This is a genomic window from Algibacter lectus, from assembly GCF_900112395.1.
GTDB classification, from domain to species: Bacteria; Bacteroidota; Bacteroidia; order Flavobacteriales; family Flavobacteriaceae; genus Algibacter; species Algibacter lectus.
Map to the genome: position 1 here is coordinate 1 of NZ_FOLN01000009.1, position 57,671 is coordinate 57,671.

49 protein-coding genes (1 of these 49 running past the window's edge) are annotated in these 57,671 nt (G+C 33.4%); 31 read left to right on the plus strand and 18 right to left on the minus strand.

Translation table 11 applies throughout. From position 1 onward, the window contains the following. The 4 genes from BM246_RS14685 to BM246_RS14700 all read left to right on the plus strand — a co-directional run. On the plus strand, positions 1-3,444 hold a 3,444-nt coding region (locus BM246_RS14685), incomplete at its 5' end, for a DUF7507 domain-containing protein (RefSeq protein ID WP_139221902.1). Positions 3,445-3,480: 36 nt separating this feature from the next. After that, positions 3,481-4,410 carry a PorP/SprF family type IX secretion system membrane protein gene (locus BM246_RS14690; RefSeq protein ID WP_074938929.1) on the plus strand — a complete coding sequence of 310 codons (930 nt, stop codon included), beginning with the start codon at positions 3,481-3,483 and terminating at the stop codon, positions 4,408-4,410. A gap of 10 nt (positions 4,411-4,420) precedes the next feature. Beyond that, positions 4,421-6,400 (plus strand): OmpA family protein, encoded by a 1,980-nt coding sequence (locus BM246_RS14695; protein WP_074938931.1) that lies wholly within the window; start codon positions 4,421-4,423, stop codon positions 6,398-6,400. A 215-nt stretch (positions 6,401-6,615) separates the two neighbouring features. Further along, positions 6,616-7,716 carry a sensor histidine kinase gene (locus tag BM246_RS14700; RefSeq protein WP_074938933.1) on the plus strand — a complete coding sequence of 367 codons (1,101 nt, stop codon included), beginning with the start codon at positions 6,616-6,618 and terminating at the stop codon, positions 7,714-7,716. An 81-nt stretch (positions 7,717-7,797) separates the two neighbouring features. Here the strand turns inward: BM246_RS14700 and accD are convergent, their stop codons facing one another. The 3 genes from accD to tamL form a co-directional block, all read right to left on the minus strand. Beyond that, entirely contained in the window at positions 7,798-8,655 is an 858-nt protein-coding gene (accD, locus tag BM246_RS14705; RefSeq protein WP_042505265.1) for an acetyl-CoA carboxylase, carboxyltransferase subunit beta, read from the minus strand. 289 nt (positions 8,656-8,944) lie between these two features. Beyond that, on the minus strand, positions 8,945-10,012 hold the full coding sequence (gene fbaA / locus BM246_RS14710; RefSeq protein ID WP_074938935.1) for a class II fructose-bisphosphate aldolase: 1,068 nt from the start codon (positions 10,010-10,012) through the stop codon (positions 8,945-8,947). A 132-nt stretch (positions 10,013-10,144) separates the two neighbouring features. Next, a complete protein-coding gene (gene tamL, locus BM246_RS14715) occupies positions 10,145-12,694 on the minus strand; it encodes a translocation and assembly module lipoprotein TamL (RefSeq protein WP_074938937.1) in 2,550 nt (849 codons plus the stop codon). Between the two features lie 172 nt (positions 12,695-12,866). On the opposite strand from tamL, the gene BM246_RS14720 reads away from it, so the two are divergent. Next, a complete protein-coding gene (locus BM246_RS14720; protein ID WP_074938939.1) occupies positions 12,867-13,586 on the plus strand; it encodes a TrmH family RNA methyltransferase in 720 nt (239 codons plus the stop codon). A 14-nt stretch (positions 13,587-13,600) separates the two neighbouring features. Here BM246_RS14720 and BM246_RS14725 read toward each other — a convergent pair whose 3' ends face one another. Genes BM246_RS14725 through ubiE form a run of 3 tightly spaced genes read right to left on the minus strand, consistent with a single transcriptional unit; the run spans position 13,601 to position 15,644 of the window. Next, the gene (locus BM246_RS14725) at positions 13,601-14,149 is read right to left on the minus strand and encodes a hypothetical protein (RefSeq protein WP_139221903.1); all 549 of its coding nucleotides are present in this window, start codon (positions 14,147-14,149) and stop codon (positions 13,601-13,603) included. Positions 14,150-14,185: 36 nt separating this feature from the next. Beyond that, a complete protein-coding gene (porT, locus tag BM246_RS14730) occupies positions 14,186-14,914 on the minus strand; it encodes a type IX secretion/gliding motility protein PorT/SprT (RefSeq protein ID WP_074938942.1) in 729 nt (242 codons plus the stop codon). A 4-nt stretch (positions 14,915-14,918) separates the two neighbouring features. Then, positions 14,919-15,644: a bifunctional demethylmenaquinone methyltransferase/2-methoxy-6-polyprenyl-1,4-benzoquinol methylase UbiE gene (gene ubiE / locus BM246_RS14735; protein ID WP_074938944.1), complete on the minus strand. Its 726-nt coding sequence runs from the start codon at positions 15,642-15,644 to the stop codon at positions 14,919-14,921. Positions 15,645-15,887: 243 nt separating this feature from the next. On the opposite strand from ubiE, the gene trkA reads away from it, so the two are divergent. From trkA to BM246_RS14800, 13 genes are all read left to right on the plus strand, one after another. Further along, a complete protein-coding gene (gene trkA, locus BM246_RS14740) occupies positions 15,888-17,237 on the plus strand; it encodes a Trk system potassium transporter TrkA (RefSeq protein WP_042505257.1) in 1,350 nt (449 codons plus the stop codon). Positions 17,238-17,290: 53 nt separating this feature from the next. Then, a complete protein-coding gene (locus BM246_RS14745; RefSeq protein ID WP_042499056.1) occupies positions 17,291-18,784 on the plus strand; it encodes a TrkH family potassium uptake protein in 1,494 nt (497 codons plus the stop codon). A 247-nt stretch (positions 18,785-19,031) separates the two neighbouring features. Further along, the gene (locus BM246_RS14750; protein WP_074938946.1) at positions 19,032-20,387 is read left to right on the plus strand and encodes a UDP-N-acetylmuramate--L-alanine ligase; all 1,356 of its coding nucleotides are present in this window, start codon (positions 19,032-19,034) and stop codon (positions 20,385-20,387) included. A gap of 327 nt (positions 20,388-20,714) precedes the next feature. Then, positions 20,715-21,839: an FIST signal transduction protein gene (locus BM246_RS14755; protein WP_074939089.1), complete on the plus strand. Its 1,125-nt coding sequence runs from the start codon at positions 20,715-20,717 to the stop codon at positions 21,837-21,839. Further along, entirely contained in the window at positions 21,833-23,554 is a 1,722-nt protein-coding gene (locus BM246_RS14760; RefSeq protein WP_074938948.1) for an ATP-binding protein, read from the plus strand. The genes BM246_RS14755 and BM246_RS14760 overlap by 7 nt, the downstream gene beginning before the upstream one ends. Positions 23,555-23,635: 81 nt before the next feature. Continuing rightward, positions 23,636-24,334 (plus strand): RadC family protein, encoded by a 699-nt coding sequence (gene radC / locus BM246_RS14765; RefSeq protein ID WP_042505255.1) that lies wholly within the window; start codon positions 23,636-23,638, stop codon positions 24,332-24,334. Positions 24,335-24,409: 75 nt separating this feature from the next. Then, on the plus strand, positions 24,410-25,714 hold the full coding sequence (locus tag BM246_RS14770; protein ID WP_042505253.1) for a polysaccharide deacetylase family protein: 1,305 nt from the start codon (positions 24,410-24,412) through the stop codon (positions 25,712-25,714). Continuing rightward, entirely contained in the window at positions 25,704-26,393 is a 690-nt protein-coding gene (locus BM246_RS14775; protein ID WP_042505252.1) for a YjjG family noncanonical pyrimidine nucleotidase, read from the plus strand. Before BM246_RS14770 ends, BM246_RS14775 begins: the two co-directional genes overlap by 11 nt. Before the next feature lie 46 nt (positions 26,394-26,439). Continuing rightward, a complete protein-coding gene (locus BM246_RS14780; RefSeq protein WP_042505251.1) occupies positions 26,440-26,997 on the plus strand; it encodes a hypothetical protein in 558 nt (185 codons plus the stop codon). Between the two features lie 4 nt (positions 26,998-27,001). Beyond that, positions 27,002-28,414: a DUF5723 family protein gene (locus tag BM246_RS14785; RefSeq protein ID WP_042499062.1), complete on the plus strand. Its 1,413-nt coding sequence runs from the start codon at positions 27,002-27,004 to the stop codon at positions 28,412-28,414. Next, on the plus strand, positions 28,411-29,235 hold the full coding sequence (locus BM246_RS14790; protein WP_042505250.1) for a hypothetical protein: 825 nt from the start codon (positions 28,411-28,413) through the stop codon (positions 29,233-29,235). Before BM246_RS14785 ends, BM246_RS14790 begins: the two co-directional genes overlap by 4 nt. Before the next feature lie 44 nt (positions 29,236-29,279). Continuing rightward, complete coding sequence (locus BM246_RS14795) at positions 29,280-29,747, plus strand: hypothetical protein (protein ID WP_139221905.1); 468 nt, start codon at positions 29,280-29,282, stop codon at positions 29,745-29,747. 88 nt (positions 29,748-29,835) lie between these two features. Next, positions 29,836-31,260: a glycosyltransferase family 2 protein gene (locus BM246_RS14800; protein WP_042505246.1), complete on the plus strand. Its 1,425-nt coding sequence runs from the start codon at positions 29,836-29,838 to the stop codon at positions 31,258-31,260. 76 nt (positions 31,261-31,336) lie between these two features. On the opposite strand, the gene BM246_RS14805 is transcribed toward BM246_RS14800, so the two are convergent. Continuing rightward, positions 31,337-32,614: a replication-associated recombination protein A gene (locus BM246_RS14805; protein WP_074938954.1), complete on the minus strand. Its 1,278-nt coding sequence runs from the start codon at positions 32,612-32,614 to the stop codon at positions 31,337-31,339. 213 nt (positions 32,615-32,827) lie between these two features. Between BM246_RS14805 and BM246_RS14810 the strand changes: the two genes are divergently transcribed. Then, positions 32,828-33,562: a rhomboid family intramembrane serine protease gene (locus BM246_RS14810; RefSeq protein WP_074938956.1), complete on the plus strand. Its 735-nt coding sequence runs from the start codon at positions 32,828-32,830 to the stop codon at positions 33,560-33,562. Positions 33,563-33,583: 21 nt separating this feature from the next. Here BM246_RS14810 and rlmB read toward each other — a convergent pair whose 3' ends face one another. Beyond that, positions 33,584-34,324, minus strand: a complete 741-nt coding sequence (rlmB, locus tag BM246_RS14815; protein ID WP_042505242.1) for a 23S rRNA (guanosine(2251)-2'-O)-methyltransferase RlmB — start codon at positions 34,322-34,324, stop codon at positions 33,584-33,586. 137 nt (positions 34,325-34,461) lie between these two features. On the opposite strand from rlmB, the gene BM246_RS14820 reads away from it, so the two are divergent. The 5 genes from BM246_RS14820 (at position 34,462) to BM246_RS14840 (ending at position 38,794) form a co-directional block, all read left to right on the plus strand. After that, positions 34,462-34,863 carry an HYC_CC_PP family protein gene (locus BM246_RS14820; protein WP_231961869.1) on the plus strand — a complete coding sequence of 134 codons (402 nt, stop codon included), beginning with the start codon at positions 34,462-34,464 and terminating at the stop codon, positions 34,861-34,863. A 76-nt stretch (positions 34,864-34,939) separates the two neighbouring features. Then, on the plus strand, positions 34,940-35,653 hold the full coding sequence (locus BM246_RS14825; protein ID WP_074938958.1) for a heavy metal translocating P-type ATPase: 714 nt from the start codon (positions 34,940-34,942) through the stop codon (positions 35,651-35,653). Between the two features lie 36 nt (positions 35,654-35,689). Continuing rightward, positions 35,690-37,930: a TonB-dependent receptor gene (locus BM246_RS14830; protein WP_074938960.1), complete on the plus strand. Its 2,241-nt coding sequence runs from the start codon at positions 35,690-35,692 to the stop codon at positions 37,928-37,930. A 25-nt stretch (positions 37,931-37,955) separates the two neighbouring features. Then, positions 37,956-38,336, plus strand: coding sequence for a heavy-metal-associated domain-containing protein (locus BM246_RS14835; protein ID WP_074939092.1), 381 nt, complete (start codon positions 37,956-37,958; stop codon positions 38,334-38,336). A gap of 116 nt (positions 38,337-38,452) precedes the next feature. Next, positions 38,453-38,794 carry a GIY-YIG nuclease family protein gene (locus BM246_RS14840; RefSeq protein WP_074938962.1) on the plus strand — a complete coding sequence of 114 codons (342 nt, stop codon included), beginning with the start codon at positions 38,453-38,455 and terminating at the stop codon, positions 38,792-38,794. A 91-nt stretch (positions 38,795-38,885) separates the two neighbouring features. Here the strand turns inward: BM246_RS14840 and BM246_RS14845 are convergent, their stop codons facing one another. From BM246_RS14845 to BM246_RS14880, 8 genes are all read right to left on the minus strand, one after another. Next, entirely contained in the window at positions 38,886-39,392 is a 507-nt protein-coding gene (locus BM246_RS14845) for an OmpH/Skp family outer membrane protein (RefSeq protein WP_042499074.1), read from the minus strand. Positions 39,393-39,423: 31 nt separating this feature from the next. After that, positions 39,424-40,383, minus strand: a complete 960-nt coding sequence (locus BM246_RS14850; protein ID WP_074938964.1) for an OmpH/Skp family outer membrane protein — start codon at positions 40,381-40,383, stop codon at positions 39,424-39,426. Positions 40,384-40,659: 276 nt separating this feature from the next. Beyond that, a complete protein-coding gene (bamA, locus tag BM246_RS14855; protein ID WP_074938966.1) occupies positions 40,660-43,281 on the minus strand; it encodes an outer membrane protein assembly factor BamA in 2,622 nt (873 codons plus the stop codon). After that, positions 43,214-43,954, minus strand: coding sequence for an isoprenyl transferase (locus BM246_RS14860; protein WP_074938968.1), 741 nt, complete (start codon positions 43,952-43,954; stop codon positions 43,214-43,216). Before BM246_RS14860 ends, bamA begins: the two co-directional genes overlap by 68 nt. Before the next feature lies 1 nt (position 43,955). Then, the gene (gene porG, locus BM246_RS14865; RefSeq protein ID WP_042499080.1) at positions 43,956-44,642 is read right to left on the minus strand and encodes a type IX secretion system protein PorG; all 687 of its coding nucleotides are present in this window, start codon (positions 44,640-44,642) and stop codon (positions 43,956-43,958) included. A 293-nt stretch (positions 44,643-44,935) separates the two neighbouring features. Continuing rightward, positions 44,936-46,003, minus strand: a complete 1,068-nt coding sequence (locus BM246_RS14870) for a Rossmann-like fold-containing protein (protein WP_074938970.1) — start codon at positions 46,001-46,003, stop codon at positions 44,936-44,938. A gap of 310 nt (positions 46,004-46,313) precedes the next feature. Further along, positions 46,314-47,201, minus strand: coding sequence for an NAD kinase (locus BM246_RS14875; protein ID WP_074938972.1), 888 nt, complete (start codon positions 47,199-47,201; stop codon positions 46,314-46,316). Between the two features lie 4 nt (positions 47,202-47,205). After that, positions 47,206-47,865 carry a CBS domain-containing protein gene (locus tag BM246_RS14880; protein WP_042499084.1) on the minus strand — a complete coding sequence of 220 codons (660 nt, stop codon included), beginning with the start codon at positions 47,863-47,865 and terminating at the stop codon, positions 47,206-47,208. A gap of 88 nt (positions 47,866-47,953) precedes the next feature. Here BM246_RS14880 and BM246_RS14885 point away from each other — a divergent pair, with 88 nt between their 5' ends. The 6 genes from BM246_RS14885 (at position 47,954) to clpX (ending at position 53,645) form a co-directional block, all read left to right on the plus strand. Next, the gene (locus BM246_RS14885; protein ID WP_042505236.1) at positions 47,954-48,667 is read left to right on the plus strand and encodes a pyridoxine 5'-phosphate synthase; all 714 of its coding nucleotides are present in this window, start codon (positions 47,954-47,956) and stop codon (positions 48,665-48,667) included. Positions 48,668-48,751: 84 nt separating this feature from the next. Continuing rightward, positions 48,752-49,525: an alpha/beta fold hydrolase gene (locus BM246_RS14890; RefSeq protein ID WP_042499087.1), complete on the plus strand. Its 774-nt coding sequence runs from the start codon at positions 48,752-48,754 to the stop codon at positions 49,523-49,525. 18 nt (positions 49,526-49,543) lie between these two features. Beyond that, entirely contained in the window at positions 49,544-49,897 is a 354-nt protein-coding gene (locus BM246_RS14895) for a phage holin family protein (protein ID WP_042499089.1), read from the plus strand. Between the two features lie 292 nt (positions 49,898-50,189). Further along, positions 50,190-51,518, plus strand: coding sequence for a trigger factor (tig, locus tag BM246_RS14900; protein ID WP_042499091.1), 1,329 nt, complete (start codon positions 50,190-50,192; stop codon positions 51,516-51,518). A 146-nt stretch (positions 51,519-51,664) separates the two neighbouring features. Beyond that, entirely contained in the window at positions 51,665-52,339 is a 675-nt protein-coding gene (clpP, locus tag BM246_RS14905; RefSeq protein ID WP_042499093.1) for an ATP-dependent Clp endopeptidase proteolytic subunit ClpP, read from the plus strand. A 73-nt stretch (positions 52,340-52,412) separates the two neighbouring features. Then, positions 52,413-53,645 carry an ATP-dependent Clp protease ATP-binding subunit ClpX gene (gene clpX / locus BM246_RS14910; protein WP_074938974.1) on the plus strand — a complete coding sequence of 411 codons (1,233 nt, stop codon included), beginning with the start codon at positions 52,413-52,415 and terminating at the stop codon, positions 53,643-53,645. A gap of 146 nt (positions 53,646-53,791) precedes the next feature. Here the strand turns inward: clpX and BM246_RS14915 are convergent, their stop codons facing one another. Then, complete coding sequence (locus BM246_RS14915; RefSeq protein WP_074938976.1) at positions 53,792-55,207, minus strand: fasciclin domain-containing protein; 1,416 nt, start codon at positions 55,205-55,207, stop codon at positions 53,792-53,794. Positions 55,208-55,358: 151 nt separating this feature from the next. Here BM246_RS14915 and BM246_RS14920 point away from each other — a divergent pair, with 151 nt between their 5' ends. Next, on the plus strand, positions 55,359-56,237 hold the full coding sequence (locus BM246_RS14920; RefSeq protein WP_042505231.1) for a MerR family transcriptional regulator: 879 nt from the start codon (positions 55,359-55,361) through the stop codon (positions 56,235-56,237). 45 nt (positions 56,238-56,282) lie between these two features. On the opposite strand, the gene BM246_RS14925 is transcribed toward BM246_RS14920, so the two are convergent. Next, positions 56,283-57,671: the 3' portion of a GH3 auxin-responsive promoter family protein gene (locus BM246_RS14925; RefSeq protein WP_074938978.1), read on the minus strand. It continues 135 nt past the right edge of the window; 1,389 of the gene's 1,524 nt are visible here — the last part of the coding sequence; the start codon falls outside the window, past its right edge; it ends in the stop codon at positions 56,283-56,285.

Here is a 57,671-nt window from a genome sequence, read left to right on the forward strand (position 1 = left end):
AGCTTAGCCAATGTAGGCGGCGCAGTAACCATCGACCCATTAGTAGCAAATGGTGGTTTAGCAGATTCAGATCCTGATGGAGAATTAGATGCAACAACGGTAAGTTTAGTAGCACCAGTAGGCGCAACAAGTATCGTAACGGATGCTAATGGCGACATTACAAGTTTCGCAGTACCAAACGAAGGAACATGGAGTGTAGATGAAACTACAGGAGAAATCACTTTCACACCATTAACAACATTTACAGAAGACCCAACGGTTATCAGTTATAATGTAGAAGATAATGATGGCAATCAATCTAATGATGCGACGGTTACAATTACTTATATTGTGGTAACAACAGATGCTATGAATGATTTAAATAATACATTTAAAGATGTTGCAGTAAATGGAAATGTGATTACAAATGATATCGATGCTGAAGGTGATCTACAAACAGTGTCTGATTATAGTCCATTAAGTACAGAAGGCGGAACTATAGTTATGAGTCCAAATGGTGATTATGTTTACACACCAGCTGAAGGTTTCACCGGAACAGATACTTTCATATACACAATATGTGATGATGGTTTCCCGCAAGCTTGTGATACAGCTACGGTAACTATCAAAGTTTTAGCCGATCCAAATACAGGAGTGAATGAGGTTATAGCGAATAGTGATACAGCAACAACGGAAGCAGGAAGTTCAGTAGATGTTGTTGTTTTAGCAAATGACATCGATCCGGAAGGTGATGCGCTAAGTATTACTCCAGGATCAGTTACAGATCCGGTAAACGGAACGATAGTAGAAAATGCAGATGGAACTATTACTTATACACCAGATGCTGGTTTTGTAGGTGAAGATACATTCACATATGAGGTTTGCGATACAGGTAGTCCACAAGCTTGTGATACAGCTACGGTAACTGTAACTGTAGATCCATCAAACGGAATAGATAATGATACCTATGCTAATGATGATGCTTATAACGGTAACCCAAATATGGATATCGCAGGTAGCGTATTAGATAATGATACCGATCCAGAAGGAGATACACCAACTGTAAATACAATACCAGTTACTGGTGTTGAGAACGGAACATTAGTATTAAATCCTGATGGTACATTTGTTTACACACCAAACCCAGACTTTAGTGGAACAGATAGTTTTGTATATGAAGTTTGTGATAATGGAGTGCCACAAGCCTGTGATCAAGCAACGGTTTATATCACAGTAAATCCAAATGTTTATCCAATGATTGAGTTGTTAAAAACGTCAGTTGTAGATAAAGGAACAGACGGTCGTGTGAATGAAGGTGATATTATTACATATACATTAACTGTTGAAAACACAGGAGATGTTACAGTAAGTAATATTACAGTTTCAGATGTTATGCTAGGTGTATCTAATTTAGCTATAATATCAGGAACATTAGACCCTACGGAAACAGGAACAATTGAGTTCGATTATGTTATTACTGCTGCAGATATTTTAGCAGGAAGAATTGAAAATACAGCAACTGCAAATGGAACAGATCCTTATGGAGATTCAGTAAGCGATATATCAGATGATCCTAATGATACGAACACAACAGATATAGAAGGCGATGGTGAAGCAGATGGTCCAACAGTAACATTGTTAAGAAGTCCTTATTTAGAATTAACTAAAGATGGAGTTTATGCTGATGCCGATGGAGATAATGTTGTAGAAGTAGGAGAAATTATTACTTATACATTTACTGTTAGAAACACAGGGAATATTGATGTAACAGGATTAACTGTTGATGATGCAAAACTAGGGGTTACAGGTTTACCGGTTTCGCCAGCAGATTTAACACCTGGATCTACAGGAACGGTAACTTATGAATATGCACTTACTCAAGCAGATTTAGATGCAGGAGTTGTGTACAACGTAGCAACAGCAAATGGAACAACAAGTGAAGGTCCAGTTAGCGATGAGTCAGAAGATCCAACGCCAGTTGGTCCGTCGCATCCAGCATACGATCCAACGTGTCCAGATTGTACAGTAACACCATTAACAAGTCCACAAATAGAATTGAGAAAAACCGCAACCATTGATATAGGGCGTGACGGTGTTGTTGAAGAAGGTGATACAATTACTTATACATTTACTGTAGTGAATACAGGAAATGCAGTTATCGAAGGCATTACAGTTACCGATACTATGTTAGGGGTTATAGATGCACCAATAGTGTCGCCATTATTATTCCCTGGTCAAGTAGGTGTATATACATTCGATTACAAAATTACAGATGCAGATATTGCTGCAGGTCGTATTGAAAATACAGCAACAGCAAACGGAATCGATCCTTATGGAAACCCAGTAACTGATATATCAGATGATCCTAATGATACGGATGCAACAGATGTTGAAGGTGATGGAGAACCAGATGGTCCAACAGTAACAGTATTACCAATTCCAATGGCAGATATTGTAACTGTAAAAGATGATGGAGAAGCAACTTATATAGCAGGTACAGATGTAGTTTATACAATTACTGTAACCAACAATGGTCCAAGTGATGCGGCTAATGTAATAGTTAGCGATCCATTACCAGTAGGTATTATTGATGCCACATGGGTTGGAGATAACGGAACAAGTGGAACGGGAGCATTGACTGATACAATCGATTTATTCTTAGATGGGGATTCAATAACTTACACAGTTACGTTAAGTGTGCCATTTGAGTTTACAGGAGATTTAATCAATGCAGTAACTGTAACAAGTGATACTATGGATCCAGATCCAACTTGTGTAGATTGTATAGATGTAAATACTCTAGAGCCAGCATCGAATATTGGAGTAACAAAAGAAGCTAGCGTAGAGTCTGCTCTTGTTAATGATGAAGTGACTTTTACAATCACTGCTCAAAACTTTGGACCTCAAAATGGAACTAACATTGTAATAGAAGATGTATTGCCAAGTGGATACGAATATATTTCTCACTTAACAACATCTGGAGTTTATGATGAAGCTTCTGGCTTATGGTCAATAGATGCCTTAGAGTACAACGGTGTAGAGTTATTAGAAATTACAGTTAAAGTATTAAACGCTACAGATTATACAAACGTAGCTACTGTATTAAGTGTAGATCAAGTAGATTTATATGATGCTAACGATTCTGATGAAGTTACTTTAGGAGTTGTACTTTCAACAACATGTATAGAGGTGTATAGTACATTTACCCCTCATAATGTAGATGGGATTAACGATTACTTCACTATTGATTGTATAGAGAATTATCCAAAAAACATCTTGAAAATTTATAACAGATGGGGGTATGAAGTTTATACTGCTAGCGGATATAATAATACTTGGGATGGTGTGTCAAACGGACCTAGAACTGTAAATGAAGAAGATAAAGTGCCAGTAGGAACTTACTACTATGTTTTAGATTTAGGACAAGGAGATGAACCAAGAATAGGATGGTTATACATAAACTAATAAGAGTTGAATACGTAAATTATTAAAAAATTAAAAATGGAAATACAACATAATATATTAAAACTCTTAGTACTGTTTTGCTTCTTCTCTTTTGTTGTAGAAGAAGTAAAAGCACAACAAGATCCGCAGTACACGCAGTACATGTACAATACTATGAGTGTAAATGCAGCTTATGCTGGCACGGGGGGGGATTTTACAGCCACGGGCTTGTATCGTACCCAATGGGTAGGTGTCGATGGAGCTCCAAAAACCATAACATTTGGTTTGGAAACTCAGGCCGGAGAACGTGTTGGTTTAGGTCTAAATATTATTCAAGATGAATTGGGCCCATCTAACGAAGTTTATTTGGACGGGAATTTTTCATACACCATTCCTGTTGGCTTAGAGACTAATTTATCATTTGGTATTAAAGCCGGTGTTAGATTTTTAGATGTTGATTTTTCTAAAGGAACGGCCGAACAAATGAACGATCCTAATTTAGAGAATATAGATTCTAAGTTTTTACCTTCTATAGGTGGTGGAATTTTTTATCATCATGATACCAAATGGTATTTAGGGCTTTCGGTTCCCAATATTATTAGCTCACAGCATTATGATGAGTTTATTCAAAGTGTCGCAGAAGAGCGCTTGCATGTCTTTTTAATAGGTGGATATGTGTTCGACTTAAGTGAGAATTTAAAGTTTAAACCAGCTTTTTTAGGAAAAGGTGTTTCCGGTGCCCCAATATCGGTAGATCTTTCTGCTAACTTTTTGTTTAATGAAAAGCTAACTTTAGGTTTAGCCTATAGATGGAATGGTTCTGTTAGTGGTTTGGCTGGTTTTCAAATATCTCCCGAATTATTTGTTGGGTATGCTTATGATTATGCAACAACTCCAATAAATGAGTACACAAGCGGATCGCACGAAATTATGTTAAGATTCAATATCTTAAGACAAGGAAAAATTAAATCTCCAAGATTCTTCTAAAAATTATATTATGAACAAAATTAAGATACTATTAATTATAGGTTTTTGCTTTGCTTTTTCTGGTATGTCTGGTCAAAGTAAAATTGTAGCAGAGCGCTATTTTAATGAATTCGCCTATGTTAAATCTGCCGAATTATATGGAGACATAGTTAAAAAAGGTGACTCTTCACAAGTTACCCTGCAACGCTTAGCAGATTCTTATTATAACAACGCAGATGTAACGGAAGCACAATTTTGGTATGCGTTACTTTTCGATAAATATAAAGTACAGTTAGATAGCGAATATTATTATAAATACGGATTAACGCTAAATGCTTTAGGCGAAAAGGAGTTAGCTAAAGAGATGTTTTCTCAGTATGCACTTTTAGAGAAAGATGATGTTAGAGCAAAACAGGTGTTATTAGGTTTGGTAGAAGATGAAAACAATATAACCTATAATAATATAACGAACTTAGATATAAATACAAGCTATTCAGATTTTAATGGCTTTGTAAAAGATAGTTCACTTTTTGTTTTTTCAACACAACCATTTTCTGGAAAAAGTAAAAAAATATATAAGTGGAACCGTCAGCCTTTTTTAAATGTTTACAAAGGTAATATTGGAGAAGATACACAGCTAAGTGAGTTGGATTATCTAAAAGGAGATGTAAATACAAAGTATCACGAGGCGACTTTAGTAATTAGTAAAGATGGAAAAACTATGTTTTTTACTAGAGATAATTATCACGGTAAAAAATTAAGAAAAGCAAAGGATAAGACTACAAATTTAAAATTATACAGGGCCGATTTAGAAGATGGAGAATGGGTTAACGAAAGAGAATTACCTTTTAATAGTGATGAGTATTCAGTTGGGCATCCTACTTTAAGTTTAGATGAAAAAGAACTTTACTTTGTGTCTGATATGCCAGGAGCAATAGGAGGGACCGATCTTTTTAAAGTAATCTTAGATATCGATAAAAATCAATATGGAATTCCAAAAAACTTAGGCTCAGAAATTAATACAGAGGGTATGGAAATGTTCCCTTTTATAAGTGAAGATAATACCTTGTATTTTTCTTCTAACGGGCGTTTTGGTTTTGGTCTTTTGGATATTTATAAAACAGATTTAAATAATAAAGAAGAAAACAAAGTTTATAATTTAGGGGAGTCTATTAATAGTAATATGGACGATTTTGCCTTTACATTGAAAGATGAGAATTCTGGTTATTTCTCATCGAATAGAACAACCGGTAAGGGAGATGATGATGTTTATAGCTTTGGTTCTACATCGCCATGTTTACAAAGTGTTGTTGGTGTTGTAACCGACAGTTTAAGTAATTCAATTTTGCCAGAAGCAACAGTTAAATTAATTGATGCAAGTGGTAAAGTTTTGAAAGAAGTACTTAGTGATGTTGGCGGAAATTATACGTTTGCCAAAGTTGCTTGCGATAGTGAGTATACTATTATAGGATCTAAATTAGATTATGTTTCAGATCAAGAAACTGTTGTAACCAATTCTGAAAGAGGGAAGGTAAATCAGGCAGATTTAGTATTGAAAGCATTAATTGTTGGAAATGAAATTGTGATTAACCCAATTTTCTTCGACTTTGATAAATACATCGTTAGAGACGATGCAGAGTATGAATTGGAGAAGATTGTTACCGTAATGAATAATCATTCTGATATGATTATTAAAATTGAATCGCACACCGATAGTCGCGGTTCTAAATCTTACAACAGGTCGTTGTCTGATAAAAGAGCTAAGTTTACACAATACTATTTATACACTAGAGGTATTGCAAAAGCACGTATAAAGAGTGCTATTGGTTACGGTGAAGATCAATTATTAAATAACTGTGATGATGCTAATACAAATAACTGTACTGAAGAAGAGCATCAGCGTAACCGTAGATCTAAGTTTATTATTGTAAGTGGAGGAACCAATGTTAAGGCGGTAGACCCAAGTGTGGCACCATTGCATAAAGTAGATAAAAAACCTGGTAAGAATTAATTCTAACACCAAATTTGACTATAAAAAAACGAGCTGTTTTCCTTTTGAAGATAGCTCGTTTTTTATGTTGTTTATATATTAAATTAAAAAATTGGTAAGTGAAATCTTGGGTAAAACACATTATGTAAGTAAATTACGATATTAGTTGGTTTTTTCTTTCGGTAATTAAAAAAAAACATTTAACTTTTATCCTTGTATAAATTAACGTGCATTTTATGGCTATTAGTTTTTCAAGACATAAACTATTTGAGAACATTTTTAATTATGCCATGGGCGGTTTAGCCATAGTTGGTATGCGCGGTGAGTGGATTAAAGTTAATGATAGTATCGTGAAATATTTGGGGTATTCAAAGGAAGAACTCTACACAAAAACCTTTCAAGATATTACCCATAAAGAGGATCTTAATAAAGATTTAGGTGCTATGCGCGCTTTACTTCGTGGCGATATTTCTAATTATACTATTGAGAAGCGCTATTTTCATAAAAACGGATCTATTGTTTGGGTAAGGCTTTCGGTGTCATTAGTAAGAGATGATAAGGATGAACCCGAGTATTTTATTTCTGAAATACATGATATCTCTCAACAAAAATCGGATCAAGAGGAGCTGAAAATTTTACTAGACTTAAGTAAAGAACAAAATAATAGGTTATCAAATTTTGCAGATATTGTTACACATAATTTAAGAACACATACTTCTAATTTAGATACATTAGTTGGTTTTATATTAGCCGAAGAAGGGACTGTTAATGCTTGTAAAAGCGAGAATTTTGAGTATTTAAAGAAATCTATAAAAAACTTAAATGATACGGTATCTCACTTAAGTGAAGTGGCTAAAATAAAATCAATGAATAAAGAGGAGATTAAATCTTTAAACCTTTATGAATATTGTAATAAGGCCATATACAATGTTAGTGGTTTAGCTAAAAATATAAAATGTAAAATTGAGAATAATGTAGATCCTCAACATTCAGTTTTAGCTATACCAGCTTTTTTAGATAGTATTATTTTAAATTTTTTAACCAATGCTCTAAAATATAGTGCTAAAGATAGAGTTGCAGAGGTGTTTTTATGCAGTGAAATAAATGAGGATTTTATTGTAATCACTTTTAAAGATAATGGTTTAGGCATTGACATGAAGACGCATGGAGATCAACTTTTTAAAATGTATAAAACATTTCATAAACATAAAGATGCGCGGGGTGTTGGATTATTTATTACCAAAAACCATATTGAATCGCTTGGAGGTAAAATTGATGTGAAAAGTGAATTAGGGAAAGGTACAGAGTTCTCTGTATCCCTTAAGAAAGCCGTTTAAAGGGTTTCTCTCAGCTTAAAAGATGATATTAAGATTGGTGTAGTATAAAAAAAAGCGAGCCATTTGGCTCGCTTTTTTAGTTTATGATCTTAATGGTTGATTTGTAATTAAATCTACATACAGATTTACTTTATCTTTTAAATCTTTTCTTAGAGTAATAAAATCTAAGAAACCATGTTCTAGTAAAAATTCCGAAGTTTGAAAACCTTCTGGTAATTCTTTTCCAGTAGTATCTCTCACAATTCTAGGTCCTGCAAAACCAATTAACGCACCAGGCTCGGCTATGTTGATATCACCTAGCATAGCAAAAGATGCTGTTGTGCCTCCCGTAGTTGGGTCTGTACATAAAGATATGTATGGTAAACCGGCATCGGCTAATTGTGCAAGCTTAACAGATGTTTTAGCTAATTGCATTAATGATAATGCAGCTTCCATCATTCTAGCTCCTCCAGATTTAGAAATAACCATTAATGGTAATTTGTTTTTTAATGCGTAATCTGCAGCACGTGCAATTTTCTCTCCTACAACACTACCCATAGAACCTCCAATAAAAGCAAAATCCATACAAGCTATTACTAAATCTTTTCCTTTAGATTTACCAACAGCACAACGTACGGCATCTTTAAGTTTTGTTTTTTCTTGAGCGGCTTTTAAGCGGTCTGGATATTTTTTAGTGTCCTCGAATTTTAATGGATCTTTAGAGTCTAGGTTTTTATCTAGTTCTTTAAATTTATTATCATCAAAAAGGATTTCAAAATATTCTTTACTTCCTATTCTAACGTGATATCCATCTTCTGGACTTACGTAAAAGTTTTTTTCTAATTCTTCGGCATCTACAATTTTACCTGTTGGAGATTTGTACCACAGTCCTTTTGGAGTGTCTTTTTTCTCTTCCGTAGTTGTAGTAATACCTTTTGTTTTTCTTTTAAACCAAGACATAGTAATGTGTGTTTTAAAGTTTAAAGCTTTAATATTAAGCCGTTAACTGCGTTAAGGATTGATGCGGCATCCTTTTTGTTTTTATTTGAAATGCAAAGCAATTTTAAGTAAAAATAAAAAGATACAGCGGAAAGCCTGGCGGCAAAATTAAACCTTTTTTTAATTTTGTGGTAACGCCCAAGTGATTTTATTGACTTTTATCCTTTAATTTTTTGATTTAGAGTATAATATACAAAAAAAGGCTCCGCTATATGCAGAGCCTTAATATATGTTGTAAAACAATCTATAATTATAGAGTGTTTACGTTGTTTAAATCTTCAAAAGCTTTCTTTAAACGAGCTACAAAGGTTTTTTCACCTTCACGTAACCAAACTCTTGGATCGTAAAATTTCTTGTTTGGAGAATCGGCCCCGTCAGGATTACCGATTTGAGCTTTTAAATATTCAGATTTTCCACCCATATAATCACGGATACCTTCCATGAATGCATATTGTAAATCTGTATCAATATTCATTTTAATTACACCGTAGCTAATACCTTCTCTAATTTCTTCTACTGTAGATCCAGATCCACCATGGAATACAAAATCGATATGGTTTTCTTCAACACCATATTTTTTTGTAATAAACTCTTGAGAATTTTTTAAGATTTTCGGAGTTAATTTAACGTTACCTGGCTTGTAAACACCGTGTACATTTCCAAATGCTGCTGCAATTGTAAATTGAGGACTTACTTTACTTAATTCTTCGTAAGCGTAAGCTACTTCTTCTGGTTGTGTGTATAATTTAGAGTCGTCTACATCAGAGTTGTCTACGCCATCTTCTTCACCACCTGTAATACCTAATTCAATTTCTAAAGTCATGCCCATTTTAGACATTCTTTCTAAGTATGTTTTACAGATTTCGATGTTTTCTTCGATTGGCTCTTCAGAAAGGTCAATCATGTGAGAACTGAATAAAGATTTTCCAGTTTCTTTGAAGTGCACTTCACTAGCGTCTAATAAACCGTCGATCCAAGGTAATAATTTCTTAGCACAGTGATCGGTATGTAAAATTACTGGAACACCATAAGCTTCTGCTAAAGTATGTACATGTTTTGCACCTGCAACAGCACCTGCAATAGCAGCTTTTTGACCGTCGTTGCTTAAACCTTTACCTGCGTTAAATTGCGCACCACCATTAGAAAATTGAATAATTACTGGAGCATTTAATTCTGCTGCAGTTTCTAAAACACCATTAATAGTGTCCGATCCAATAACGTTTACTGCTGGTAAAGCATAACCGTTTGCTTTTGCATGGTTAAAAATTGCTTGTACTTCTAGGCCTGTAGCTACACCTGGTTTTATATTGTGTCCCATTTTAATTTATTTATTATTAATTACTAAGTTACCAAAAGTAATCAATTTTTAAATAAAAAACTGAGATTTACACCGCTGAAAGTGCTAAAATAATACTAAAACGTTATAGTGAAAACGTGAAGAAAAAGATGTTTAGAACGGGTAGTTTATACCTATATTATATACGGCATTGGTGAAATTATATTCGTTAAACCAACGGTTTTGTGTTTCGTTGGCAGGGTTGTAGGTTTTGAAACCAACATCGAACCTGAAAACAAAAAAGCTAAAGTCGTAACGTAAACCTAGACCAGAACCGATGGCAATATCTTTTAGGGAACTAAAATTATCAAAAGTGGCTCCTTCTGTTTCTACATCGTCAAATACGTTCCAAATATTACCAGCATCAACAAAAAATGCACCGTTTAGATTTCCGAATAAATTAAAACGATGTTCAAGATTTAAACCAAGTTTAAGGTTGGCTTCGTTAAATTCGTTTGTGGTTTGCGAGCTTCCTGGTCCTAAGCTATATGCTGTCCAAGCTCGGTTATCATTTGGTCCTCCGGCAAAGAAACTTTTAGAAAAAGGTATACTTGTCGAGTTTCCGTAAGGTACAGCAATACCTAAAAAACTATGCATAGCCAATACGTTTTTATTTCCTAAACTCCAGTGTCTAGTATAATCGAATTCTGTTTTTATATATTGAGAAAAGGCCACGTCTAAAAGCTCGTACCTGTCTTGCGAATCTTTTTGAAGCCCTATTAAATCAGCCGTACTTGCTAATATATTTCCTGCTAATTCTACTTTAAATTTAAAGATTGAAAAATTTTCGTCAAAAATATTAGTTCTACCATCTTTTGTAAAACTGAAACTAGATGATAGTATTAAGTTGTTTTCTGTTAAACGCGTTTTACGCTCGTCTATAGCTTGTATGGTAGATACTTGGTCTGTAGATAATTCTGTAGGTGTTGTGTCTGCTAGAGCATAGGCTATAAACTCATCGGCTTGGTTGTTTGGGTTATCAGAATTAGGAATGTTTAATTCTTCATCTGGGCCAACATAACCCACCTCCTGTGCAATATTGTTTAGGGTTGTAAACGATGTGGTATAAACTCTAAAGTAATTTTTTATGTTTAGGTTATTAATATATTGAATATTAAAAATATCTAATCGGTTAGTAACTTTTTTATTTGGTTGCCAATTAAAATTGAAAGCACCACTAAAAGTTTCTTTGTCTAAACCAATATTGGTTTGGCTTGTAGACGATAAACTAATATTTGTACTAGGCGACATATATTTTGGAATAATACGCTCGGTATAAAATGGAGAAAATAACCTAGGTATGGTTAGTTTTAAATCGAGACCATATTCGTTAATATCAAAAAATGGATCGTCTATATTGTTTTTGTCTTTGGAAGAACCAATAGAGGCAATACCAGATATTTGGAAGGTTTCTGCACCTCTAAATATATTTCTTATCTGTAAACTTGGGTTTAATGAAAATCCGAAATTCTGAATATTACTTTGAGACACATCTGCACTAAAGCCAAAATTAAATTTCTTTAAAGGAGTTAAGCGTATAGTATCTGTTAAGGTATTATCTTCATGCTCGTAATACTCAATGTTAGGGTATTTAAAGGTACGTAGCTCGTTAAGGTGTCTGTAGGTTCTGGTTCTATCTAAATCTTTGAAAATAGTACCTGCATTCGTGAACATGGCATCGGTAAGTGCACGTGGTCTATATTTTATTTTATCGTAAGCATAAATATTATAACCATTGTATTTTATAGAATCTAGAAATGGTTTACCTCTGTTTTCAAAAGAATAATCGGTGATAATATTTACATCTCTAATGGTGTATATTTTAAAAGGAACACGCGTTATAGAATCTTGGTTTCGAATAGCACGATTTAAAATATTAATACCAACATTCATTTTTTTATTAGTACCAATGGTGTCAATATCCATGGTAATGTAGTCTTGAGAGAAATGGTAAACTCCCGAGTTTCTAATTATGGTAGCCAAGCGTTCGCGCTCTTGCTCAAAATTAACGGTTTTATATTGTTCGTTACTCTTTATTAACGCATCCTTTTTTATCTTTTGATAGATGGTGTCGATAATTGGCGATTTTATATTCTCGGTAATGGTATCTATTAAAAAAGGTTTTCCTGTTTCAACTTTATATGCAACCTTAGCGCGTTTATCGTCGGTTTTGGTAATCTCGTAATCGGTTTTTACATCTAGCCAACCGTTATTAATATAATAGCTGTTTAATCGAGTTACAGATTTTTGTGTTTTTAATTCATTAACAAGTACAGGTGCCTCTCCGGTTTTTTTAAGCCATGCATTAAAATCTCTTTTAGATTCAAGAAATTTATCCAATTGTTTTTTAGAAAGAAAATTTTCTAAACGCTCTTTCTTCTTTGGGCGTCTATTTAAATTTGCATTTATAATAGAATCTATATTCGGGCGAGCTAAATTATAAATATGTAAACGCAGCGGTACACCTAAAAACGGAATTTTAGTATTTGGTTTTTGATAAAGTAAATTGTTTAAGGTTTCGTTACTTTCTTTCTCGCCATTAACAAGAATAGTGTTTTCTGAAAGTACGTGCTCATCATCAGAAACACGCTTTAAGCTATTACATGCAGTAATACATATAAAGCCGCCTAGTAAAATTAATATGGTTTTGAATTGAATTTTCAAATGTACTAGTCCTTAAATTTTGGTTAAATCTGTTTACAGTATGTTTCAACTGAAAAATTAATTAAAATATGCGTTACGCGTTCAAAAATACATTTTTTTCAACTGAAAAATTAATGTCTAGGCTATTGTTACTAATATTTTCTTTTTCTTTATCAAAAAATTAGAAAAAGGCATGCTTAGTAAAAGCCAGATAAAATTAATAACGAGTTTAAAGCAAAAAAAATATAGACAAGACCTTGGTTTTTTTGTTGTTGAAGGTGTTAAAACAATAAAAGAATTATTGGCGTCTAATTTAGAGCTTCATGCATTATATACGACGGAATCGTTCAATATTGATGCCAAAGATGAATTTTTAATTTCTGAAACCGATTTAAAGCGTATTAGTTTCTTGAAAACGCCTAATACAGCGTTAGCAGTCTTTAAAATTCCTGAACAAACACCTGTTGAAACCAAAGGACTTATAGTGGCTTTAGATGATGTTCGCGACCCGGGAAACTTAGGAACTATTATTAGACTTTGCGACTGGTTTGGTATAAAACAATTGGTGTGTAGTAAAGCTACCGTAGATTGTTTTAACCCAAAAGTGATACAAGCTACTATGGGCTCAATTACGAGGGTGAATATTAGTTATGTAGATTTAGAAACCTTTTTAAAAGATACTGATCTGCCTGTTTTTGGTGCTTTTATGGATGGTGAAAATGTTTATAAAAAACAATTACCACAACATGGTGTTTTAGTGATGGGGAATGAGGCTAATGGTGTATCGAAAGCCGTAGAAGCTTTAATTACTGAAAAAATCAGTATCCCAAGATTTGGCGATTTACAAGCTACAGAGAGTTTGAATGTGGCTACAGCAACTTCAATTTTGATAAGTGAGTTTAGACGTGGTTAGTTTTTAGCAAATCGTTAAAACATTTTGTTTGCTTTTTTTTTAACTCGTAACTTTCTAAATTCAGTCAGAATTTTTTCTTTTTCTATTTTGGTTAAACCAAAATCCGGTAATCTTTCAGGTATTGGAATTTCGTCGTCAATCAATAAAACGTTTTGCGCAATATATTCGCGAATGTTTACATTCATTACACAACGTGATTGATTGTCTATAATGTAGGTTGTGTCATTAATTGCTCTTAATATTAATTCAGTTTTTTGTGCAAACTCTTTTTTTCTTAAAAGACCTTCGTAAGCGATTGCTTTTACTATTCCGTTTGGATATTCCGTCAGTTTAAGAAGTTCGGATTCCGTTGCGTTTTTCCTTACCCACCTACTTGTAGTACCATTTAATTCGGAAACTTTTATAGAATCTTTTATTTTATTTCTTATGCCATCTAAACTATAATTATTATTCGTTTCAGAGGTTGTAAATATAGAGGCAGTAATTCCAATTCCGAATATTGTCAGAATTGGGAATATAATCAAAAACCGATTTCGTTTCCTGTTATCTTTGGGTTTTGTCATATTGTTGCCAGCAATAGAAATACTCAATCCGTATTCCTACTGAAACGTGAAGTTGATAAAAACACCACGACTTTTCATGCTATTAATATTACTAGTCCATGGGCTGTTTGGATCTTCATCTCTAACCAATTCGTCGTTTAAGCCAAATACACCTCGAATGGATGGTGTGAATTTAAAGTTGTACAAATAGAAATCGATACCAAAACCTAATTCGTAGAATAAAGAGTTTTTAATAGTGCGGAATTGTCCGTTTTTATTATCGTTTGGGTTGTCTTGGTTACTCGAAAGGTTTAATGCAGTAGAGAATCCGCCAACAACAAAAGGTTTAAAGTTGTTAATACGTTTGGTAGAAACTTTAAGTAATAACGGAATGTGAATATAAGTCGATTTTACTTCACGAGTTAAATCGCTAGTTCGAGGCTCTGCATCTACAAAATAAGTTGGGCTGTAATTTAATTCTCTAGTAGTAATTAGTAAACCTGGCTCTATACGGATGTCTAAAAACTTGTTAATTCTTAAGTTTCCTATTAAACCAACATTAAAACCGGTAGTGCTTTTTACATAAACATCTTGTAAATCTTGATTGTAATCAAAGTTGAAATCGTAATTGTTAAAACCTAGAAAATAACCCCAACGCAATAGTTTGTATTCCGTAGAACCACGTCCTTGGTTGGCATCGTAGGTTATCTTTTCTTTTTTGAAAAGCTGTGCACTCGATGTTTGGATTACAAATAAAAATGCTAATAATGCAAAAACCTGCTTCATATTATTACTTACTCGATTTATAAATTGTGGCCACACCTAAAGTTTGTGGCAAATCTTCAACATCTATAAACCCGATTTTACGTAAAATATTGTTCAAAGCTTCTCCATAAGGAAAAACAGATGCCGATTCGCATAAATATTTATACGCACTTCTATCTTTAGAAAACATTTTTCCGATAAGTGGTAAAATGTTTTTAGTGTAAAAATTATAACCTTGTTTGTAAGGCGTTTTGTCTGGCATAGAGGTTTCTAAAATAACAAAAGTACCGTTAGGTTTTAGCACTCTATAGATTTCTTTTAAACCATTTTCAAGCGATTCAAAATTACGAACACCAAAGGCTACCGTTATGGCATCAAAGCTATTGTCTTCAAAAGGCATGCTTTCACTATCACCCAAAATCATTTCGATTTTAGAGTCTAAAGCCTTTTTGGTTACTTTTGTTTTTCCAATTTCTAGCATGCCGCTACTAATATCAAAACCAACAATTCTGCTAGCATTTGTTTCTGCTAAGTTAATAGCTAAATCTCCAGTACCTGTAGCAACATCTAAAATACTATCAGGATTAGCATCCTTTACTATTTTAACAACTTTTTTGCGCCATTTAATATCAATTCCAAAAGAAATTACACGGTTTAAGCCGTCGTAATCTCCAGAAATGTTATCAAACATTTGGGTAACTTGTTCTTTTTTACCTAAATCGCTGTCTTTGTATGGTTTAATTTTCGACAAATCTTTATTTTTTTGGCAAACCTACATAATTTATTTCTACTTTATAATGTGTGCTTAAAAGTGAAAAGCAGGTTATACTGTTTTACAGTGTCAAATTTATTAAATTTATAGGTATTAATAAGCTACATTTAGTTTTATAATGCAGATTTTAAATAGGTTCGTATTCTGTTATAAAGTTTCATTTTAAATAACTAATATTAATTTTGCACTATCTTTGCAGCACTTTATCATGAAGAATTACAAATGAAAATAATTATAGCAGGAGCTGGCGAAGTTGGATTTCATCTAGCAAAACTCCTATCATACGAGTCTCAAGAAATCACTTTAATAGATACCCAAAAAGACAGTTTAGCTTACGCAGATACGCATTTGGATATTAGAGTTATTAAGGGAGATGCCACTTCTATTGCTATTTTAAAAGAAGCTAGGGTAGAGGCGAGCGATTTACTAATTGCGGTTACAGCAAGCGAAACCACCAATATTACGGTTTGTGTATTGGCGAAACAATTAGGCTCGAAACGTACCATCGCTAGAATTTCAAATACAGAATTTATACATCATAAAGATGAGGTTGGCTTTACCAAATTTGGTATTGATGAATTAATTTCTCCCGAAGCTTTAGCTGCTTCCGAAATTGAATTATCACTTAAACAATCGTCATTTAATGATACTTACGAGTTTGAAAATGGGGCATTAACCATGATTGGTTTAACCCTAAGAAGCTCGGCATCTTTTGTTGGTAAAACAGTAAAAGAAGCTGCTAGAATATTTCCTGAGCTTCACTTTGTGCCTATTGCTATACAGCGTTTTGGAACGCAATTTACTATTATTCCGCGTGGAGATACCAAATTTAAACGTGGCGATCATGTAGTTTTTATAACTTCTAAAGGAGGAAACGAAGAGTTATGTAGACTCACCGGAAAACCGAATAGAGTTATTAAAAATGTAATGATTTTAGGCGGAAGTCAAATCGGTTTTAAAACGGCCAGATCGCTTTCTGATAAAGGGTTTAATGTAAAACTTTTAGAAGAAGATAAGGAACGAGCTTTCGATATTGCTGACGAGTTACCAAAGGTTTTAGTACTGCATAGTGATGGTCGAAAAGTAGATTTGCTCGAAGAAGAAAATATTGGAGACATGGATGCGTTTATTGCGGTTGGGAAAAATTCCGAAACCAATATCATGACTTGTTTAGTGGCTAAATCTAAAGGTGTTAAAAAAACGGTAGCGCTAGTCGAGAATATGGATTATTTTGAATTATCGCACTCCATAGGTATAGAAACTTTAATTAATAAAAAATTACTAGCGGCAAATAATATTTTTAGATACATCAGAAAAGGTGAAGTGGTTGCCATGACGAAGCTTAGTAACATGAATGCAGAGCTTCTAGAGTTTGAGGTAAAACCTACATCAGCCATTTGTAATAAAGTGATTAAAAATGTGGACTTTCCACGTTCTGCAATTATTGGCGGCGTTATTCGTGACGGATTGGGAGTTATTGCTTTGGGAGATTTTAAAATACAAGCAGGAGACCGCGTAGTAGTTTGTAGTTTATTACAATCTATAAAAGGTGTCGAAAAATTATTTCGCTAAAATGTATAAAACCTATTAAGTTGGGTTTTATATAATCAACAATATATTTCCAAATGAAATTAAATTACAAAATCATTTTTCATTTCTTAGGTCTGTTGCTTTTGTTTAACGGTGGCTTTATGTTACTGTCGGCATTAGTGAGTTTACTATATAAAGATGGTGTTACTTTCGAGCTCTTTTTAGCCGGTATTGCTACAGTAATTATTGGTGTGGTTTCTATGGTTTTAACCAGAAATCATAATAAGGAAATGAACAAACGCGAAGGTTATATTGTGGTAACTTTTGGCTGGGTTATGATGTCGCTTTGTGGTGCTTTACCTTATGTGTTTACTGGAGCGATACCTAGTTTTACTGATGCGTTTTTCGAAACCATGTCTGGCTATACAACAACCGGAGCATCTATTTTAAATGATATTGAAGCTGTACCAAAAGGCGTGTTGTTTTGGCGAAGTTTAACGCACTGGATTGGTGGTATGGGTATTATTGTACTCGCCATTGCTATTTTGCCATTGCTTGGTATTGGTGGTATGCAACTTTTTGCAGCCGAAGCTCCTGGGCCAAGTGCCGATAAATTACATCCAAGAATTACAGATACAGCAAAGCGTTTGTGGCTTATTTACTTTGGGTATACGGCCGCTGAAACTTTACTGCTAAACTTAGCAGGAATGTCGTTTTTTGATGCTATTAACCATGCCATGTGTACGCTTTCTACAGGTGGGTTTTCAACTAAAAATGCTAGTGTAGCTTATTGGAATGATCAGCCTATAATACAATACATCATAATTCTGTTTATGTTTTTAGCAGGTGTGAATTTTGTACTGAGTTACTTTGCTTTTAAAGGAAAAGTTCAAAAAATTATAGCCGATGAAGAGTTTAAACTTTATAGTAAATTCATAATCATATTCACAGCCATAGCAGCTCTAATTATTTATTTTCAAGCCGATGCTTCCATATCTACAATAGACCACCCAATGGTTTGGGGAAAGGCCGAAAGTTCTTTTAGACATGCACTTTTTCAAGTGCTTTCAGTAATAACAACAACAGGGTTTGTGTCAGCAGATTATACGCTGTGGTCACCATTTTTAGTGGTTTTCTTTTTCGGACTTATGTTTCTTGGTGGGTCAGCCGGAAGTACATCCGGTGGAGTTAAAGTTGTGCGCCATTTAATATTAATAAAAAATGGGTTTTTAGAGTTTAAGCGCACCTTGCATCCTAATGCTATCTTACCGGTTCGTTACAATAAACGTGCGGTTTCTGGAGATATCGTATTTAATGTTTTAGGCTTCTTTATTCTCTATATGCTGTCTTTCATTATTGGAGCTCTAGTGTTTTCTATGTTCGGAATTCAGTTTGATGCAGCAATTGGTTTGGCGGCATCTAGTCTCGGGAATGTAGGGCCTGCATTAGGCGATTTTGGACCTGTAAATAACTATTCAGCTTTACCGCCATTAGCAAAATGGTGGTCGGCATTTTTAATGCTTATTGGGCGTTTAGAACTGTTTACAGTGCTAATTTTATTTACACCATTTTTCTGGAGAAATAGATAGGTTTAATTTTCTGAGTTGTGTTTGTTATGCTGCAAATGAATATTAATAATGGTTCTATTATCTTCGGAAGAATGATTTTATAGCCTTCAGATGAAGGCTGAAAGCAAGTTTTATTCTCAATAAACTGATTGAATTTAAAGCTCATTTTTACATGAAACGTTTCATATAAAAAATCAAACAATTTTCTGAAGCAACGTTTCAGCAATTCATCTCAAAAAAGTATCTTTGAAACATTCAAAATCAGCACATGAACGTACATTTTATAGCCATTGGCGGCTCGGCCATGCACAATTTAGCCTTAGCGCTTCATAATAAAGGATATCAAGTAACAGGCAGCGACGATACTATTTTTGAACCTTCAAAATCTAGATTAGACGCTAAAGGTTTATTGCCGAAAACATTTGGTTGGTTTCCTGAGAAAATATCCGAACAGTTAGATGCTATTGTATTAGGGATGCACGCTAAAGCCGATAACCCAGAGTTGCTAAAAGCACAAATGCTAGGCTTAAAAATTTATAGTTATCCAGAGTTTTTGTATGAACAGTCTAAGCATAAAACTCGCGTAGTTATTGGTGGAAGCCATGGCAAAACCACAATTACATCTATGATTTTACACGTAATGCATTATCATGATCGTGATGTAGATTATATGGTTGGCGCACAATTGGAAGGTTTTGATGTGATGGTGAAACTTACGGAAGACAATGATTTTATAGTTTTAGAGGGCGATGAGTATTTAAGTTCGCCAATAGATAGACGACCAAAATTTCATTTATATAAACCAAATATCGCATTGTTAAGCGGTATTGCTTGGGACCATATTAATGTGTTTCCTACCTATGAGAACTATGTGGAGCAATTCAGCATATTTGTAGATTCTATTGTTAATGGAGGAAGTATTAATTATAATGAAGAAGATCTTGAAGTAAAACGTGTGGTAGAAGCAAGCAATAATACCATTAGAAAAATAGCTTACCAAACACCAGAATATACAGTAGAAAATGGAGAGACTTTTTTAGAAACACCAGAAGGTCCATTGCCAATTGAAGTTTTTGGTAAACACAACCTTAATAATTTGGCCGGAGCAAAATGGATATGCCAACACATGGGGATTGATGAAGATGATTTTTACGAGGCCATTGCTACTTTTAAAGGAGCGAGTAAACGTCTAGAAAAAATAGCAGAAAGCAAAAACAGTGTGGCTTTTAAAGATTTTGCACATTCGCCAAGTAAAGTAGAGGCTACTACAAATGCTGTAAAAGAGCAATATGCTAACCGTACAGTGGTTGCTTGTTTAGAGTTACATACTTATAGTAGTTTAAATGCTGAGTTTTTAAAGGAATATAAAGGCGCTCTTGATGCCGCCGATGTTGCTGTAGTGTTTTACTCACCGCATGCCGTAGAAATTAAAAAACTAGCAGCAGTAACGCACGAACAAATAGCTACCGCTTTTGAACGCGACGATTTAATTATTTATACAAACCCAGACGATTTTAAAAACTTTTTATTCAAACAAAGTTTAGAGAATAAAGCTTTGTTGTTAATGAGTTCTGGTAATTATGGAGGCTTAGATTTTGAAGAGGTAAAAGCCTTAATAAAGTAAGTTGTAATTACAATATAGATTTTAATACAAAGAAAAACACTGCCTATTTTATTAATAAATAGGCAGTGTTTTTTATATATAGTAATTCTACATTATTGATTTTAGTAAAGCATCATTGAAGGGTGTAAATCTCCTAAGGATAGGTATGGTTTTTGGTTTTTAAGAAAATCTCGATTAAATAATCATTTTTGTAATTTTTAAGTATTTCGACAAATAATTGTGTTGAAAAAGTTTCGTATTAAAAAAAATCGCTTTAATTTAATGCCTATCTTTTCTCAAAACAAGAAAGGCTTTTGTTTTTTTTATACACGAGCTATAATATTTTATATGAAGGTTAATCAAATTTCTTTAAACCAAAAAAACTGGAATCAAGGCATGGCTTCAATAGCTATTGAGCCTAATTTAATTATGCTTTTTGTTTCGCCAGATTTCGAAATTATAGATGAGGTTTTATCGGCAATATATTTAAAATATCCTGATGCTTTAGTATTTGGTTGCTCTACAGCTGGAGAAATTTCAAATGTTACTGTTACAGATAAATCTATTTCATTAACAGCTATTCAGTTCGATAAAACAAGCCTTAAATTAGTATCTGTAAAATTAGATTCAGAAGTTGATAGCAGCAAAGCAGGAGAATGTATAGGTAACATGTTGTATAAAGATGATTTAAAACATGTAATGGTTTTAAGCGATGGCTTAAATATTAATGGCGCCGATTTAGTTTCGGGTTTAAAATCGGCTTTACCAAATATTAGTGTTACTGGCGGTTTGGCCGCAGATGGCGAAGATTTTGAAAAAACCTTTGTAATTAAAAATAACCAAGTTCTAGAAAAAACAGTTTTAGGCTTAGGTTTTTATGGCGATAATTTAAATGTTAATTATAGCTCTAAAGGTGGTTGGGATGGATTTGGTATTGAGCGTTTAGTTACAAAATCTAAAAAAAACATATTATACGAACTCGATGGGAAACCAGTATTAAAACTATATAAAGATTTATTAGGAAAAGATGCTGAAAAGTTACCAAGCTCAGGGCTTTTGTTTCCTGTAAGTATTAGAACAAGTAAAAAGGCCAAAGCTGTGGTGCGTGGGCTTTCGGGCATAAATGAAGCAGACCAAAGCTTAATTTTTGGCGCTAATATTCCGGAGGGAAGTTATTTGCGCTTGATGAAAGGTAATGTGGATAAATTGATTACAGGTGCGGAAGAATCTGCAATTTCTGTAACTCAAGGATTAAAAGAAACAATAGAATTAGTGGTTTTAATTAGTTGTGTTGGGCGCCGTTTGGTTTTAAAACAGTTAGCAGAAGAAGAGATTGATGCCGTTCGCAACGTCATTGGAGATACTTCAAAAATAACAGGGTTTTATTCTTATGGAGAAATAGCACCTTTAAACGAGTCTTTATGTGAGTTACATCACCAAACAATGACCATTACAACACTTTCAGAATGTTGAAAAACGACTATCATAGATTATTAAAAAGACAGCTTTTAAAAGCCGGTTTAAGTGAAACAGATAGCCCTGAGCTAGCTAGTTTTATAAAAACGGTAAACGAAGCCTACAATAGTTTTGATAAAGATGTTTATCATTTAGAAAATGTTCTTGAGTTAAGTTCTAAGGAGCTTTTTGCTCTAAACGAAGAGTTAACAAAAGATCATAATAAAACAAAATCGAAATTAGAACATATAGTTAGCCATATTGGCGATATTATTTTTGAAACCGATCTCGAAGGGAATTTTACCTATCTAAATCGGGCTTGGGAAAAATATATGGGGTGCTCTGTAAAAAAGACTTTAGGACGGAATTATAAAGAGTTTATTCCGAAGAAAAATGTAGAAGAAAACAAAAAACGCTACAATTTTTTTAATAAGAAGAAAACCGTATTTGTATTTAAGTTAATAAAGAATGATAAGGTAATGTGGTTCGAGTTGAAAGCTCAACTTTTTAAAAATACAGATAATGAAGCCTATGGTTTTATTGGTACCATAACTGATATTACTAACTTTAAGGAAATAGAAATAGCATTACATAAGGCAAGCATTTCTAAAGATGAATTTCTATCTACGATGTCTCACGAAATTAGAACGCCATTAAACGCCGTTACAGGGTTGTCTAATATTCTGCTCATGGAAGATTATTTACCAGAACAGGTAGATACATTGAAGGCTTTAAAATATTCTAGCGAGCATTTGCTTGGGTTAATAAACGATTTGTTAGATTTTAATAAAATTAAATCGGGCAAGGTCGATGTTATTGAAAAGGAATTTAGTTTAGTTTCTTTTTTAAATCATATAAGAGATCAATTTTCTATGCAGGCCGTTAAGAAAGATGTTCGATTTAAATTAGTTGAAGAAAACGACTTGCCCGAGGATATCATTGGAGATAAACTTGTGCTGAGCCAAATAATACAAAATTTATTAAGCAACTCGTTTAAATTTACCGAAAAAGGATGTATTACACTTAGTGTGAGAAATCAAGGAGTGCTTAATGATAAAGTAACACTTGGATTTAAAGTAATCGATACAGGTATAGGCATAACAGAAAGTAGACAAGAAACTATTTTCGAAAGCTTTGTACAAGCAAGCTCAGAGACGGCAATTAAATATGGAGGCACTGGTTTAGGGCTTTCAATTTGTAGAAGGTTGCTAAGGTTTAAAAATAGCGATTTAGAAGTTAGCAGTAAATTAGGTGAAGGCTCTACGTTTTTTTTCAATATAGATTTCAAAATAAATCCTGCTAAACACGTATTAACTAGTAAAACATCAAATTTAAAATCAACCTACAAACCATTAGATGTTAATGTTCTAGTTGCAGAGGATAATAAAATGAATGTTCTTATTTTAAAGAAATTTTTTGCTAATTGGGATGTTACTTACACTGTTGTTGAAAATGGTGCTGAGGTTTTAAAAGAGTTTGAAAAAGAAACTTGTGAATTCGATTTGGTTTTAATGGATTTACAAATGCCTATTGTTAATGGTTATGAAGCCACAAAAGGTATTAGAAAGTTAGCCGATCCAAAAAAAGCAAATATTCCTATTGTAGCTCTTACAGCATTGGCACAAACCGATGTAAAAGAAAAAACAGAATTACATAAAATGAATGGTTTTATGGGAAAGCCCTTTGAACCGAATAAATTATATGCTCTTTTAGAAGTGTATAGTCATTCGTAATTTATCTTTAATCGTTTGATTATCATTGTTTTTTTGAAATTCCAAAAAGAAAATATTAAAAAAAATATGTAGATTTATCGAATGGCAGATAAACAAGGAGCATTTTCTATTAAAAATTGGAGTCAGGACGATCAACCTCGTGAGAAATTATTATACAAAGGTAAAGCCGCTTTAAGCGATGCTGAACTTGTTGCTATTTTAATAGGTTCTGGTAATCGCGAAGAAAGTGCTGTTGCTTTATGTAAACGAATTTTATCGAGTACAGATAATAATTTAAGTGCTTTAGGTAAAATGTCTATCAAACAACTTACTGCGTTTAAAGGTATAGGCGAGGCTAAAGCTATAAGTATTATTGCTGCTTTAGAATTAGGCCGGCGCCGTCGTGGAGAAGAAGCACTTCAGAAAAAGAAAATAACTTCAAGTAAATCGGTATTCGAACTTATGCAACCTATAATTGGTGAGCTCGAACACGAAGAGTTTTGGATTATATATTTAAATAACTCTAATAAAGTAATTCATAAAAATCAATTAAGTAAAGGCGGCATTACAGGAACTTTAGTAGATGTTAGGTTAGTGCTTAAAAATGCATTAGAAGTTGGTGCGCTTGGGCTTATTCTGGCGCACAACCACCCGTCTGGAACGTTAAAACCCAGTGAAGCCGATAAAAACATCACCCAAAAATTAAAAACGGCAGCACAAAGTTTAGATATAAAAGTACTAGATCACCTAATTATTACTGAAAAAGCATACTTTAGTTTTGCAGACGAAAACGTGTTGTAAGGTTTCATGTTTAAAACACTATGAAACACCAAAAATTAGAACCGATTTTTAAATATTTAGGATTCAAAAAAAGTTATGTTATTAGTATATACTCATAAAATATCACCAAGATTAAATTATGTTTTTAAACATATTTGTACGCGTGTATTAGGCATAGATGTTACATTTACTACAAAGGTTGAGAAGTTTATTGCCCACGATAGTATTAAAATGTCGTATACTAAACAGGCGTTAGGAAATGAGTTTTTTGTAAAAAGTAACGATTTGCTATTCGAGCAAGGTTTAAATGATATTGAAATTAATATTATGGATTGGGGCCATAGCAAATGCTTTTTTTTCAACGGAGATAAAAGCGCTATTCCTTTTGATATTTTTGCAGCATCTTTTTATTTATTGTCGAGATATGAGGAGTACTTGCCTCATGTAAAAGATGAGTTTGGTAGGTTTACGGCATCAGAAAGTATTGCTTATAAGCATAAATTTTTACATCAGCCAGTCGTAGATATTTGGGCTTATAAATTTAAAGAAGCTTTACAGAAGCAATTTCCCGATTTTGAGTTTCCAACAAAGACTTACAGTATAAAACCTATTATAGATGTACCAAATCCGTACCGTTACAAATTAAGCGGTATTATGCGCACCATTGGTGGTACATTAAAAGATGTTTTTAGATTTAAATTTAAAAGTCTCTATACACGGTTTATGGTACTCATGCATTTTAGTCACGACCCTTATGATACATTCAAGTATGTTATCAATAAGCAAAAACAATCTAAATTTAGATTCAGTTTTTTCTTTTTATTAGGGGAGTATTCTACTTACGATAAAGGAGCGAATGTGAATAATAAATCGTTTATATCACTTATAAAGCATGTTGGAGATTATAGTAATGTGGGCTTAAAAATATCTTATTTCGCTATTGATGATGCTGATGTTTTAAAGAAAGAAAAAACAAAAATTGAAGACATTATCAATAAACCATTGAGAGCTTCTCGTCAATCGTTTTCAAAATTAAATTTACCAGAAACTTACCGGAATTTAATAGAGTTAAACATAAAGGAAGATTATACCATGGGGTATGTAAACGAAATTGGTTTTAGAGCTGGTTCGTGTACACCATTTTTATTTTACGATTTAGATTACGAAATACAAACACCACTTAAAATTTGTCCGTATCATGTTATGGACTTCGCTTTATTAAAGCATAAATCACTATTAGATAAAAAGCGTGTTTTAAACAATATTATAAATGAAGTAAAACAAGTTAACGGTCAGTTTGTCTCCGTTTTTCATAACTATACATTAAGTTATAGCGATAGATGGTCAGGCTTTAAAGATTTGTTTAATATTATCTTAGAATCAGGAAATAATGAAAATTAAAAATATAACCGATGTCTTTTTCGATTTAGACCATACACTTTGGGATTTTGATAAAAACTCGGCATTAACGTTCGAAAAAATATTCGAAATAAATAAAATAGAAGTTGAAATAAATAAATTCTTAGATATATACCTTCCTATAAATTTAAATTATTGGAAGCTGTATAGAGAAGATAAAGTATCTAAAGAAACCTTGCGTTTTGGCAGATTGAATGATGCTTTTTTAGCCTTAGAAGTTGAGGTTAATCGTGAGGTGATAGATAAGTTATCCGATGATTATATTGAACACCTTTCTAGCTTTAATCATTTGTTTGATAACACTTTCGAAATTCTTGATTATTTAAATGAAAACTACAGTTTACATATTATAACTAATGGTTTTGATGAAGTTCAGCATAAAAAAATGGCAAAATCGAATATTTTGCATTATTTTAATACCGTTACAAATTCGGAAATGGTTGGAGTTAAAAAGCCAAACCCAAAAATTTTTAATTACGCCTTAGATTTAGCCAATACAAAACCTGAAACGAGTATTATGATTGGTGATAGCTTTGAAGCTGATATTCTTGGGGCAAAAAACATAGGTATGGATGTTATTTTCTTTGATATTAATAATATAACTTTAGATGATGATACAAAACAGGTAGACAACCTATTGAGCTTAAGGCATTATTTATAAGAGCACTACATACTAAGTAGTGTTTTAAATTCGTTTGTAAACTGATATGATAAAAAGTATAAAATTTAAAATAAGTTTACTACTCTGTATTGGGTTTATGGTAATGTCTTGTACGGAAGCTATAGATTTCGATCAGGCAGACGATATTATATTAACTCCTGCTTTGGAAGCCAGTCTTGTTTATTTTGATGAACCTGCAAGTCGTTTTGTTGATAATGGTAGCACAATTTTAAGTATTCAAGATTTTATTTCTGTTGCTTTTTTTAACGATGAATTTGTTGTCGATAATGTTGAAAAAGCTGAGTTTGTTTTCGAAACTCAAAATACAATCAATAGAACTTTTGAGCTGCAAGTAGATTTTTTAGATCAAGCCGGTAATTTACAACACAGCCTAACTGTAAGAGAAGATGCAGCTCCTGATAATACTGATACAGTAACAACCTATACAGAAGTTTTTGAGGGGAATTCACTTTCCGCATTAAAACGTACAGTAACTATAGTTTTTACAATGCGTCTTTTACCTGGCGCTCCTCTAGATGAGGATACGGTAGGTAGAATTCAATACAAATCGTATGCTGCATTTTACATCAATTTAAATAAATAGAGGTATGCGGAAACTATTTTTGGTGTTTACATTACAATTGTGTTTGTTCTCATTTTCTCAAAACAAGCAATTGCTTTATGGGTTTTCTGAGATTCCGCAATCATTAATGCAAAACCCTGGTGGTAAAGTAAAAAACGATTGGTATGTAGGTATTCCGTTGTTATCACATTTTCATGTTAATGTTGGTATTTCAGGAAGTACAGTTTACGATGTTTTTGCAGATAATGATGTCGATTTTAATGTTAAGCTTAGAAATGCTGTAAACAGTATGGAACCCACCGATTTTTATGGTTTTAATCAACAATTAGAAATTTTTTCTGGAGGTTTCGCTTTCGGTAGTAGTTTTAATAAAAATGAATACATCAGTTTTGGAATGTATCAAGAATTAGATTTTTTACTTTACTTTCCAAAAGATTTCGCTGTTTTAGCTCTCGAAGGAAATCAAAGTAATATTAATCGATTTTTTGATGCTAGTGACTTAAGTGTGGTCGCAGATGTGGTTTCAGTGCTTCATATTGGATACAATAAAAAGGTTGATGATAAATTTACCTTTGGTGTTAGAGGAAAAATTTACTCGAGTATAGCGAATGTAAGTTCAACTAAAAACAAAGGAAGCTTTGTAACTGTTCCTGGAGAAAATAATGTTTACAATCATATTTTTGATTTAGATTTGGCACTTCAAACTTCTGGGATTGCTAGTTTAATTGATGATGAAAATTCAGATGTATCGAACGATGTAGATGTCTTAAAAAAACGTGTTCTGTTTGGAGGTAATCTTGGCTTAGGAGTCGATTTTGGTTTTACTTATCAATTAACCGATCAATGGAGTTTCGACGCTAGTTTGCTAGATGTAGGTTTTATTAGCCATACAAAAGATGTGGAAAATTATGCTATTAATGGTCAGTATACATACAACGGCGTAAATCCGCTTTTTTCTCCTGCTGATGACGGACAAACTGCTGATGATTATTGGAGTGAGATTGAAGAAGATTTTGAAGATATTTTTACCGTAGATACTACCGCTACAAAATATACCAAATGGAGACCTGTAAAGTTTAACGCGTCGCTTAATTATGCCTTTGGAAAAAAACAAAGTCAATATTGTAATTGTGCTGTAGACGATAGCGACTACTTAAACGCAGTTGGGTTACAGTTATACGGTATTAGTAGGCCAAAACGACCTCAAATGGCGTTAACGGCTTATTATTACCGGCATGTGTTTAACGGCTTGCGTTTAAAAGCGGCATATACCATAGATTCATATTCCTTTAATAACTTAGGACTTGGTATGTCGGCTCATATTTGGGGTGCTAACTTTTATGTTATGGCTGATAATTTATTGCAATATAAAAATGTATATGATGCGCAAAGTGTATCTTTACAATTAGGATTTAATTATATATTTAATAAGAAATGAAAACTAGATTTTTAACAACAATTTTTGCTTGTTTATTTATAACAAGTGCATTCTCTCAAACTGAATTAAACAAATATAAATACGTTATCGTTTCTAAAAAGTTCGATTTTTTAAAATCGGCTAATCAATATCAATTGAATGATTTGTCTAAATTTTTACTGAATAAATATGGGTTTATTGCCTTAATTGAAGGGGAATCATACCCAGAAGATTTATCGAGAAATAGATGCTTAGCTCTAGATGCCGATGTTTTAAAAGAGCCAGGCATGTTTAAAACAAAGTTGAAAGTAGAACTTACAGATTGTAATGATAGATTAATTTACACGTCTGGAATTGGCGAGAGTCGTGAAAAAGAATATCAAAAATCTTACGTGGAAGCTACGCGTGCTGCTTTTGCTTCTTTTGAGAATTTAGGATATAAGTACGAACCTAAGGCTGGCAGTGTAGTAGCTTCGGCTCCAGAGGTTACAGCAACATCAAATGCATCGAGTGAAATAGAGAAATTAAAGGAAGAAATTAAATCGCTTAAAGAAGAAAAGGCTGTTGAGGTTGTAGAAGAGCGTATTGCTCCTGTAAATAATCCAGTAACTATAACGGAATCGGTTAATACAGGTGTATTATATGCGCAAGCTATTAAAAACGGGTTTCAATTAGTAGATAGTTCTCCAAAAGTGCTTTATCGTATGCATAATACGCAATTAAGCGATGTGTTTTTAGTTGAAAACAAATCGGCTATCATTTTCAAGAAAGATAATAAATGGTTTATTGAGCACCATGAAAATGGTGCATTAAAACTAGAAGTTTTAAATATTAAGTTTTAAAAAATCTGGTATATTTATATTTAATACCTGTTCAGTATTAACCGGTGAAAATTAAAAGAGCAATAATATTTTATAAAATATTATTGCTCTTTTTTTATTTAATAATATCATTTAAAGTTATATTTTCTGGTTGTGAAAAAATGGAGGCACGTTATAAGCGACGGGAGTGTGCAAATAGAAAAATTTATGAGTTTATCGGTAAACACGTTGATCCTGAGATTGCTGTTAAGCTAGGACTGGAGGGAACGCATCGTGTTAAAGTCGCTATTGCTATCGATATAAAGGGGAAGATCGCTAAACTAGAATCAAATTCTGATAACAAGAAAATAACTAAAGACATCAAAAAAACATTTAAAAAAAATTCTGCCATGATCCCTTATAGAACTAGAGGTATACTATCATCTACACGCCTAATTCTTCCAATAACTTTAATGGGAATACCCCAAAATTTTGTAAAACTTCGAGGCGAAAAGTCTTGTTTTTATGGTGTTAAATTTCATACAGAAACTTAAATTTTTCTTAAATATAAGTTCTTAAACGTCTAAACTTTTGTTTGTAGCGTAAATCCGATATTACTTCAATCTAATATCAAATTATTATATGGAATTTAAAACAGACACAAATACTTTAATTAATACAACAAATAAATCACTTACCAGTAAGTTAAACAATCTCTTTCATAGTAATGGAAAAACAGGAAGCCCTCAAAACCGAATTGTATTAGCAAGTACGTTTTTAACATTGCTTTTAGGCGTTTGGTTTTTTTCTGTTTTTCATAACGATTTCGAAGAATTTAACGTTGTCAACATGGGGTCTACGCTTGGTGTTACTTTTGTATTTGCGGCAACGGCATTATTTATTTACAGAGCATTATTTTTTGTCTATACAGGTTATAATTATTTAAAATATAAACCAATTGAATCTGTTGTAGATTATGAACTGCCTACGGTTACAGTAATTGTACCAGCTTATAATGAAGGTAAACAAGTTTGGGATACGTTAATGAGTTTGGCTAAAAGTGATTATCCAGAAGGGAAAATGCAGATTTTAGCTATAGATGATGGCAGCTTAGACGATACTTGGAGTTGGATGCAGGAAGCTAAAAAGAAACTTGGAGATCGTTTAGAAATCTGTAAACAACCAAAAAATAAAGGGAAACGTCATGCATTGTACCGTGGTTTTCATTTGGGAACAGGAGAAATATTTGTAACTGTTGATAGTGATTCTATTGTAACAGAAAATACACTTAGAAACTTAGTTAGTCCATTTTTAGAAGATGAAAACTGTGGAGCAGTTGCAGGTAATATTAGAGTTTTAAATAATAAAAAAGCTATACTACCAAAAATGCTAGATGTGAGTTTCGTGTTGAGTTTCGAGTTTGTTCGTTCTGCGGAAAGTAATTTAAAATCGGTATTATGTACTCCAGGTGCATTAGCGGCCTACAGAGCTACAGCCGTTTTTAAATGTTTACCAGAATGGATTAACCAACAGTTTATGGGGCAACCATCTGATATTGGTGAAGATCGCGCTATGACTAACATGATTTTAAAACAAGGTAAACACGTATTGTTTCAAAAAAATGCAGTGGCTTACACCAATGTACCAGAAGAGTATTTAGGATTATATAAAATGTTTATTCGTTGGGGTCGTAGTAACGTGCGTGAAAATTTAGCGATGGCTAAATATGTGTTTACGGATTTTAGAGAAGGACCAAAATTTGGTACAAGACTATTATTTATTAGTCAGTTCTCGAAACTGTTAATGAGTTACCCGTTATTAATCTTTATGCTGTTCTTTGTACTAGTACACCCTTTATTATTTTTAGGATCTACACTGGTTAGTATTTTAATTCTATCAACGTTTTCATTATTGTTTTTCACTAAACAATATAAAACCTCACAAGGTTTTTGGGCTTACACATACAGTATTTTGTATACGTTTGGTTTGTTCTGGATTACACCATATGCAATAGCAACAGCTAATAGACGTGGTTGGTTAACACGTGGCTTAGCCGAAAAGAAATAAGTAAGTTTTACTGGTAATATACAATCCTGTTGGACTTTTATAGTCTGGCAGGATTTTTTTGTTTAAAGCCGTTTTTTTAATAACCGTATTTATCCTTCCAGCGCTGTTTCAAAAAGTCGCGATGCGCATTTTCTCGAGCATTATTTCCAGGCTCATAAAGCTTTGTGTTTTCAATTTCCTTAGGAAGAAACTCTTGCTCAGCAAAATTGTTTTTGTAGTTGTGTGCGTATTTGTAGTTGTCACCATAACCAAGCTCTTTCATAAGTTTGGTCGGTGCATTTCTAAGCTCTATCGGTACGCCTAAATCACCAGTTTGCTTTACCAATTGCTGCGCATTTCCAATAGCCATATAAGCAGCATTACTTTTTGGAGAACACGCTAAATAAGTAGCACATTGGCTAAGTATAATTCTAGATTCCGGATGCCCAATAGTACTCACTGCCTGAAAGGTGTTGTTTGCAATAACTAATGCTGTAGGGTTCGCATTTCCAATATCTTCAGATGCCGAAATTAACAAACGTCTAGCAATAAATTTAACATCTTCACCACCTTCAATCATACGTGCCAACCAGTATACCGCACCATTTGGGTCACTACCTCTAATAGATTTTATAAACGCCGAAATAATATCGTAATGCTGTTCGCCTGTTTTATCATAACGAGCCGTATTGTTTTGTACACGTTCCAAAACGGCCTCGTCGGTTATTACAATTTTATCCTCACCAAAGCTATTTACCAGTAACTCAAAAACGTTTAATAATTTACGTCCATCACCACCCGAAATTCTCAATAAAGCATTCGTTTCCTTTAAAGTGATTTTTTTTTGAGATAGAAATTCGTCATTTTCAATAGCACGTTTCAGCAACGTTTCTAAATCTACCTTATCAAAAGCATTTAAAATATAAACTTGGCAACGGGATAAAAGTGCAGGTATTACCTCAAAACTTGGGTTTTCTGTAGTCGCACCAATTAGTGTAATCCAACCTTTTTCAACGGCTTGTAACAGCGAATCCTGTTGCGATTTGCTAAACCTGTGTATTTCATCAATAAATAAAATAGGGTTCTTTGTGGTAAACAATCCACCGCTTTGTTTGGCTTTATCAATAACATCACGAATATCTTTAACTCCAGAATTTATAGCACTAAGCGTGTAAAAAGGTCGGCCAGATTCCGATGCAATAATGTTTGCCAATGTGGTTTTTCCGGTGCCTGGAGGCCCCCAAAATAACATCGACGGGATTAATCCTTGTTTTATATGTTGCGTAAGTGCGCCATTTTTGCCCACTAAATGCGTCTGACTCACGTAGTCTTCTAAAGTTCTTGGGCGTAATCGTTCTGCTAAAGGTGCGTTCATAAATGTAAAATTAAAGTAAATTCTTGTCAAATTAGAATACTTCAACATCCAATTTTTAGTTATTTTGGGCGTGCCCCAAAAAGGGTCGGGCTTTCACTACTCGCTCCTTCTAAGGTCGGGAGCTCAAACAAGCCGTTCAATCCCTCACGCGGGCCAATCTGCCAATTTAGCACATTTTATAAAGTTGGATAACTATTTGTTATATTCATCACAATGAAACAGCACGAACATTTTAAATTCTCACCAGGAGTCATTGCGTATCCGGTGTTTTTCGTGCTTACCATTTGGCTCGTATTTTGGTTCGAAGTACGTTTTGGATACAATTTAAGTAAGTACGGCGTTTATCCACAAACCTTAAAAGGACTAAGAGGTGTTGTTTTTAGTCCGTTTTTGCACGGTAATATCGAGCATATCTATCACAACACCATTCCGTTATTTGTACTCTCCACGGCGCTGTTTTATTTTTATAGACCAATAGCTTGGCGCGTTATTTTATTTGGGATTTTAATTTCGGGATTTTTAACTTGGTGCATTGGTAGACCATCTTACCATATTGGGGCAAGCGGACTCATTTATGTTCTAGTAAGTTTTACTTTTTTTAAAGGTGTTTTTGCAAAACATTATAGGCTTATTGCATTATCGCTTTTAGTTATTTTTCTATACGGAAGCATGATTTGGTATACATTTCCGATAGAAGAAGGTATATCTTGGGAAGGGCATCTATCTGGTTTAATTACCGGCTTGGTCTTTGCGCTTTTCTTTAGAAAAGAAATAGCTAAGCCTAAAAAATATGCTTGGGAACAAGAAAATTACAACGAAGAAAACGATTTGTTTTTACAGCATTTCGACGAAAATGGAAACTTTATAGAGACCAAAGAAGAACCCGAAATAGAGGAGGAGCTAGAGCCCCTCTCTATAAGGTATATATTTAAAGAAAATAAAGATTAGTAGTATAAAATAAACTAATAATTACTTTACCATTCTTTGTCTTACGGCTTCATATAAAAAAGCACCACAAGCTACAGAAACATTTAAAGATTCAATTTCACCTAATAAAGGTAATTTAGCTTTAGAATCTACAACCTTTAAAGTCGATGGATTAATTCCTCTACCTTCCGATCCCATAATAATGGCACAAGGCTCAACAAAAGAAACATCGTAAATAGTATCGTTTGTTTTTTCGGTAGCAGCAATTACTTTAATATCCGATGCTTGCATGTAAAATACCGCATCTTTAATGTGGTCTACTTTACAAATAGGAATTTTAAACACAGCGCCAGCACTCGTTTTTATGGTGTCGCCATTTACAGGTGCACCGCCTTTTTTCTGAATAATAATACCATTAACACCTGTGCATTCTGCAGTACGGATAATAGCTCCAAAATTACGAACATCACTAATTTGATCTAGCAATAAGAATAATGGTGTTTTGCCAGATTCTATAACCTCTGTAATTAAAGCTTCCATATCATGAAACTCTATTGGAGATATTTGCGCTACTGCTCCTTGGTGATTTCCTTTGGTTAATCTATTTAGTTTTTCTACAGGAACATAAGATTTGTTAACCGATTTTTTACTCAATAAAGATTCTAACTCATTAAATAATTCGCCATCCAATCCTTTTTGAAGGAATACTTTATCAATAGTTTCGCCAGCATTTATAGCTTCTATAATGGCTCTAATACCAAAAATTTGTGTTTGTTCTTGCATGCTGCAAAGGTATAAAAAAGCCGTCTTAAATAGTAGGAGTTTTATAAATCATTCTTTTAAAATATAAAAAAGCGAATGTAAATGTTAAAGAAAGTGAAAATAGTAATTTCAACTTTAGTTTTTTGTAATTTTGCATCGTGATAAAAACAATTTTACATAAAGGCTTTGCTATACTAATGACTTGTTTAGTATTGTTTTCAACAGTATTTTTTACTATTGAAAAGCATTTTTGTGGTGATGTTTTGATAGATGTTTCTGTGTTTTCTGAAGCTCAAAATTGTGGTATGAAAACAGGAACAGTAAAGCATAAAGAAAGCTGCTGTAAAGATGAGGTCAATGTTGTAACAGGCCAACGCGAACTTAAATTTTCTTCTTTTGACGATTTAGATTTTGTTCATCAACAATTTATTACCGCATTTTCATATGCATTTATTAATCTTTTTGAAGGTTTAGAAAAACAAGTTGTTCCTCACAAAGATTATTCTCCACCCAATTTGGTCGCCGATATTTTGGTGCTAGACCAAGTGTTTATTATTTGATAAAATAGATAATTGTTTTTTCCGCGAAAGCGTAAATCTCATCATGTTCTAATTTTACTCAAATATATTTCAAAAAATGATACATACCTATAAGGTTGCAGGCATGACCTGCAACGGCTGCCGTACATCGGTAGAAGATAAACTTAATGCTATGCCGTTGGTTAAAACGGCTACGGTTTCACTCGAAGATTCGGAAGCTGAAATCGAAATGACTAAGCATATTCCTTTAGAAGGTTTTCAGGCAGTATTAGCTGATAAATACACGATAACCAAAAGCCAAGCGAATAAACCTGATGTAATGGCTCCAGAAAAATCCGAGTTACAGCAGTTATTTCCATTGTTTTTAATTTTTGGTTACATTTCTATTGCTGCTGTATTATTAAACGTAGCACCATGGAGTGCAACGGGTTTTATGCTCGATTTTATGGGCTTGTTTTATGTGGTATTTAGCTTTTTTAAATTGCTTGATTTAAAAGGGTTTTTGGAGAGTTTTAAAATGTACGATCCGTTAGCTAAGGCAATACCTGCTTACGGTTGGGGATATCCATTTATTGAAGTGGTTTTAGGGGTTATGTTTTTAATGCGAATAGAAATTTCTATAGCATTAATAATAACCTTGGTGATTTTGGGCATAACTACAATTGGTGTTGTAAAAACACTGTTAGATAAAAAATCTATTCAATGTGCGTGTTTGGGGACGGCTTTAAAATTGCCCATGACCAAAGCCACTTTTATTGAAAACACTATCATGATTATTATGGCTATTAGCATGTTAATTATGATGGCTTAAAGCTTTGCTCTTTTCGAAATTCTTATAAAAATAAATATGAAAAATATAATATATATCATGTTATGCTTTCCTGTATTTCTGTTTTCTCAAGAGAAATTAACAGGTGCTATTTTGGAAGCTAACGATAATAATACACCAATGGGCTTAGCAGGTGCTAACGTTTATTGGCTTAATACTTCTATTGGTGCGGTTACCGATATTGACGGTAAATTTAGTTTGCCATACGAAACGAGTTATAAAAAACTGGTGATAAGTTATGTTGGTTTTAAAACCGATACACTTACTGTTAATTCTTTAAAGCCTATTAAGCATTGGTTAAACCCAACTAGCGATTTAGATGAGGTAACATTAACCTCTAGAAAACAGGCGACATCAAAATCTTATATGCAGGCACAAAACGTGTTTACTGTAAGTAGCGATGAACTTTTAAAGGCAGCTTGCTGTAATCTATCTGAAAGTTTTGAAACTAATCCATCTATAGATGTTAATTTTGCCGATGCTGTTTCAGGAACTAGACAAATAAAAATGCTAGGACTTACAAGTCCATATATTTTAATAGCTACCGAAAATATCCCTTCTATTCGTGGGGCATCTCAGGCTTTCGGGCTTAGTTTTATTCCTGGTACTTGGGTAGAAAGTATTCAAATTACCAAAGGCGCAGGTTCTGTAGTTAATGGTTACGAGAGTATTGCTGGGCAAATTAATGCAGAATTGGTTAAGCCTACAACCGATAATAAATTATTTGTAAATCTATTTGGTAACATTGCTGGACGTTTTGAACTCAATACACATATAAATACAAAAGTGAACGATAAATGGAGTACTGGGCTTTACTTACACGGTAATGTGCATAACCAAAAGCACGACGTGAATAACGATAACTTTTTGGATATGCCAATTTATAACCAGATTAATGTTATGAACCGCTGGCAGTATACCGATGCCGAAAATGGTTTTATGAGTTTTATTAATTTGAAAGTTCTAAATGATGAAAAACAAATGGGTGAATTGGATTTTAATCCACAAACCGACAAATTAACAACCAATGCTTGGGGTAGTGAAATAAACACGAAACGTTATGAAGTTTCGAGTAAATTGGGATACGTAAATCCTGAAATCCCTTACCAAAGTATTGGTGTACAAACGGCTTTTAGTCATCACGTTCAGGAATCTTATTTTGGGTTAAATCAATATGATATTACACATAATAGCTTATATGCTAATGCCATCTATAATACTATAATTAGTGATTCTCGACATAAAGTGAAAACAGGTGTGAGTTACACTTACGATGATTATGATGAGATGGTAAACTTAACAGACTACGGGCGCGCAGAGCATTCTGTTGGTGCTTTTTTTGAATATAATTTCGATAATTTAGATAAGCTTAATGTTACTGCTGGCTTACGGGTAGATCACCATAACTTATTAGGCAATTTTGTAACGCCACGAGTGCATGCGCGTTATACTCCATGGGAGAAATCTGCTATTCGAGCCTCTTTTGGTCGTGGAAAACGAAGTGCTAATATTTTTACTGAAAATCAGCAAATGTTTGCGACGTCTAGAAGTATAAATATTTTAAATTCCGGAGGAAATATTTATGGTTTAGATCCAGAAATTGCATGGAATTACGGACTATCATACCTTCAAGGCTTTAACTTGTTTGGTCGAAAAGCCGATGTAACTTTAGATTATTATAAAACCGATTTCAAAAACCAAGTGGTCGTAGATTATGAAAATTCTCGAGAAATTAATTTTTATAATTTAGAAGGAAAAAGTTTTGCTAATAGCTTTCAAGCGGAGTTAAATTATAATGCGTTTGAACATTTTGATTTACGTTTGGCTTATAAGTATTATGATGTGAAGACCGATTATAAATCTGGAGAATTAGAGAAAGCTTTAGTTCCTAAAAATAGATTTTTTGCAAATGCATCATACGAAACAGCTAAACAAGGTGTGAATAATTCACATTGGAGATTCGATACTACGTTTAATTGGGTAAGTGAACAACGTTTTTCTTCTACAGTAGCAAATCCTTTACAATATCAATTACCAGAATACTCACCAACGGTAGGAACTTTAAATGCGCAAATTACACATGTGTTTTCTCCTAAATTTGAAGTATATTTAGGTGGGGAAAATATAACGAATGTTAGGCAAAGCAATCCTATTTTGGGCGCAGATGATCCATTTGGATCTAATTTTGATTCTACGTTTGTTTATGGTCCAATTTTTGGTTCTAATTATTATATGGGATTACGATTTAAAATTATTTAATGCTAACAACTTAAAAAAATATATTATGAAAAAACTATTAATTATTACCTTGTTACTTGCGGTAACAACATCATTTTCACAGAGTAAAAACGAAAGAGCATCTATAGAAGTAGATGGGGTTTGCATGATGTGTAAAGCTAGAATAGAAAAGGCGGCTATTAGAACAAAGGGTGTTAAATCAGCGGTATGGAGTGTGAAAACACATGAATTGAAATTAATTTATGATGGAAGAAAAACAAATCTAGATTCTATTAAATCTAGTGTTTTAAATGTTGGGCACGACACTATGGATCTAAAAGCAACAGAGGAAGCTTATAATACAGTACATCCATGTTGCCGATACAGAGATAATGAGGTTATAGATGATCATAAAGACGAAAAAGAAGAGAATGAACATGCTCATTAAATATTTAAATTTATAACAATTGTTTAAAGTTCACCTTAAATTTAGGGTGGACTTTTTTAGATTTTATAGTTGAGTGAAATTTAAGCGGATATTACTAACAAGTAAATCTTATTACGATGCCTTATAGAATTTATGTTATCGAATTATCAAAACGTGTCTATACAGAAAACACGAAATTTAGAGCGGCTAATCCGCAATTTAACGGCGTGCTGCAATGTGTGTATGTGGGCATGACAAGTAAAACTCCAAAAGAGCGATTTATACAACATAAAACGGGTTACAGAAATAAGAAGGGGCATAAGTTATCTGCTAATATTGTAGAGAAGTACGGAGCTTATTTACGTCCTAGTTTATACAATCATATCGATCCGATAGTGAGTAGGGCAGATGCCTTAAAAATGGAACGTATTTTATCTTTAGAATTACGACGCCAAGGTTATGCCGTTTGGTTTAATTAGAAAGTAGTTTTAGAGAATAGCTTATAGTTTAAAGCAAAAAAACCTGTGAATTAAATTTCACAGGTCTTTTTAGTACGATTTTAAAAAGAAATTAGATACCTAAATCTTTCTTTACATCGTTTAATAAATCTTTACCATCAGCAAGAATAGTTACACCAACTCCTGAATCTAAAACGTAATCAAAACCTTGAGCTCTTGATACTTTTAAGATAGCTGCTTTAGCTTTTTCTGTAATAGGTTGTAACAATGCAATTTCTTTTGCTTGCAAATCTTTTTGTGCATCTGCTTGAAATTGTTGTAAACGTTGTTGTTTTTCTTGTAATTCTAAAATACGCTTTTGGTTCTCTTCATCAGTTTTATTCTTAGCTTCAGCTTCGTATTGTTTTTGAAGATTTTGAAATTCTGTAACAGAACCTTGCATATCCGTTTGGTATGTTTTGCTTAAAGATTCTAATTCTGCTTGTGCCGTTTTCATCTCTGGCATAGCTTTAATTAATTCTTGTGTATTTATATGGGCAACTTTAGTTTGAGCTTGAGTGAAACTAATTGTTCCAATACATAATGCAGTTGCTAATAAAAGTGTTTTAAAGTGTTTCATTTTGTAAATAGTATTTGTGTGTTATAAATTATTAATTTTTGTTTAAGCTGTCTTTTGCTTTTTGGCGATCTTCTAATATTTTTTGTCTTTTCGCCTCCAATGCTTTTTTGCGTTCTTCGCGTTCTTTTAATTTTTTTAATCTGTTTTCTTCAATAAGTTCAGCTCTTGTTTTGGTTTCGCCTTCTGTTTTAGTAGCTGTACTTTTTGAAGCCGTTTCAGCTCCCGATCGTTCTTGTTTTGCTTTTTCACGATCGTCTAATATTTTTTGTCTTTTATCTGCGGCAGCTTTTACTTTAGCTTCTCGAGCAGCTAACTTCTTTTGCCTTGCAGTTTCAATCGCACTTTCTCTTTCAGCCTTTTTTTCTTCTAATATTTTTTGTCTGGCTTCTAGCTCTAAGTTTACCTCAGGAACAATATCTTCTTTTTCGGCAGCTTTACGTTCCGCTTTAGATTGTACTTGTGTACGTTTTGATGTTCTAGTAATGCTTCTTAAAACTTGGTCGCTAATATCTAAAGAATTTGCGACATACAACATACCTCCATTAGCTTTATCTAATACTAATTGATATTTTCTTGCAGCAACAATAGTTTGAACAGCTGCAAATATTTGATCTTGAACAGGCTGCATTAATTGTCTTTTCTGTATAAACAAATCGCCATTAGGTCCAAATCGTTTTTGTTGGTAGTCTAATATTTCATTTTCTTCAAACGTAATATCTTCTTCGCGTTCTTTAATTAATTCTGCTGTTAGAAGCGCCTTCTCGTTACTTAAGTCTTTTCTTTTTTGTTCAACAGTTAATAATTTCGCTTGAATTTCGTTTTTCCACTTATCAGCCTTTTCATTTAATTGGGCTGTAGCTTCTTGATATTCTGGTACGTTTTCTAAAATATATTCACTATCAATGTAGGCTAGGCTTACACCACGTTGCGCATGGACCGATAGGGTTAACATAAAAACTAGGGTCAATAAAAAAAGAACGTTGTTTTTCATCTGCTTAAATATTTTTATCATTTATGTTTTATAAATTCTAAAAACGACAGACGATTAATTTTGTTGCTGTCAGTTCTATGAATTGTTTTTTATCTGATTGAATTCCTTAATTTTTAATGGTTCCTGTTGGAACTTGCAAAATAAACATTTTCGTTGTTATGGAAAATTTTTAATTGCTCATTTCAAAATTAACGAAATTTAATCTTAAAAATTTCAATTCATATTCAAATCATCATGGTGTTAATAGAAAATATCGTGCCAAAAATAATTTACAGGTTAAAATTGTTGACCAATAATGAAGTGTGTTTCCCATCCGTTTTTAACACCGCTGTTATCAATTGAATCAAATCCATGACCAAAATCGATACCTAATAAACCAAATGCTGGCATAAAAATACGGATACCTAATCCTGCAGAACGTTTTAAATCGAAAGGGTTGTAATCTCTAAAGTTATCAAATGATGCTCCACCTTCTACAAAACCTAAAGCATAAATTTTAGCAGATGCCGCTAGGGTAATTGGGTAGCGTAATTCTAAAGAGAATTTATTGTAAATAGAACCACCATCTTCACTAGAAAGGGATTGGTTAGGGTAACCACGTAGTTGTACAACCTCACGGCCATCTAAACTATAATTAGCTAAACCATCACCACCTACAAAGTATCTTTCGAAAGGAATTACACCACGATCTTGGTTGTAGGCTCCTAAGAATCCGAATTCAACATTAGGTCTTAATACTAAATCTTTAGCAACTTGTGTATACCAAGTTCCTTTAAAGTTTACTTTATAAAATTCTAACCAGTTATAGCGTTCTTGATCTATTTCTCCAGCTCTTTCAAAATCATCTGTATCGGTAAGATCTAAATCGTCATATTCTTCTTTTAACTCCGAGTAATCTGTTCCGTTAAATAAAGAGTAAGGTAAGGAGGCTTTTGCTGTTACAGAGAAGCTAGAACCTTCTATAGGGTAAACAGGATCTACACTTGTATTATTTCTACTTAAACCAATGGAATAAGATAGGTTATTTGAAAAACCATCTCCAAAGGTAAATAAACCAGTGTTGTAATTATTTAAATCGTAACGTTGGTAAGATACAGATTGAGATAATACGAAGAAATCATCTGGCACAGTTAAACGTTTAGCTAAACCAAAAGTGATACCTGTAATATTGAAACTTCTACTTTTATCTGCTTCGTAGTTTGTGTAATCGTATAAAAATTGTTTAGTATGCGATAAAGATGTCGAGAATTGTACCGGACGTTTTCCGCCTAACCATGGCTCAGAGAATGAGAAACTATATGTTTGGTAAAATTGACTGGCTTGTAAACGCAATGCTAGTTTTTGACCATCACCCATTGGTATTGGTTTGTAGGCATCTTTCTTGAAAATATCTTTAATAGAAAAGTTATTGAATGATAAACCTAAAGTACCAATAAAGCCACCACCACCGTAACCACCTTGTAATTCAATTTGGCTAGATCCAGTTTCTTTAACCACGTATTCCATATCGATAGTACCTTCGTTTGGATTAGGATTGTTAAAGTTTGGAGTAATTTCTTGAGCATCAAAGAAACCTAGTTGTCCAAGTTCTCTAACAGTACGTACTACATTGGCTTTACTATATAGTTGGCCTGGACGTGTACGAATTTCACGATATACAACGTGATCGTTTGTTTTATCATTTCCAACTACAGATACACTATTAAAATAAGCTGGTTTACCTTCTGTTATTCTAATTTCCATGTCGATAACATTGTTATCGGCACTAACTTCTACGGCATTAATATTTGAGAATAAATACCCGTTGTTTTGGTATAAGTTGGTAATATCGTTAGCATCTGGTTTTGTATCATCTGCAATACGCTTTGCTAATGTAACACCATCGTAAGTATCGCCTTTATCAATACGTAATAAGCGGCTTAGTTGTTGGTTGGTATAAACAGTGTTCCCGATAAAAGTAATATCTCCAAAAGTGTATTTTTCACCCTCTTCTAAATCAATTTTAAGAGAAATCGTTTTGTCATTATTTACAATAATACTATCTGATAATACACGAGCATCTCTATAACCGTTTTCTTTATAAGTATCAATTAAGCTTACTAAATCTTCTTTGTAATCGGCTTCAATAAATTTAGAGCGCTTAAGTAAACGAATTGGGTTTTTCTTTTTAGTGTTCTTCATACTCTTTCTAAGCTGCTTTTCGCTTAAAACAGAATCGCCACTAAAGGTAATATCGTCGATTTTAACTTTTTCACCTTTATCGATATTAAGTACCATGTTTACTCTACTTGTTTGAATAGAATCTTTTACATCAATGGTGTTAATATGTACTTTGGTGTTTAAAAAACCATCCTTTTTGTATTTACTAGTTAGGTAGTTTTTTGTTGTGGTTAAAAGGTTTTCGGTAACTTTTACACCTCTCTTAAGTTTGTTATCATCTATAATACCTTCTTTTTTACCATTTTTAACGCCATTAATTTTAAGGTCGTTAAGTTGTGGTAAATCGGATAAGTGGATTTCTAGAGTAGCAACATCCCCTTCAATATTGGTTACAAACACTTCAATGTCACTAAAAAGATTGGATTTCCAAAGTTTTTTAATGGCATCTCTAATGTCTTCACCAGGGATTTTTATTTCTTTTCCTTTGCTTAAACCGGAGTAAGCAACAATAGTTTGCTCACTAAAGCTAGTGTTTCCGGAAACGGTAATTTGTCCTAAAGTATAAGTTTTACCGTTTTTGTAATCTAAATCTTGAGCCTGAATATTAAAACAACTTACAAAAAGTAAAAATGCTAAATAGCACTTTGAGTATGTTTTAAAAGCTAGTAAATTAACTAAGTTGTTCACTTGTTTTCCCAAATCGTCGTTCTCTTTTTTGATATTCAATAATAGCTTCATACAAATGTTGCTTTGTAAAATCGGGCCAAAGTATACTTGTAAAATATAGTTCTGCATAAGCAATTTGCCAAAGCAAGAAATTACTTATACGCTGCTCCCCACTGGTTCTTATTAGCAAATCTACGTCGGGTAAATTTTGCGTGTAAAGATGCTCATTAATAATTGATTCTTCAATATTTTCGGGCGAAATTATATTATTTTTAACTTTAATACTAATCTCCTTAACAGTATTTATGATTTCTTCGCGAGAACCGTAGCTAAGTGCCAAGGTTAACGTCATGCGCGAGTTGCCCTTGGTTTTGTCTATAACCTCATGCAGTTCTTTGTATGCTTTTTTAGGTAATGTGCTTAAGTTTCCAATAGCCATTAACCTAATATTGTTGTCTTGTAATGTTTTTATTTCTTTCCTTAGAGCAGAAACTAATAGCTTCATTAATGTTTGAACCTCTAGTTTCGGGCGGTTCCAGTTTTCTGTAGAAAAGGCATATAGTGTTAAGTTCTCTACGCCAAGTTCTGCACAAGCCTCTACGGTTGTTCTTACAGATTTAGTGCCATTTTCGTGCCCAAAAGCACGAAGCATACCTTGTTGTTTAGCCCAACGTCCGTTGCCATCCATAATTATGGCAATGTGTTTAGGTAATTTGTCTAGTTGTATGTTTTCTTTTAAGTCCATTTTAATCGTAACAATAACAGGGTTTAATTCCGAAGGTGTAAGTTAATGTAATTCCTGTAAAAGTGTACCAATCGTTATTATTAATATTTCCAAATTGGTATTGTTGGTTTTCACTACTTTCCGGGAAGTTACCATCTATATTGTCGGTAAAGGTGTAGCGCGCTCCAACTTCAAACCCAAGTATAAAATTGCCTAAAATGTTTGTTTTGTAACCAATAGCCATAGGTATCCCAACGGTCCAATCTTTTCCGCCTTCAGGGATTTGCAGACCATTTTCAAAATGATTGTTGCTAAATTGTGTAGCCGTAATACCGCTATATAAGTATGGTGTGCCAATTGTTTCGCCTGAATGAAGATTAAAATCTACAAAAGTAAGCTCCATTCCAACAGCTATTTCTAGTAGGTTAGAGTCTAAAGAATAGTCGCGTTGTATACGGCGTGGGTCTTTAGAATCGCTGTCTTCTGCTTTTAGGTCGGCGTATATTAAGGATATTCTATACGAGTGTCTAGTGCTTCTATTCCATTTGTATAGTAGTCCAATGGCAGGACTATTAGGGGCGATAAAGTTAGTTTCGCCAACATCGCCAATTAAATTACTGCCACCTACATATACACCAATTTCGTTTATTTGAGCATGGTTTATTTGGGTGCTTAATAGGCTTAATGCCAATATGATTAAATATCTCATAGATGTTTAAAAGTTTGCAAATATAATAAATAAGAATGGACTGTTGCAATTTGAGGTTAACAGTATGAGTTTAAAACTGTTTTTATTTGAAATTATTGTTTTACGAATAATTAGAATTATGCTTTGGATATTATGTTTTAGTAGAAGACAAGAGTTTTACATCGATGTAATAGGAGGCATTAATTGTTCTGAAAAGATAATAGATTAGTGGGTTTTTGAATTAACTTTAAGATGCTCTAGTTTTTAATAAATGAAAGCTCATTTTTGTTTTACAATGAATGAAGTAAGGATGGTTACATATTGGTTAATACCCATAGTTCAACTTCTTCAGTGCTTCTCCAATATTGATCCCTTTTTGTTTTAGATGAAGCCTTTTTTACCGATTTTTTATAACATTTTTCCAATTGAAATCTATTGCCATCAGCTAATTCTGTTTCTATTGGGTGTTCTTGTGATGCGTTTGTAATTTGTGCTAAGTTTGAAAATATAAGGACGAGCTTTCCTTGAGGTGCTAATCTTTGTTTTGCCGCTTCAAAAAAATCTGGGAATAAGGTTTTGTTGTAGTAAATAGCATTATCTATACTATTTATGTTATGAGTTTCTGGTAACCAAGGCGGGTTGAAAATAATAAGTTCGGTTTGGTTTTTCCATTTGCCAAATAAGTTTCCGAAGTCTAATTCTATTTTCCGAGAGAGTTTGGTGTTGCCCATGAACTCGCTTAGGCCAAAAATGGCATTTGGGTTTATATCGGTTGCAAATACTTTTTGAAAACCGTGTTGTACCATTAATAAAGATAGCACGCCACAACCTACTCCAATATCTATTGCCGATTTTTTTGCTCCGCTGTAGTGTTTTAGCCAGTTATCGAAAAGTGATAAATGCTCAAAACGTGTTGGGAAATACGTTCCATAATAAGGATGCATTTTATTGCGAAGTACTGGTATGGAAACACCGTTTTTATACCACTGCCAAGCACTATTTAAACCTTGTATTTGTGGAAACGTTAAAAAGAAGTGGTTGTTTTCGGGATAAAATTTTTCTAACCAGCCAATACTAGGCGATTTTTTTGCCGATAGTTTTTGGTCTGTAACCTCTAATAAAATAAGATTTGAAAGTTTAAAGTACTCCGAGCGATAGGCTTGCTGTTCTATAAATGATTTGTTTGGTAGTTTTAAGTTTAGATGGGTGTGAAGGTCTTTTAGTAGCGCCATGCCATCGCTATAAAAATCTTTTATAAGTATGGATTTTCCGTTTACAAGATTTTCGATGGTAAGTGCGACGTCGATATCTCGCTTAAAGGATTTTAATGTTTTGCTAAAAGCAATAGGTGTGGGTTTATTTACTTTTAGATCGGTAAGCATAGGCGGATTTGGTTTTTTGATAAGGTAGGTAAACCATAATGCCTATTACTGCTATTTGAAATTAATTGAGTTCTTTCTTTTTTTTGAAGGTATTGTGTAGGTGGTTGTAAATATTCTGGAAATCTAAAAACATTGCAAGTACCCGCGTTAGGGATTGATGCGGCATCCTTTTTTGTGCGCGCCTTATGTTTGCAAATGAAGAGGCGCCTTATGGTTTAAGACTGTTTTATAGTTTTTTGGCTAGGTGTATTGTGCACAATAAAAGATATAGCGGAAAGCCCGACCCTTGTGGTAACGCCCAAAAAGTGAATTATTGATTACGTTTATCTTCGCCCCAAAGTAGTTTTTTTCTAAGGGTTACTAGGAAGCTTTCGCTAGGTAAATCGATCATTTTTATTCTGAAATCGGCCTTTTTTATGGTGATTAATGTGCCATTATCTAAGGTTGCAATTCTAGAATCTAGAGAGACTAGGTGTTGTTCTTCACGACCATTTACTTTAAGTTGTATTTCGGTAGAATCTGGTATTATTAATGGGCGTGCACTTAAATTGTGCGGTGCTATTGGTGTTAATGCAAAACTGTTAGCTCCTGGTGTTATTACTGGTCCGCCGCAACTTAATGAGTAACCTGTTGAGCCAGTTGGTGTCGATACAATGAGGCCGTCGCTCCAATAGGAGGTTAGGAGTTCGCCGTCTAAATAAGTTTCTACGGTTATCATTGAGGTGGTGTTTTTTCTGCTTACTGCAATTTCGTTTAAAGCGAAATTCATAGATAATATATCGTCGTTTTCTGGCGATGTTTCTACAGAAAGTAAAGTGCGTTCGGATATTTTATAATTACCATCTATAATGTTTTGCATGGCATTTTCTATCTGGTTTACTTGTATGGTTGCTAAAAAACCAAGGCGACCTGTGTTAATGCCAATTATTGGGATATCTAGATTTTTCACATAGGTTATGGCACGTAAAATTGTACCATCGCCACCAATACTTACTAGTAAATCGAAGGAGTTATCGAGTTTGTCGAAGGTTTTAAATGATGAATAGTCGCTTTCGTTTTGCGATTCACTTTTTATAAGATTCGAGAATTCGGTTTCAATATAGGCATCGAATTCTTTTTTGAGTAAATAGTTTAGAAGCGTTTCTACAGAGGTGGTAGTTGTTTTGTTGTAAAAACGTCCAAAAATTGCAACTTTCATAAAATTATATATCTAAGTACTTGTTTAAATAATCCGATCGTTCTTTTAGGCTTTCAATATAGCTGTCCTCTTCGTGGCCAGAAATAATATTATAACTGTAACGCCTGAAGGTTTGTATAATTTCGTTTAGGCCTGTGTTCCCTATTTTAAGCGTAACTTGTACTAAGTCGCTATTCATTTTAGATATAAATGCGCCAAGTAGTTTACCATCGTTAGATTCTACAATTTGGCTAATTTCACTAAAAGAGTAATCATTCACTCCTTTTTCAATAACCAACACCCCTCCAACTTCGGAGAAAAAAGGCGATTCGTTAAAAAGGCTAATCACATCGTTAAGTTCATAATACCCAAGATATTTATTTTGCTCACTTAAAACGGGCATAATGTTGGTTGAGTTTTTAGCAAATGCTTCTAAAACATCGAGCCAAAGCGTATCGTGACGTACAAAGAAATCTTCGAAGGCGTATGGGTATTCCGACAGAGGTTTAGTGCTATCAAAACAATGTGCATCGGTTTCCGATAAACTGCCTAAATATGTTCCGTTTTTATCAGACACTGGAATATGCGAAAACGTTAACTGATTGAACAGTAATTGTAGTTCACTAATTTTACTAGTGTTCTGTAGTGGTTTTATATCGTTTATAATGTATTCCGAAAGTTTCATAACGCCCTTTTAATAGGTATGCAAATTAATCAAAAAAATAGCAATTATGCCTGTTCTACTTTGTATTTTTGTGTTTTAAAATGTATTTATGACAAAGTTAAGTGTTAATATAAATAAGATTGCCACGTTAAGAAACTCTAGAGGTGGTGATGTGCCTAATGTTGTTGGGTTTGCAAAAGATGTACAACGTTTTGGAGCAGAAGGTGTTACTATACATCCCAGACCAGATGAACGACACATTAGATATCAAGATGCACGCGATTTAAAACCAGAAGTTTACACTGAATATAATATTGAAGGTAACCCTGTAGAATCGTTTTTAAAACTAGTTTTAGAGGTAAAACCAACACAGGTTACTTTGGTGCCGGATGCTGAAGATGCTATTACAAGTAATGCCGGTTGGGACACTATAAAACACAAAGATTTTTTAGTTGATGTTATTAAGGAATTCCAGAATAACGGTATTAGAACATCCATTTTTGTCGACCCTGTTTTAAAACAAATTGAAGGTGCTAAAGCTACCGGAGCAGATCGAATTGAACTATATACCGAGGCCTTTGCGCATCAATATGGTTTGGGTAACGAGGCTGCAATAAAACCTTACATTGAAAGTGCCGAATTGGCAAATAGTTTAGGTTTGGGTATAAACGCAGGTCACGATTTATCTTTAGATAATACAGCGTTTTTTAAGCAAAATGTACCGGGATTATTAGAAGTTTCTATAGGTCATGCTTTAATTGCAGAAAGTTTATATTTAGGCGTAGAGAATGTAATACAAATGTATTTACGTAAATTGAAGTAAATTATAGAGTTTAGATTTAGAAAATAGAATATATAGAAATAGGAGTGAGGTGCTGTTTGTACTTTAGAAGGATTTAAGACGTATATGGAAGAGAAAAGATTGTTACATTCAAATATTTTAGGTGAAGGAAAACCATTTGTAATTCTTCATGGATTTCTAGGAATGAGTGATAACTGGAAAACACACGGAAAACATCTTTCTGAACAAGGGTTTGAGGTGCATTTAGTAGATCAAAGAAATCACGGTAGAAGTTTTTGGGATGCTAATTTTAGTTATGAAGTGCTTGCTGAAGATTTAAAAACATATTGTGAAGCGCATAACTTAAAAGATATTACATTACTTGGCCATTCTATGGGTGGTAAAACCGCAATGCTTTTTGCTTGCGAATATCCCGAATTGGTCTCTAAATTAATAGTAGCCGATATATCTCCACGTTTTTACCCAGTACATCACGATGGGATTTTAGCAGGATTAAGTGCTTTAAATTTTGATGTTATAAAAACAAGAGGAGAAGCTGATACTGCTTTAAGTGGTTATGTTGATGATATTGGCACCCGACAGTTTTTATTGAAAAATTTGTATTGGATTGAAAAAGGAAAATTAGCATTGAGAATAAATCTTGATGTTTTAAAAGAAGAAGTATCAGAAGTTGGTGAAGCTTTACCAAGTTATTCTAATTTCGATAAGCCTGCGTTGTTTATGCGTGGTGATCGTTCGGAATATATAGGTGTTGGTGATGAAGCTATTATTAAAAATCATTTTTCTGATTTTGAAATCGTTACTATTGCAAACGCAGGGCATTGGTTGCATGCAGAAAACCCGAAAGACTTTTTTGCGGCTCTACTTAATTTTATTTAATCTTAAAATAAAAACATTATGAACACAATAATTAAACTTTTAGTAAACGCTATAGCTGTATTTGTATTAGCAAATGTGCTTTCCGGAGTTCAGGTAGATGGTTATCTTTCTGCAATAATAGTAGCATTGGTATTATCTATTTTAAACTTATTAATTAAACCTATTTTGGTTATTTTTACTTTGCCAGTAACAGTTATTACATTAGGCTTGTTTTTGTTAGTAATTAATGGGTTAATTATTCTTCTAGCCGATGAGTTTATTAGTGGTTTTTCTGTAGATAATATTTGGTGGGCTATATTGTTTAGTGTGCTTTTATCTATTCTTCAATCTATATTACAATCCTTTTTTACTACCGATAAAAAGAGCTCATAAATAAAGAAGAATTATTCAATTTGAAGTTAAGAAAACGCGAAGTGAATTAAAATGCTTGTGTTGGCGTGGTGTCCGTAAAGGAAACCTCATAAAATCAGCAAATTAAAAACTTTGTTAGGATGTAAAAATATTGTACTTTTGCATCCCGATTTTAGTTGCTAAAAAATCTAAGAATTATACAGATTAAATTTTTTACTAAAATTTGGTTTTTCTATTAACTTAGAAGAATTCAAAGAAATATAAGGTTTTAGACCTAATTGTTAAATGCCTTTTCAGGCTTATATCATTAAAAATGAATATTACAAGAGAAAACGTTGATGCATTAAATGCAGTGGTAAAAGTAGATATCGCTAAAGAAGATTATAGCGATAAAGTTGAAAAAATCTTATTAGATTACCGCAAAACAGCAAATATTCCTGGATTTAGAAAAGGTCATGTGCCAATGGGAATGGTTAAAAAACAATACGGAAAAGCAGTTTTGGTTGATGAAGTAAACAAACTTTTGCAAGATGCTTTAAATAAGTATTTAACTGAAGAGAAATTAGATGTTCTTGGACAGCCGTTACCTAAAACACAAGATGAAATTAATTGGGATGCCGATCAATTTTCATTTGAATTTGAATTAGGTTTAGCACCACAATTTGATGTTGAATTAAAGAGCAAAAAAGCGATCACACAATATAATATTGTTGCTGATGATAAAATGATTGATGAACAAATTGAACGTATTCAAAAACAATACGGAAAATTAATTCCTCAAGATGTTGTAGAAGCAGATAGTGAAATTACTGGTGCTTACACAAACGAAGAAAAAGAAATTGATAACACAGTAACTTTAACTTTAGATAAATTTAAAGGAAAAGCAACAGCAAAGCAGTTTGTTGGAGCTAAAGCTGGAGATGTTATTGTTTTAAAAACAAAAGGTCTTTTTGAAGATGATCACGATTTAATGCATGCATTAAAATTAGGTCACGATGAAGTACATGGTTTAGATATTGAAGTATCTTTTACTATTACTGAAGTTAACAAAAGAGAATTAGCTGATTTAGACCAAGAATTATTTGATAAGCTTTTTGGTGAAGGAGCAGTTAAATCTGTATCAGAAGTAAGAGCAAAAATTAAAGAAGATGCTGAAAAGCAATTCGTACAACAAGCAGATCAAAAGTTATTAAACGATGTAACAGAGCATTTAGTAGAAAATACTAAATTCGATTTGCCAGCTGAGTTTTTAACGAAGTGGATGCAAACTGCAGGTGAAAAAGAAATGGATGCTGACCAGGCTAAAGAAGAGTATGAGAAGTCTGAAAAAAGCTTACGTTACCAATTAATTGAAGGTAAGTTAATCGAGGCTAACAACGTGCAAGTAACTATGGACGATATTAAAAATCATGCAAGAGAAATGATTAAAGGGCAAATGGCTCAATTTGGTCAAATGAATCCTTCTGATAAAGAGTTAGATGATATCGCAGCACGTGTATTATCAAACCAAGAAGAGGCACGTCGTATTTCAGAACAATTAGTAAGTCAAAAATTATTATCTGTTTATAAAGAAAAGGCAAACCTTAAGGTTAAAGAATTAAGTTACGAAAACTTTGTTAAAGAAGTTTATGGCGACAAATAAATAAATAATAAATGATTATCTTTAGGCGCTTAAATCTATTAGATTTAAGCGCTTTTTTATTCAAAAACAAATTATATAAATAGTTTTATTTAGCACAAACGCTTTTAAGTCAATGTGTTAAATTGAATTTAATATCAAAATAATATATGGATTACGCAAAAGAATTTGAAAAATTCGCGATAAAAGATCAAGGTATTAGCAGTACATACTACAATAAAATTATTAGTAGTATGTACCCAACTAATTTAACGCCAAACATTATTGAAGAACGCCAAATGAATATTGCCGTTTTTGATGTGTTTTCGCGTTTAATGATGGATCGTATTATTTTTCTAGGAACCGGAATTAATGATCAAGTTGCAAACATTGTACAAGCACAACTTTTATTTTTAGAAAGCACAGATGCTAATAAAGATATTCAAATTTACATTAACTCTCCAGGAGGAAGTGTATATGCTGGTTTAGGTATCTACGATACTATGCAGTTTATTAAGCCAGATGTAGCAACTATTTGTACAGGTATGGCTGCTTCTATGGGAGCTGTTTTATTATGTGCAGGTGCAAAAGGAAAACGTAGTGGTTTAACACATTCACGTGTTATGATTCACCAACCTTTAGGTGGCGCGCAAGGACAAGCTAGTGATATTGAAATTACGGCAAGAGAGATTTTAATCTTGAAAGAAGAACTTTACAACATTATTAGTAAGCATTCTGGTCAAGATTACGACAAAGTATACGAAGATAGTGATAGAGATTACTGGATGAAAGCCGATAAAGCTAAGGAATACGGTATGATCGATGAGATTTTAGCTCGTAATTAATAAAAAAACACTAACTTTAAAGTGTTGGTATAAAGGGGATTGAAATTTATATGCCTCAAAACAAGGAAGATTAATGGCAAAAGAAGAATTAGAATGTTCGTTTTGTGGTCGTAAAAAACCGGAAACAAATTTGTTAATAGCAGGATTAGATGCACACATCTGTGATAGATGTATTGAGCAAGCTCACGGTATTGTTATAGAAGAATCTAAACAAAACGATAGCAGCGATTTATCTGCGGAATTAAAACTACGTAAGCCTTTACAGATTAAAGAGTTTTTAGATGAGTATATTATTGGTCAAGACATGACTAAAAAAGTAATGTCTGTAGCCGTTTATAATCACTACAAACGCTTATTGCAGCCACCAACAAATGATGATATTGAAATTCAAAAATCAAACATCATTATGGTTGGGCAAACCGGTACAGGTAAAACCTTAATGGCGAAAACCATTGCGAAAATGCTTAACGTACCTTTAGCTATTGTAGATGCAACTGTATTAACAGAAGCTGGTTATGTAGGTGAAGATGTAGAAAGTATTTTAACACGTTTATTACAAGCGGCCGATTATAATTTAGAAAAAGCTGAAAAAGGGATTGTTTTTATTGATGAAATTGATAAAATAGCACGTAAAAGTGACAACCCTTCAATTACTAGAGATGTCTCTGGTGAAGGTGTACAACAAGCTTTATTGAAGTTATTAGAAGGTACTGTTGTAAACGTGCCACCAAAGGGCGGGCGTAAACATCCAGATCAAAAATTCATTGAAGTAAATACTGAAAATATTTTATTTATTGCAGGTGGAGCTTTCGATGGTATTGAAAGGCATATTTCAAAGCGACTAAATATGCAGGCAGTGGGGTATAGTGCTTCTATGTCTGACGAGAATGTGGATCAAAGTAATTTGTTACAATACATAATTCCGAAGGATTTGAAAGATTTCGGTTTAATTCCTGAAATTATTGGAAGGCTTCCTGTGTTAACGTATATGGATCCTTTAGATTCTAAAACATTAAGAGCCATTTTAACAGAGCCTAAAAATGCTATTATTAAGCAGTATAAAAAACTGTTTAATATGGATGAAGTAGAGTTTTCTATTAGTGATGGAGCTCTAGACTTTATTGTTGGTAAAGCTATTGAGTATAAATTAGGAGCAAGGGGATTACGTTCTTTATGTGAAGAAATTTTAACCGATGCTATGTTTGAATTACCAAGTAGCGAGGATAGAAAGTTAAATGTGACTCAAGCTTACGCTGAAGAAAAACTTACAAAAACAACCATTAAAAAACTGAAAGCAGTTTCTTAAAGTTAAATTGTATTATAATTTAAAAAGCCATTTGTAAATATATTTACAAATGGCTTTTTTATGTTATATAAACATAAAAAAAACCGACTCTAACACATTGTTAGGGTCGGCCTTAAAGTCAACTAGTTTTAGGGAATAAGTTAACTTTAGTTATTGATCATTACTTTATTGATAGCATGTATTACACCATTTCCGGCTTGTACATCTACAGCTATAATCCCAATATCTGTAGCTCCAGATCCATCGGTAATATTAGCAATATTATTTCCTGTTCCAGGTAATGTAATGGTAATATCATCGCCTTCAATTGTAGTTGCTGTTGTATCACCAGGATTGTTTAACATGCTAGATGTTACGTTTGCTTCTTTTATTACATGGTGTAATAATATTTGCGTTAACGGTCCTTCTTCTGGAACTGCAGCTAAAGCAGCAAAGGCATCATTTGTTGGTGCGAAAACCGTAAAGTTTGGATTTAAGTTATCAGAGTTTCCTGTTTCTGTTCTTGAAAGTACAGCTGCAAAATCTGTAGCAGGCGTTAAAGTTGTTAAAGCTTCTACTAAAGTAGAGAACGTTGGGTCTGCAAGTGCAAAGGTTACCACAGTTGGTATATCGATAACCGTATCTACTGCGTGAATGATACCATTAGTTCCAATAACATCTGCTTGTATTACACTAGATATTCCGTTAAACATAACGCCATTAGTTGTGTTGTAATATAAACTTAATGGACTTTCTCCAGGTCCAGTTGCTCCTGTGTTGGTATATCCAGCCTCTAGATCTACTAAAGCCGTCGAAGTTATAGACGAACCAATAATAACATGATTCAGTAATATTTGAGATAAGGCAGCAGTATCAACGTCTCCTAGTGCTGTACCATCTAAAAAGGTGTTAAAAGCGGTATTAGTAGGTGCTAAAACTGTAAATGGTCCATCGCCACTAAGTACGTTAACTAAATCACCATCAGCACTACCTAAAGCTGCTACTAAATTGGAGAAGTCTGAGTTTGCTACAGCAAGATCTACAATGCTTGGTAATCCTAAAACAGCATCTATAATATGTACTGTTCCATTAGATGCACTAACGTCTGCTGCTGTAACTGTTGCAACGTTGTTGAAAGTAACTCCATTAGTTGCATCAAAATAAATACTAATATTCTCATCTCCTGCTCCAGTAGCACTTCCCGAAGTATATCCAGATCCTAAAGAAACTAAATCACTAGCAGATACATCGGCCATGATTACATGGTTAAGCAGAACTTGAGATAATACATCTGTTGGTACCTCTTCTAAAGAAGCAAATCCGTTATCAGATAAGAAAGTTGCAAAGGCATCATTAGTAGGTGCTAAAACTGTAAATGGTCCGTCTCCACTTAATACGGTTGCTAAATCTCCATCAGCTCTAAGTAAGGCAGCTACTAATGAGCTTAAACTCGGAGTTTCTTGTGCCAATTCTACAATGTTTGGTGTTGCGGCTGGTGTTTTAGTGCCATCGTCATCACTACTACATGATGTTGCTATTAATGATAGACTAAAAAGTGCGATAAAAAAGTGTTTCGTTTTCATAATGTCTAATTTATTTTGTTTTTTTGTTAGACAAATATATGTAAAAATTTAATATTGTCAAACAATTTTGGTAAAACGTTAGACAAAATAGGTTTTTAATCGAAGTGTAATTATTATTTTTTGTTTAAGTTTGTGTAGTAAATATTTAGACATGAGCAAGTATACAATGGCACAAATAGTGGCTTTAACTGGTATTAAAGCACATACTTTGCGTAAGTGGGAGACTAGATATAATTTCTTGGATCCGGAACGTACAGATACTAATATTCGTTATTATTCTGATAATCAATTGAAGAAATTATTGAATATTGCTGTCCTGACCCGGAATGGTTACCGCATTTCTAAGATTGATAAAATGACGGATGATGAAATTCATAAAACCATTTCTGATGGAATTACTGAAGGAAATTATGAAGATGAAATTAGTGCTCTCGTTATTAGTATGCTCGATATGGATGAGGTTTCTTTTAATGACGTGCTAAGAACTCAAATAGTTAAAAAGGGTTTATTGGCAACAGTAACAGAATTAGTATATCCCTTTCTTAATCAAGTAGGAGTACTTTGGGGAATTAATAAAGTCATGCCAGCTCAAGAACATTTTATTTCGAATTTAATTAAGCGGAAAATGTTCGCTTCAATTGATGTTCTTGCTTATCCTCCAAAAGGTGCTCCAAGTATATTAATGTTTTTAACTGAAGATGAATATCATGAAATAGCACTTTTACTTGCGTATTATATAGCCCGAGAAATGGGATGGAATGTATACTACTTAGGTCAAGATGTGCCTACGGAAAATATTAAACAAGTTATAAAAAAAGTAAAGCCAAACTTAATGCTGTCTATGTTTGTAACACCAACAGAGCAACCCGCTAAAGTAAAAGTTGAAGCGATACTAGAGCAAGGAGATGTGCCTTTGCTTATTTCTGGTAATCCAACAAATTTGGAAGGTATTATGGATGATAAAAGAATTATCTATTTATCACATCCAAATGATTTAATTAAGAATTTAAAGGTAATAAAACCTGCTTAAGTTTATAAGCAGGAGGAAGGGTTTCTCGTTTTTCTTAAAATGAATTTAAGCATACGAAACATTTAATTCTAGAAGTTCATTGATGTAATCTCTAGTATTTGAAAGTCGTGGAACTTTATGTTGACCACCAAGTTTGTTATTTTGTTTAAGCCAATCGTGAAATAAATTTTTTCTGGCTATGGTGATTTTTGGTTTATTTAAAGTAATACTATTATAACGCTTCGCTTCATAATCTGAATTTAAAGCTTTCAACGCATTGTCAAAAAGTTCATTAAAGTAATCGATATCTGTAGGCGGGGTTTTAAATTCTATAAGCCATTGGTGCGCACCTTTTTCTTTTCCTATCATAAAAATAGGGGCAGCGGTATAATCTACTATTTCGGCTTCAGTTTTGGCACACACATTTTTTAGAGCTTCTTCTGCATTTTCTATAATAAGCTCTTCACCAAAAACATTAATATGGTGTTTTGTGCGGCCAGAAACTTTTATTCTATAAGGACTTAAGGAAGTAAACCTAATGGTGTCGCCAATTTTGTATCGCCACAATCCGGCATTGGTTGTTATTATAACGGCGTAATTTTTATGTAACTCAACTTCGCTTAACGGAATTGCCTTTTCTTCGGATGTGGCATAAATGTTCATAGGGATAAATTCATAGAAAATGCCGTAATCTAACATTAGTAATAATTCATTCGAATCATTTCTATCCTGAATAGCGAAAAAACCTTCCGAAGCATTATAAATTTCATAATACTTAAAATCCTTTTGAGGTAATATTTTTTGGTATTGATCTTTATATGGCGTAAAACTCACTCCTCCGTGAAAATAGACTTCTAGGTTTGGCCAAACCTCGTGTAAACTATGTTTTTCGGTAGTTTCTAGCACGTTATTTAAAAGTACAAGCATCCAGGACGGGACACCAGCTAAACTTGTTACTTTTTCATTTATAGTTTCGTTTACAATGGCTTGCATTTTGTGTTCCCAATCGCTCATTAAAGAGACTTTGTTGCTAGGAGTACTGCTGTATTCGGCCCAAAATGGCATATTATCAATTAAAATTGCCGATAAATCTCCGAATACGGTGCCGTTTTGTCTAGAGAGTTCTTTACTTCCTCCTAAGCGTAAACTTTTGCCTGTAAATAATTGCGAATCTTCGTTGTTATTTAAGTACATACAAAGCAAATCCTTACTCGCCGCATAGTGGCAATTTTCTAGAGATTGCTCGCTTACGGGTATAAATTTACTTTTAGCTCTGGTTGTGCCGCTAGATTTAGCAAACCATTTTATAGGTGTTGGCCAAAATAAATTATTCTCTCCATTACGCGATCGATCTATAATGTCCTGCCATCCGTCGTAATTTTTAATTGGTACACGTTCGGAAAATGTTTTGTAATTTTTTATAGACCTAAAATCGTATTGTTTACCTAATTCAGT

Bases quoted from the DNA above. Each gene is read 5' to 3' on its own strand.
- BM246_RS14690 (WP_074938929.1), top strand. From the start codon at position 3,481: ATGGAAATACAACATAATATATTAAAACTCTTAGTACTGTTTTGCTTC.
- BM246_RS14695 (WP_074938931.1), top strand. From the start codon at position 4,421: ATGAACAAAATTAAGATACTATTAATTATAGGTTTTTGCTTTGCTTTT.
- BM246_RS14700 (WP_074938933.1), top strand. From the start codon at position 6,616: ATGGCTATTAGTTTTTCAAGACATAAACTATTTGAGAACATTTTTAAT.
- accD (WP_042505265.1), bottom strand. From the start codon at position 8,655: ATGTCTTGGTTTAAAAGAAAAACAAAAGGTATTACTACAACTACGGAA.
- fbaA (WP_074938935.1), bottom strand. From the start codon at position 10,012: ATGGGACACAATATAAAACCAGGTGTAGCTACAGGCCTAGAAGTACAA.
- BM246_RS14720 (WP_074938939.1), top strand. From the start codon at position 12,867: ATGCTTAGTAAAAGCCAGATAAAATTAATAACGAGTTTAAAGCAAAAA.
- BM246_RS14725 (WP_139221903.1), bottom strand. From the start codon at position 14,149: ATGACAAAACCCAAAGATAACAGGAAACGAAATCGGTTTTTGATTATA.
- porT (WP_074938942.1), bottom strand. From the start codon at position 14,914: ATGAAGCAGGTTTTTGCATTATTAGCATTTTTATTTGTAATCCAAACA.
- trkA (WP_042505257.1), top strand. From the start codon at position 15,888: ATGAAAATAATTATAGCAGGAGCTGGCGAAGTTGGATTTCATCTAGCA.
- BM246_RS14745 (WP_042499056.1), top strand. From the start codon at position 17,291: ATGAAATTAAATTACAAAATCATTTTTCATTTCTTAGGTCTGTTGCTT.
- BM246_RS14750 (WP_074938946.1), top strand. From the start codon at position 19,032: ATGAACGTACATTTTATAGCCATTGGCGGCTCGGCCATGCACAATTTA.
- BM246_RS14755 (WP_074939089.1), top strand. From the start codon at position 20,715: ATGAAGGTTAATCAAATTTCTTTAAACCAAAAAAACTGGAATCAAGGC.
- BM246_RS14760 (WP_074938948.1), top strand. From the start codon at position 21,833: ATGTTGAAAAACGACTATCATAGATTATTAAAAAGACAGCTTTTAAAA.
- radC (WP_042505255.1), top strand. From the start codon at position 23,636: ATGGCAGATAAACAAGGAGCATTTTCTATTAAAAATTGGAGTCAGGAC.
- BM246_RS14770 (WP_042505253.1), top strand. From the start codon at position 24,410: ATGTTATTAGTATATACTCATAAAATATCACCAAGATTAAATTATGTT.
- BM246_RS14775 (WP_042505252.1), top strand. From the start codon at position 25,704: ATGAAAATTAAAAATATAACCGATGTCTTTTTCGATTTAGACCATACA.
- BM246_RS14780 (WP_042505251.1), top strand. From the start codon at position 26,440: ATGATAAAAAGTATAAAATTTAAAATAAGTTTACTACTCTGTATTGGG.
- BM246_RS14785 (WP_042499062.1), top strand. From the start codon at position 27,002: ATGCGGAAACTATTTTTGGTGTTTACATTACAATTGTGTTTGTTCTCA.
- BM246_RS14790 (WP_042505250.1), top strand. From the start codon at position 28,411: ATGAAAACTAGATTTTTAACAACAATTTTTGCTTGTTTATTTATAACA.
- BM246_RS14800 (WP_042505246.1), top strand. From the start codon at position 29,836: ATGGAATTTAAAACAGACACAAATACTTTAATTAATACAACAAATAAA.
- BM246_RS14805 (WP_074938954.1), bottom strand. From the start codon at position 32,614: ATGAACGCACCTTTAGCAGAACGATTACGCCCAAGAACTTTAGAAGAC.
- BM246_RS14810 (WP_074938956.1), top strand. From the start codon at position 32,828: ATGAAACAGCACGAACATTTTAAATTCTCACCAGGAGTCATTGCGTAT.
- rlmB (WP_042505242.1), bottom strand. From the start codon at position 34,324: ATGCAAGAACAAACACAAATTTTTGGTATTAGAGCCATTATAGAAGCT.
- BM246_RS14825 (WP_074938958.1), top strand. From the start codon at position 34,940: ATGATACATACCTATAAGGTTGCAGGCATGACCTGCAACGGCTGCCGT.
- BM246_RS14830 (WP_074938960.1), top strand. From the start codon at position 35,690: ATGAAAAATATAATATATATCATGTTATGCTTTCCTGTATTTCTGTTT.
- BM246_RS14835 (WP_074939092.1), top strand. From the start codon at position 37,956: ATGAAAAAACTATTAATTATTACCTTGTTACTTGCGGTAACAACATCA.
- BM246_RS14840 (WP_074938962.1), top strand. From the start codon at position 38,453: ATGCCTTATAGAATTTATGTTATCGAATTATCAAAACGTGTCTATACA.
- BM246_RS14845 (WP_042499074.1), bottom strand. From the start codon at position 39,392: ATGAAACACTTTAAAACACTTTTATTAGCAACTGCATTATGTATTGGA.
- BM246_RS14850 (WP_074938964.1), bottom strand. From the start codon at position 40,383: ATGAAAAACAACGTTCTTTTTTTATTGACCCTAGTTTTTATGTTAACC.
- bamA (WP_074938966.1), bottom strand. From the start codon at position 43,281: ATGAAGCTATTATTGAATATCAAAAAAGAGAACGACGATTTGGGAAAA.
- BM246_RS14860 (WP_074938968.1), bottom strand. From the start codon at position 43,954: ATGGACTTAAAAGAAAACATACAACTAGACAAATTACCTAAACACATT.
- porG (WP_042499080.1), bottom strand. From the start codon at position 44,642: ATGAGATATTTAATCATATTGGCATTAAGCCTATTAAGCACCCAAATA.
- BM246_RS14870 (WP_074938970.1), bottom strand. From the start codon at position 46,003: ATGCTTACCGATCTAAAAGTAAATAAACCCACACCTATTGCTTTTAGC.
- BM246_RS14875 (WP_074938972.1), bottom strand. From the start codon at position 47,201: ATGAAAGTTGCAATTTTTGGACGTTTTTACAACAAAACAACTACCACC.
- BM246_RS14880 (WP_042499084.1), bottom strand. From the start codon at position 47,865: ATGAAACTTTCGGAATACATTATAAACGATATAAAACCACTACAGAAC.
- BM246_RS14885 (WP_042505236.1), top strand. From the start codon at position 47,954: ATGACAAAGTTAAGTGTTAATATAAATAAGATTGCCACGTTAAGAAAC.
- BM246_RS14890 (WP_042499087.1), top strand. From the start codon at position 48,752: ATGGAAGAGAAAAGATTGTTACATTCAAATATTTTAGGTGAAGGAAAA.
- BM246_RS14895 (WP_042499089.1), top strand. From the start codon at position 49,544: ATGAACACAATAATTAAACTTTTAGTAAACGCTATAGCTGTATTTGTA.
- tig (WP_042499091.1), top strand. From the start codon at position 50,190: ATGAATATTACAAGAGAAAACGTTGATGCATTAAATGCAGTGGTAAAA.
- clpP (WP_042499093.1), top strand. From the start codon at position 51,665: ATGGATTACGCAAAAGAATTTGAAAAATTCGCGATAAAAGATCAAGGT.
- clpX (WP_074938974.1), top strand. From the start codon at position 52,413: ATGGCAAAAGAAGAATTAGAATGTTCGTTTTGTGGTCGTAAAAAACCG.
- BM246_RS14915 (WP_074938976.1), bottom strand. From the start codon at position 55,207: ATGAAAACGAAACACTTTTTTATCGCACTTTTTAGTCTATCATTAATA.
- BM246_RS14920 (WP_042505231.1), top strand. From the start codon at position 55,359: ATGAGCAAGTATACAATGGCACAAATAGTGGCTTTAACTGGTATTAAA.